The 57671-nt window shown below is 62.0% G+C and carries 41 protein-coding genes; 27 read left to right on the forward strand and 14 right to left on the reverse strand.

Going from position 1 to position 57671, the window contains the following annotated elements; translation table 11 throughout:
* Nucleotides 1-165: 165 nt before the first annotated feature.
* From WBQ96_RS02950 to tssH, 7 genes are all read right to left on the reverse strand, one after another.
* Complete coding sequence (locus WBQ96_RS02950; protein ID WP_336547275.1) at nt 166-1569, reverse strand: M20/M25/M40 family metallo-hydrolase; 1404 nt, start codon at nt 1567-1569, stop codon at nt 166-168.
* A 32-nt stretch (nt 1570-1601) separates the two neighbouring features.
* Nucleotides 1602-2924 (reverse strand): amidohydrolase family protein, encoded by a 1323-nt coding sequence (locus WBQ96_RS02955; RefSeq protein ID WP_336547277.1) that lies wholly within the window; start codon nt 2922-2924, stop codon nt 1602-1604.
* Between the two features lie 232 nt (nt 2925-3156).
* Nucleotides 3157-4218 (reverse strand): ABC transporter ATP-binding protein, encoded by a 1062-nt coding sequence (locus WBQ96_RS02960; protein WP_336547279.1) that lies wholly within the window; start codon nt 4216-4218, stop codon nt 3157-3159.
* A gap of 4 nt (nt 4219-4222) precedes the next feature.
* On the reverse strand, nt 4223-5014 hold the full coding sequence (locus WBQ96_RS02965) for an ABC transporter permease (RefSeq protein ID WP_336547281.1): 792 nt from the start codon (nt 5012-5014) through the stop codon (nt 4223-4225).
* Nucleotides 5011-5835, reverse strand: coding sequence for an ABC transporter permease (locus WBQ96_RS02970; protein WP_336548165.1), 825 nt, complete (start codon nt 5833-5835; stop codon nt 5011-5013). The genes WBQ96_RS02965 and WBQ96_RS02970 overlap by 4 nt, the downstream gene beginning before the upstream one ends.
* A 215-nt stretch (nt 5836-6050) precedes the next feature.
* Nucleotides 6051-7067 carry an ABC transporter substrate-binding protein gene (locus WBQ96_RS02975; RefSeq protein WP_336548168.1) on the reverse strand — a complete coding sequence of 339 codons (1017 nt, stop codon included), beginning with the start codon at nt 7065-7067 and terminating at the stop codon, nt 6051-6053.
* A 176-nt stretch (nt 7068-7243) separates the two neighbouring features.
* Nucleotides 7244-10033: a type VI secretion system ATPase TssH gene (gene tssH, locus WBQ96_RS02980; protein ID WP_336547283.1), complete on the reverse strand. Its 2790-nt coding sequence runs from the start codon at nt 10031-10033 to the stop codon at nt 7244-7246.
* A 329-nt stretch (nt 10034-10362) separates the two neighbouring features.
* On the opposite strand from tssH, the gene tssA reads away from it, so the two are divergent.
* From tssA to WBQ96_RS03065, 17 genes are read left to right on the forward strand one after another with little or no spacing between them, the layout of a single operon-like run.
* Nucleotides 10363-11535: a type VI secretion system protein TssA gene (tssA, locus tag WBQ96_RS02985; RefSeq protein WP_336547285.1), complete on the forward strand. Its 1173-nt coding sequence runs from the start codon at nt 10363-10365 to the stop codon at nt 11533-11535.
* Nucleotides 11536-11541: 6 nt separating this feature from the next.
* Nucleotides 11542-12078, forward strand: a complete 537-nt coding sequence (gene tssB, locus WBQ96_RS02990; RefSeq protein ID WP_091911904.1) for a type VI secretion system contractile sheath small subunit — start codon at nt 11542-11544, stop codon at nt 12076-12078.
* A 3-nt stretch (nt 12079-12081) separates the two neighbouring features.
* A complete protein-coding gene (tssC, locus tag WBQ96_RS02995) occupies nt 12082-13590 on the forward strand; it encodes a type VI secretion system contractile sheath large subunit (RefSeq protein WP_091911906.1) in 1509 nt (502 codons plus the stop codon).
* 26 nt (nt 13591-13616) lie between these two features.
* Nucleotides 13617-14069 carry a type VI secretion system tube protein Hcp gene (locus WBQ96_RS03000; protein WP_165119872.1) on the forward strand — a complete coding sequence of 151 codons (453 nt, stop codon included), beginning with the start codon at nt 13617-13619 and terminating at the stop codon, nt 14067-14069.
* 27 nt (nt 14070-14096) lie between these two features.
* Nucleotides 14097-14816, forward strand: a complete 720-nt coding sequence (gene tssE / locus WBQ96_RS03005) for a type VI secretion system baseplate subunit TssE (protein WP_336547287.1) — start codon at nt 14097-14099, stop codon at nt 14814-14816.
* 2 nt (nt 14817-14818) lie between these two features.
* Nucleotides 14819-16693, forward strand: a complete 1875-nt coding sequence (gene tssF / locus WBQ96_RS03010) for a type VI secretion system baseplate subunit TssF (protein ID WP_336547289.1) — start codon at nt 14819-14821, stop codon at nt 16691-16693.
* A complete protein-coding gene (gene tssG / locus WBQ96_RS03015; RefSeq protein WP_336547291.1) occupies nt 16657-17715 on the forward strand; it encodes a type VI secretion system baseplate subunit TssG in 1059 nt (352 codons plus the stop codon). Before tssF ends, tssG begins: the two co-directional genes overlap by 37 nt.
* Entirely contained in the window at nt 17712-19004 is a 1293-nt protein-coding gene (gene tagH / locus WBQ96_RS03020; RefSeq protein ID WP_336547293.1) for a type VI secretion system-associated FHA domain protein TagH, read from the forward strand. The genes tssG and tagH overlap by 4 nt, the downstream gene beginning before the upstream one ends.
* 3 nt (nt 19005-19007) lie before the next feature.
* Nucleotides 19008-19457 (forward strand): type VI secretion system lipoprotein TssJ, encoded by a 450-nt coding sequence (gene tssJ, locus WBQ96_RS03025; protein ID WP_165119867.1) that lies wholly within the window; start codon nt 19008-19010, stop codon nt 19455-19457.
* Between the two features lie 13 nt (nt 19458-19470).
* Nucleotides 19471-20805 (forward strand): type VI secretion system baseplate subunit TssK, encoded by a 1335-nt coding sequence (tssK, locus tag WBQ96_RS03030; protein ID WP_336547295.1) that lies wholly within the window; start codon nt 19471-19473, stop codon nt 20803-20805.
* Between the two features lie 4 nt (nt 20806-20809).
* Nucleotides 20810-22135, forward strand: a complete 1326-nt coding sequence (icmH, locus tag WBQ96_RS03035; RefSeq protein ID WP_336547297.1) for a type IVB secretion system protein IcmH/DotU — start codon at nt 20810-20812, stop codon at nt 22133-22135.
* A gap of 1 nt (nt 22136) precedes the next feature.
* Nucleotides 22137-25667 carry a type VI secretion system membrane subunit TssM gene (gene tssM, locus WBQ96_RS03040; protein ID WP_336547300.1) on the forward strand — a complete coding sequence of 1177 codons (3531 nt, stop codon included), beginning with the start codon at nt 22137-22139 and terminating at the stop codon, nt 25665-25667.
* On the forward strand, nt 25649-26182 hold the full coding sequence (tagF, locus tag WBQ96_RS03045; RefSeq protein ID WP_336547301.1) for a type VI secretion system-associated protein TagF: 534 nt from the start codon (nt 25649-25651) through the stop codon (nt 26180-26182). The genes tssM (WBQ96_RS03040) and tagF overlap by 19 nt, the downstream gene beginning before the upstream one ends.
* Nucleotides 26182-27285 carry a DUF2169 family type VI secretion system accessory protein gene (locus tag WBQ96_RS03050; protein WP_336547303.1) on the forward strand — a complete coding sequence of 368 codons (1104 nt, stop codon included), beginning with the start codon at nt 26182-26184 and terminating at the stop codon, nt 27283-27285. Before tagF ends, WBQ96_RS03050 begins: the two co-directional genes overlap by 1 nt.
* Nucleotides 27282-28304 (forward strand): beta-ketoacyl synthase N-terminal-like domain-containing protein, encoded by a 1023-nt coding sequence (locus WBQ96_RS03055; RefSeq protein ID WP_336547305.1) that lies wholly within the window; start codon nt 27282-27284, stop codon nt 28302-28304. The genes WBQ96_RS03050 and WBQ96_RS03055 overlap by 4 nt, the downstream gene beginning before the upstream one ends.
* Nucleotides 28304-29326 carry a DUF4150 domain-containing protein gene (locus WBQ96_RS03060; protein WP_165119860.1) on the forward strand — a complete coding sequence of 341 codons (1023 nt, stop codon included), beginning with the start codon at nt 28304-28306 and terminating at the stop codon, nt 29324-29326. Before WBQ96_RS03055 ends, WBQ96_RS03060 begins: the two co-directional genes overlap by 1 nt.
* Before the next feature lie 9 nt (nt 29327-29335).
* Entirely contained in the window at nt 29336-30205 is an 870-nt protein-coding gene (locus WBQ96_RS03065; RefSeq protein ID WP_336547307.1) for a hypothetical protein, read from the forward strand.
* A gap of 17 nt (nt 30206-30222) precedes the next feature.
* Here the strand turns inward: WBQ96_RS03065 and WBQ96_RS03070 are convergent, their stop codons facing one another.
* From WBQ96_RS03070 to WBQ96_RS03085, 4 genes are all read right to left on the reverse strand, one after another.
* A complete protein-coding gene (locus WBQ96_RS03070) occupies nt 30223-30561 on the reverse strand; it encodes a hypothetical protein (protein ID WP_165119915.1) in 339 nt (112 codons plus the stop codon).
* Nucleotides 30558-30983, reverse strand: a complete 426-nt coding sequence (locus WBQ96_RS03075; protein WP_336547309.1) for a DUF6484 domain-containing protein — start codon at nt 30981-30983, stop codon at nt 30558-30560. Before WBQ96_RS03075 ends, WBQ96_RS03070 begins: the two co-directional genes overlap by 4 nt.
* A 10-nt stretch (nt 30984-30993) precedes the next feature.
* Nucleotides 30994-33318 (reverse strand): type VI secretion system Vgr family protein, encoded by a 2325-nt coding sequence (tssI, locus tag WBQ96_RS03080; RefSeq protein WP_336547311.1) that lies wholly within the window; start codon nt 33316-33318, stop codon nt 30994-30996.
* A gap of 186 nt (nt 33319-33504) precedes the next feature.
* Complete coding sequence (locus tag WBQ96_RS03085) at nt 33505-34950, reverse strand: caspase family protein (protein WP_337035866.1); 1446 nt, start codon at nt 34948-34950, stop codon at nt 33505-33507.
* Between the two features lie 554 nt (nt 34951-35504).
* Here WBQ96_RS03085 and WBQ96_RS03090 point away from each other — a divergent pair.
* From WBQ96_RS03090 to WBQ96_RS03125, 8 genes are all read left to right on the forward strand, one after another.
* A complete protein-coding gene (locus WBQ96_RS03090) occupies nt 35505-39395 on the forward strand; it encodes an autotransporter (protein ID WP_336547316.1) in 3891 nt (1296 codons plus the stop codon).
* Between the two features lie 39 nt (nt 39396-39434).
* Nucleotides 39435-39968 (forward strand): invasion associated locus B family protein, encoded by a 534-nt coding sequence (locus WBQ96_RS03095; protein WP_336547318.1) that lies wholly within the window; start codon nt 39435-39437, stop codon nt 39966-39968.
* A gap of 198 nt (nt 39969-40166) precedes the next feature.
* Nucleotides 40167-41621, forward strand: a complete 1455-nt coding sequence (gene tssL, locus WBQ96_RS03100) for a type VI secretion system protein TssL, long form (RefSeq protein ID WP_336547320.1) — start codon at nt 40167-40169, stop codon at nt 41619-41621.
* Nucleotides 41622-41627: 6 nt separating this feature from the next.
* Nucleotides 41628-45173, forward strand: a complete 3546-nt coding sequence (gene tssM, locus WBQ96_RS03105) for a type VI secretion system membrane subunit TssM (protein ID WP_336547322.1) — start codon at nt 41628-41630, stop codon at nt 45171-45173.
* A gap of 12 nt (nt 45174-45185) precedes the next feature.
* Complete coding sequence (locus WBQ96_RS03110) at nt 45186-45965, forward strand: PP2C family protein-serine/threonine phosphatase (RefSeq protein WP_336547324.1); 780 nt, start codon at nt 45186-45188, stop codon at nt 45963-45965.
* Between the two features lie 6 nt (nt 45966-45971).
* The gene (locus WBQ96_RS03115; protein WP_336547328.1) at nt 45972-48158 is read left to right on the forward strand and encodes a serine/threonine-protein kinase; all 2187 of its coding nucleotides are present in this window, start codon (nt 45972-45974) and stop codon (nt 48156-48158) included.
* 209 nt (nt 48159-48367) lie between these two features.
* Nucleotides 48368-48700: a hypothetical protein gene (locus WBQ96_RS03120; protein ID WP_336547330.1), complete on the forward strand. Its 333-nt coding sequence runs from the start codon at nt 48368-48370 to the stop codon at nt 48698-48700.
* Nucleotides 48701-48745: 45 nt separating this feature from the next.
* The gene (locus tag WBQ96_RS03125; RefSeq protein WP_336547332.1) at nt 48746-51010 is read left to right on the forward strand and encodes a glycosyltransferase; all 2265 of its coding nucleotides are present in this window, start codon (nt 48746-48748) and stop codon (nt 51008-51010) included.
* On the opposite strand, the gene WBQ96_RS03130 is transcribed toward WBQ96_RS03125, so the two are convergent.
* Together WBQ96_RS03130 and WBQ96_RS03135 are read right to left on the reverse strand one after the other, a co-directional pair.
* Nucleotides 50943-51503: a hypothetical protein gene (locus WBQ96_RS03130; RefSeq protein ID WP_336547334.1), complete on the reverse strand. Its 561-nt coding sequence runs from the start codon at nt 51501-51503 to the stop codon at nt 50943-50945. The genes WBQ96_RS03125 and WBQ96_RS03130 overlap by 68 nt on opposite strands.
* Nucleotides 51504-51563: 60 nt before the next feature.
* Entirely contained in the window at nt 51564-53708 is a 2145-nt protein-coding gene (locus WBQ96_RS03135; RefSeq protein WP_336547336.1) for a caspase family protein, read from the reverse strand.
* A gap of 181 nt (nt 53709-53889) precedes the next feature.
* Here WBQ96_RS03135 and WBQ96_RS03140 point away from each other — a divergent pair, with 181 nt between their 5' ends.
* Entirely contained in the window at nt 53890-54348 is a 459-nt protein-coding gene (locus WBQ96_RS03140) for a DUF1036 domain-containing protein (RefSeq protein ID WP_336547338.1), read from the forward strand.
* Between the two features lie 166 nt (nt 54349-54514).
* Complete coding sequence (locus WBQ96_RS03145; protein WP_336547340.1) at nt 54515-57010, forward strand: peptidoglycan DD-metalloendopeptidase family protein; 2496 nt, start codon at nt 54515-54517, stop codon at nt 57008-57010.
* A gap of 95 nt (nt 57011-57105) precedes the next feature.
* On the opposite strand, the gene WBQ96_RS03150 is transcribed toward WBQ96_RS03145, so the two are convergent.
* A complete protein-coding gene (locus tag WBQ96_RS03150) occupies nt 57106-57630 on the reverse strand; it encodes an OmpA family protein (RefSeq protein ID WP_165119843.1) in 525 nt (174 codons plus the stop codon).
* Nucleotides 57631-57671: the final 41 nt, after the last annotated feature.

Consider the following 57671-nt stretch of genomic DNA (forward strand, 5'->3'; position numbering starts at 1 on the left):
TTAATTACGGACCACCAGCAAGCCTCTTGAAGACACTTAAAACTTGGATCAAACAACAAATCTCCTAGGACAGCCCCTTACTTTTTGCCCCCTCGCGCAAACCTTCGAAACGCGACACTTTTCCGGGGCAAGAAAGTAAACTGTCCCCGGGCGCATCCCCGGGCACTATCTCTCTGCGAACGCCGCCAGTATCCGCGCCCATGACCTGATGCCCTTGCGGTAGCTCGACAGGTCGTATTTTTCATTCGGGCTGTGGATGCGGTTGTCGAAGCGGGCGAAGCCGATGAGCAGCGAATCCATGCCAAGCTTGCGCTTGAATTCGCCGAGGATCGGGATGGAGCCGCCGGTGCCGGCGATGGCCGCCTCGCGCTCCCATTCCACTGTGAGCGCGCCGAGCGCCTTCTGTAGCAAAGCGCCGTCGATCGGCATGACGGTGGCGGGGCTGGCGCCGTGGTCGAGGAATTCAACCTTGCAGTCTTCCGGCAAGCGCGCCCGGACATGGGCGTGGAAGGCCGCGCGAATCTTTTCGGGGTCTTGGCCAGCGACCAACCGGAATGACAGTTTTGCCTTCGCGCGCGCCGGGATGACGGTCTTGAAACCTTCGTCGGTATAGCCGCCGATGATGCCGTGGATTTCGCAGGTCGGCCGCGCCCAGACCTGTTCGAGAATCGACCGGCCCTTTTCGCCGGCCGGGATGCTGAGGCCGACATCGCCGAGGAAGCCTTTTTCGTCGAAAGGCAGGTGCTGCCACTGCGCCTTCACCGCCGCCGGCAATTCTTCGACGCCGTCATAAAAGCCTTCGACGGAGACGCCGCCGTCTGGCGTGCGCAGGCTGGAGACGATGTCGGACAGGACCTGCAGCGCATTGCGCGCGGCATTGCCGTAGATGCCGGAATGCAGGTCGCGGTCTGCGCAGGTGATTTCGATTTCTTCCTTCAGGACGCCGCGTAGCATGGTGGTGACAGCCGGTGTCTCGGCGTCCCACATGTCGGTGTCGCAGACCAGCACGACGTCGGCCTTGAGCTCCTCACCCGTCTTTTCGAGGAAGGGCGCGAGGCTCGGGCTCGAAATTTCTTCCTCGCCCTCGAACAGCGTCGAAACCCGGATCGGCAGCTTGCCGGTCACCGCCTTCCAGGCGCGGCACGCCTCGACGAAGGTCAGCAGCTGGCCTTTGTCGTCGGATGCGCCGCGCGCGACGATGTGGGTGTCGCCATTGGGCTGCGGCACGAGCCTGGGCTCGAACGGGTCGGAATTCCACAGCGACAGTGGGTCGACCGGCTGGACGTCGTAGTGGCCGTAAAACAGCACATGCGGCCCCTCGCCCGAGCGGTCGTGCCCGACGACCATGGGATGGCGCGCAGTGTCGCGCACGGAGGCGTCGAAGCCGAGGCCGGAGAGTTCCTTCGCCAGCCAGTCAGCGGCGCGGCGGCAGTCGGCGGCATAGGCCGGATCGGTCGAGACGGAGGGAATGCGGATCAGCTCGAACAGCCGCTCAAGGCTGGCGTCGATATTGGCGTCGATGGTTTCGAGCACCTTGTCGAGATGGTTTTTTGCGTCGTTCGTGTTCACTGCTTTTGTCCTGTCGTTGCTTCGCCGCGGCCTCAGCCGGCAGCATCAATACGCGCCATCTCGGCCTTGAAGGCGCTGGCGACCTGAAGTGCATCGCGCAGTACCTTCTTGCGCTCAAGGCTCAGCACTTCGCGGTCGCGCATCAGCCAATGGCCGCCCACCATTACATCGCGCACATCGGTTGGCATGGTGGCGAAGACCAGTGTCGAATAGATGTCGTAGATCGGCTGCATGCGCGCCGGCGAGAGATCGATGCGGATGAGATCGGCCTTCTTGCCGGGCTCCAACGAGCCGATTTTTTCGTCCAGCCCGAGCACCTTCGCGCCTTCGATGGTCGCCATGCGGATGACCTCGACCGAGGGCATCGGCTTGCGGCTGTGGCCGAGCAGTTTTTGGAACATCGACACCGGCGCGAACTGCGAAAACAGGTCGAGCGTGTTGCCGCTCATCGGCCCGTCGGTGGCGATGCCGACGGGAATGCCGGCCTTGCGCATCGCCTCGACCGGCGCGATGCCCCTGCCCGCCTTGCCGTTGGAACGAGCATTGTGTGCGACGCAGACCTGCGCGTGCGCCATCTTTTCCATGTCGCTGTCGTTGACATAGAGGCAGTGCGCGCAGATCAGCCCCTTGCGCAGCAACCCCGCCTTCTCGACCGCTTCGACGGGGCGCAGGCCGCCAAGCCCTGCTGCCCACTCCATCTCGGCATCGGTCTCGGCCAGATGCATCTGCACGGGGACACCGGGATGATCGTCGGCCCAGCGCGCGACGCGCTCCATGACGGCCATGCCGGAGGAATAAGGCGCATGGGGCGCGATGGAGGGGATGATGCGGTCGTGGCCGGAAAACTCTGCCACCAGTTGCTCGACAAGGACAAAACCTTCATCGAAGCTGTTGTGGTCGGGCGGATCGAAATCGGCCAGCGTCTGGCCGAGCACGCCGCGGATGCCGGCCTTGTCGACCACGCGACCCACTTCCGTCTCGAAGTAGTACATATCGGCGACGGTGGTGACGCCGCCTTCGATCAGTTCGAGTGCTGCGAGCGCCGTGCCGACACGCACCGCCTCGGGCCGCACGAATTTGCGCTCCAGGGGCAGAATGTAGCGGTAGAGCCGGTCGTCGACGTCTTCGCCCAGCCCCCGGAACAGGCTCATGGCCATGTGGCAATGGGGGTTGACCATGCCGGGCATGATCAGGTCGCCGTTGGCGTCGATGATTTCGGCGCCGGGGATTTGCGGTGCGGGGCCGGCGCCGACGACTTTGATTTCGTCGCCAGCGATGTGGATGTAGCCGCGTTCGATGACGGGCATGTCGGGGGTGCAAGGGAGGATGAGGGCGTTGGTGAGGAGAGTGGTCATTGGGGCCGCAATCCTTGCACGGCAGGCGCTCTACGTTGCCCCCCTCTGGCCTGCCGGCCATCTCCCCCACAGGTGGGGAGATTAGCAGCGTCATTCGTCCCGCCTATCCTGGGACGTTTGAGATTAGCGAAAGCTGATGTGAATGCTGATCTCCCCACCTGTGGGGGAGATGGCCGGCAGGCCAGAGGGGGGCAACGTAGAGCACTATGCTCAATCATCGCGGGCAACCCCTCTACTCCGGCTTCAGCACGCAGCACTGGTCCGGCACAGGCACCAGCCTGGCCGCACTCCCCGGCTCCTGCGGCGTCGAAAGCGCGCCGTTGGCGACAAGCGTGCCGGCTGCGGTCTCGCATTGATACTGATAGGCGCGGCCGAGATAGGTCCTCAGGCCCAGCGTCGCCGGAATGCCTTCGGCCTTGGGATCGGTTGTGACGGCGAGGCCGTCGGCGCGGGCGGCGAGGACGAAATCGTCTGGGATGGCGCCGAAGCGGTCCTGCGACAGTGCAAGCGTCGAACCGTCGCGGGTTTGCGCCGTCACGCTCGCCCCTTCCCGCTTTGTGACCTTCAGCGGCACCAGGTTCTCGAAGCCAACGAAGCGGGCGACGAAGGCGTTGGCCGGGCGCTGGTAGAGCGTCTCGGGCGTGTCGAGCTGCATGATGCGGCCGGCGTTCATGATGGCGACGCGGTCGGAGATCGAGAACGCCTCCTCCTGGTCGTGGGTGACATAGACCGAGGTCGTGCCATTGGCGCGCTGCAACTGGCGTATCTCGACGCGCATGTCGACGCGCAGCTTGGCGTCAAGATTGGACAGCGGCTCGTCGAACATCAGCAGCGGTGGCTCGATGACCAGCGCGCGGGCGAGCGCCACGCGCTGCTTCTGCCCACCCGACAATGCGCCGGGTAGCCGGTCTGCGAGCTGCGAAAGGCCGACGCGGTCCAGCATTGCCTTGGCGCGCTTCTCGCGTTCGGCTGAGGCGACGCCGCGCTGCTTGAGGCCGAAGCCGACATTGTCGAGCACCGACAGATGCGGGAACAGCGCATAATTCTGGAAGACGAGGCCGATATCGCGTTTGTAGGCCGGCAGGCGCGTCAGATCCTTGCCGCCGAGCGTGATCGTGCCGGAGGTGGGCTGGAGGAAGCCGGCGACGAGGCGCAGCGTCGTGGTCTTGCCGCAGCCGGATGCGCCGAGGAGCGAGACGAGCTCGCCGCTGGCGACGGACAGCGACAGGTCCTTCAGCACCTTGGTCGTGCCGTAGTGGGCGGTGAGATTTTGTACGGTCAGGGCCTGGGTCATGGTTTCATTTCGCAAGGAAGGTAAGGCCGAGCGTGCGCTCGACGATCGCCATGACGGCGACGGTGAGGAACATCAGCAGCACCGACACCGACGCAATCGTCGGGTCAAAGAACTGCTCGACATGGGCGAGAATCTGGATCGGCAGCGTCGAGATGCCGGGGCCGGTCAGGAACAGCGAGGTCGAGACGTCGTTGATCGAGGTGATGAAGGCCAGGATGAAAGCCGCGATCACGCCCGAGCGGACATTGGGCAGCACGATGGTGAAGAAGGTTTTCAGCGGCCGGCTGCCGAGGCTGATCGCCGCTTCCTCGATGGAGAAGTCGAAGGAAGCGAGGCTGGCCGAAATGACGCGGACGCAATAGGGCAGCACCAGCAGCGTGTGGCCGATGAGCAGCGTCAGGAAGATCGGCGCACTGGCGCCGACCGCGACAGACTTCAAGAGCGAGAAGCCAAGCACGATTTCCGGCACGAGGATCGGCAGCACGAAGACGGTTGAAAGCCATGTCGGGAGCTGGATGCGGTAGCGGTTGAGCGCATAGGCGGCCGGAATGCCGATCAGGAGGGCCAGCCCGGTGGCCAAAATGGCAAGCTCAAGACTGGTGACAATGGTGCGCCGGAAGGCGCTGATTTCAAAGATGTTCTCGAACCAGCGCAGCGTAAGGCCCTGCGGCGGAAAGGTCAGGTAGGTCGTGTCGCTGACGGACGCGCCGAGCACGATGATCAGCGGGCCGGTCAGGAAGATGTAGACCAGGATCGTGAACAGGATCAGCAGTGGGTTGATGCGTGTCGTCATCATGTCGCCATCGGGTTGAGACGCCGCGCAACGCGGCTCATGGCCAGCACGACGGTGACCGTAATCACCACCATGATCGCGGCGATGGTGGAGGCGCCGACCCAGTCGAAGGAGACCATGGCGCGCTGGTACATCAGCGTGCCCATGACCATCTGGCGCTCGCCGCCGAGCAATTGCGGCGTGGCGTAGGAGGTGAAGGAGCCGGTGAAGACCAGCACCGCGCCGACGATCAGTCCCGGCACCGCCAGCGGCAGGATGACCTGCCGGAACGTGCCGGCAGGCGTCGCACCCAGCGAGGCGGATGCCTGGACCACGTCCTCGGGAATGTTTTCGAGCACGCCGACCAGCGTCAGGATCATCAGCGGCACGAAGAGATAGACCATCGCGACGATGACGGAGCCTTGCGTGTAGAGCATCGCGAACGGCTCGGCCGTCACGCCGATACCGATCAGGAAGCTGTTGAGGATGCCGTTCTTGCCGAGAATGATGAGCCAGGCGAAGGAGCGCACGACGACGCCGGTGAGCAGCGGGAAGACGGCGGCGATGATAAGCAGGCTTTTCAGCTTGCCCGGCGACTTCGACACGACATAGGCGGTGAGGAAACCGACGACCAGCGAAATGGCAGTGGTGGCAAGCGATATTTCCAGCGTGCGCCACAGGACGCTGCGGCGGAAACCGCTGCCGAAGAAGGAGGAATAGGGCGCGAAGATGCCGGCGGTTTCGCCGAATGTGGTGCCGATGGTGGCGACCACCGGCAGGACGAGGAAGACCAGAACGACCAGCGTCGCAGGCGCGGCGAGCCACCATCCGGCATAGCGTTTCAGCATGGAAGTCAGGTCTCTTTCGTCATTGTCGAGCAGCACTTGGGCTCGAAAATCGATTGCTTGAGGTCTGCTACCCTTCCTTGGTCCGCCAAGAAAGGGGCAAAACGCCGCAAAAGGCTTGGTGCAGGCGGTTTCGCCTTAAACGGGTCAGCCGTGCGGAACGCCGGCGAATTTCGAGGCATGGCGGGAGGGCAACATGCGCCCTCCCATTCTCCTTACATGCCGAAGACTTCGTTCCAGCGGTCGACCCAATCGGTCTTGGCGGCGTTGAGCTTTTCGTAATCGACTGGCTTCAGTGACGCGATCATGTCGGCGCCGTAGGTCCAGAGCTTGGCCTGTTCCGGGGTCAGCTTGACCGAGGTGACGACCGGCGCGTCGACGCCGTTTTCGGCAGTCTTTTGCTGTACTTCCGGCGACAGGATGAAGTTGATGAACTCATGCGCCAGCTCGACATTGGCCGCACCCTTGGGGATGTTGACGGTGTTCAGTGTGGCGATGGCACCATCGGAGAGATCGGCCCAGACGGCGGTCGGAACGGCTGCCTGAATCTGCGCGAGGGTAAAATCCTGGGCGACGGCGGTAGTGATCTCACCGGTGGAGAACAGGTTCACCAGTTCGGAGCCGGTGTTGTAATTCTTGACGACATTGGGCTTCAGTTCCTCGACGGCCTTGAAGGCAGCGTCGCTGTCTGCGAATGGATCGACGCCGGCATGGGTGCCGGCGATCATCACCGCCATCGGGCCGGCGGTGGTGGTGATGCCGGGCAGTGAAAGCTGGCTCTTGAAGTCTTCCTTCCAGAGATCGTTCCACGAGGTGATCGGCGTCTTCACCTTGGCGGAATCGTAGATGATGCCGACGCGGCCGATCGTGTAGGCCGGGCCGAAGTCGCCCTGCGGCGCCTTGGCCATGTCGTAGATGCCTGCGAGATTGGGCAACTTCGCCTTGTCGACCGGCTGGAACAGACCCTCGGCAATGCCGATCTGCGAATAGGCGTCGGTGAAATAGGCGACATCGACGCCCTCGCCGCCACGGATCTTGATCTTGTTGAGGCGGTCGGCGTTGTTGCCGGTCTCGAACACGATCTCGCAGCCGCATTTCTCCTTGAACGGCTTGATGATGTATTCGTCCAGCTTGTCGCCGTTGAAGCCCCACCAGGAAATGGTCAGCGTCTTGGACTGCGCCCAGGCGGGTGCGGCGGCGATGGAAGCCGCGAGACAGGCCGCAGCAGCCATGACAATGGTTTGAACTCTTTTCACTTTGACGCCTCTTGTTGGATTGATCCCGGCTGTTCTACAGCCGCACCGCATGGCGAGGAAGCCTATTTTCGCATCAGGAAACAGGCAAGGCCAAAGATTGTGCAGTGCACATCATTATCGAGCGGCGAAAAGGCGCGGGACAAGCCCGAGAGCTATTCGAAGGCGTAGGTGAAACCCTCGTCGGAAGCGCCGACGGTCACCTTCGCCAGCTTTTCGCCGTCTATGGAGCGGTTCAGCACGCCACGGCTCATGCTGGGCAGCAGCGTGTTGGTCAGGATCGCGTCGATCATGCGCCCGCCCGATTCGATCTCGGTGCAGCGCGCCTTGATCATTTCCATCACGCCGTCGCCGATGACCAGTTCGGCATCATGGCTGGCGCGAAGCCGCCGCGCGATCTTGGCGAATTGAATGCGCGTTATCGCCTCGATCATCGAACCGGAAAGCGGATAGTAGGGAATGGTGACGACGCGCCCGAGGAACGCCGCCGGGAAAACCTTCAGCAGCGGTGCGCGTAGCGATGCATCGAGGTCTTCGATGGCCTCGCGCTTCTGGCCGCCTTCGGTCTTGTGCATGATGACTTCCGAGCCGACATTGGAGGTCAGCAGGATCAGCGTGTTGCGAAAATCGATCCGCCGCCCCTCGCTGTCGTCCATCATGCCCTTGTCGAAGACCTGGAAGAAGATTTCGTGCACGTCGGGATGGGCCTTCTCGACCTCGTCGAGCAGGATCACCGAATAGGGCCGGCGCCGCACGGCTTCGGTGAGGATGCCGCCCTTGCCGTAGCCGACATAGCCCGGAGGCGCGCCCTTGAGGGTGGAGACGGTATGCGCTTCCTGAAACTCGGACATGTTGATGGAGATCAGGTTCTGCTCGCCGCCATAGAGCGTCTCGGCGAGGGCAAGTGCAGTCTCGGTCTTGCCGACACCAGACGGGCCGCACAGCAGGAAGACGCCGACCGGCTTTTCCGGCGCGCCGAGGCCGGCGCGGCTGATCTGCACGCGCTTGGCGATCATCTCCATGGCGTGATCCTGGCCGACGACGCGCTCGGCCAGAACGCCGGCGAGCCGCAGCGCCTTTTCCGTCTGGCTGGTCAGCATCCGCCCGGTCGGAATGCCGGTCCAGTCCTGCACGACCGAGGCAACCGCGTTGCGGTCGACGGAGAGCAGGATCAGCGGGGTTTCGCCCTGCATCTCGGCGAGTTCGGCCATAAGGCCCTTAAGGCGGACCAGATCGGCGGTGTTGTCGGGTGGAGCTGCCTCGGCTCCCGTCGGCAGTTCCGCGACGGCTGGAGCTTCGTCGGCGTTTGCAGGAGCCTCAGCGCCGACCAATTCGGCAACGGGCTGTGTTACCGTTTTTTCTCCGACGGTTACGGTTTCCTGTTCAGCTGTGACGGCATCGAGTGGAACCCCCTCGCCGCGAAGCTTCGCCCGCACGTCGAGAATTTCGGCAACGACGGTCTTTTCGCGCTCCCAGCGCGCCTCGGCGGCGGCAAGAGCGGCGTCGGTCTCGGCAATGCCGGCGTCGACCCGCGCCTGCCTTTCGACGGCATCAATGCCGATCGCGGTTTCGCGGCCGATAATGCCCTTTTCCACCTCCAGCGCCTGCCGGCGGCGCATCAGGTCTTCCACCTCAGCGGGTCGCGAATGCTGCGAGATGGCGACGCGGGCGCAGGCCGTGTCGAGCAGGCTCACCGCCTTGTCGGGAAGCTGGCGGGCCGGAATGTAGCGGTGCGAAAGCTGCACTGCCGTCTCGATTGCCTCGTCGAGTATCTGCACCTGATGGTGCTTTTCGAGCGTGCCGGCAACGCCGCGTAGCATCAGAATGGCGGCGGCCTCGTCGGGCTCGTCGACCTTGACCGTCTGGAAGCGGCGGGTGAGTGCGGGGTCCTTCTCGATATGCTGCTTGTATTCGGCCCAGGTGGTGGCGGCGATTGTGCGTAACTCACCGCGCGCGAGTGCAGGCTTGAGCAGGTTTGCGGCGTCACCCGTGCCGGCGGCACCGCCTGCCCCGATCAGCGTGTGGGCCTCGTCGATGAACAGGATCACCGGCGTCTCGGAGGATTGCACCTCGTCGATCACCGCCTTCAGCCGCTTTTCGAACTCACCCTTGACGCTGGCGCCGGCCTGCATCAGCCCGATATCGAGCATGCGCAGGCTGACATTCTGCAGCATCGGCGGCACGTCGCCCTCGGCAATGCGCAGCGCAAAACCCTCGACCACCGCCGTCTTGCCGACGCCGGCCTCGCCGGTCAGGATCGGGTTGTTCTGGCGGCGGCGCATGAGGATGTCTACGATCTGCCTGATCTCGGGATCGCGGCCGACGACGGCATCGAGCTTGCCCTCCTTGGCCCTCGCGGTCAGGTCGGTCGAATATTTGGCAAGGGCGGAATCGCCTCCGGGCGCGCGCCGGAGAGGCGTGGCCTCAGCGACCGGCGCAGGGCCAACCGCCTCGAGCGAACCGGACACGACATCGTCCAGCCGCGCGATGACGCCGTCGGCATCGATCTTGTCGAACTCCGGGCTGATCTTGGACAGAAGCCCGTCTAGAACGGGCGTCTTCAGCGCGGCCAGAATCACATAGGCACCACGCACCTCATCAGCGCCGAACTCGATCGACGCAAGGTTCCAGGCTTCCTGTATGGCGTGGAAGATATGATCGGAGAATTCCTCGATCGACGTCGCGCCATAGGGCAGCTTGTCGATGGCGCGGGACATGTCGGCGGCGAGACGGCTCGCATCGACGCCGGCATCGGCAAGGATGAGTTGCACGTCCGCCCGATCCGACAGCACAAGTTGCTCGATCCAGTGGACAAGTTCCACATAAGGATTGCCGCGGAGCTTCGCTGCATCCGCCGCTGCCTTGAAGGCGCGCACACAGGTCGGATTAAGTTTTCCGACCAGTTCCTTGCGCTTGAAACCTTGCGATGACTTGCGTTGCTGCATGACGGCTCCGATACGATCAAGTTCCTATCGTTTGTGCGTCTCTCCAAAACGTCATCACATGAATAAGAAGTACGTTTCCCCTGATTGTGCGAGTTTACAAAGCTTAGGGAAAATCGTGACTTCCCAATCAACGCCTCAAAACTGAAGCCGACAGCCATAATTGCATATCTGTTTTGGCAAGTGTGATATTTGTCATATTCATTCAAACAGAGGAAAAGTAAATTTCCTTAGCCATGAAATCAATATGCTGAAAGCTTTGTAGGATAACTGCCTGATTTGTGGTAAATCTAGGCTCCGTTCGATGACGGAATCCACCGATGGTGGTGAAGATGATTGATTTATCTTCCTGGTTGAGTCCGTTGGACGGAGAAAGTCCTTCCGGGGAGAGTCTGCGCAATAACAGGGACTTCCATGAACTGGAACGTCTCATGCAGCCGCAAATCGAAGTGGCGCGCGATGAACGCAACAACCCGTCCTCTCGAACAGAGATCCCACCAGACTGGTCGGCTGTACTTGAAAAGGCAGAAGAACTGCGCACGCAGGGGCGTGATCTGCGGCTTCTGGTCTTCGCTACGCGTGCACTCACCAACCTTTACGGACTGGCCGGGCTGAAGGACGGCCTGACCCTGATTGCCGGCACCTTCGACGCTCATTGGGAGACGATGCACCCCGAATTGCGGCCGGATGCGCCGCCACGCGACGCAGCACTGAGGCGCATCAACGCCCTCATGCAGTTGCAGAACGATCAGGACGGTCCGCTGGGCGACCTGCGGCGGATGACGATGTTCGAGCCGCGCGGCGGCCTCGGCCCGATAACGGGGCGCGACCTCGAGCTGGGCACGCTGGACGGCCGGGCGATGCTGAAGGAAGCCGCCTCCGGATTGAACGACACGGAAAAGGCAGAGCTTGCCAACAGGCACGACCAGCTCGTGGACCGCGTGCGCAAGGGCTGCCTGACGCAGTTCGACAATGCGCCTGCCGAGATGACCGAGATGCTGGGCAACGCCCGCGAGGCGGTTGCCGCACTCTACGCCGTCGAAGTGGCGCTCAACGCACGCCTGGACGACGGCAACGTCGCCATTGCCGACCTGAAAAAGTTCCTCGAGCGCGTTCTTGCCACGCTGGAGCGCGGCGCGACCGGCCAGACGGCGAAGGGCGCGAGCAATCCGGCCGAGGCCGCACCCGAAATCCAGCAGCCGGCCTCCAACGGGCATGCTGCGCCGATTTACAACGGAACAACGAGCACCGGTATCATGGGCGTCTTCCCCGATCGCCTCACGTCGCGAGAAGACGTGCTGAAGTGCCTCGATCTCATCGTCGCCTTCTACGACCGCACCGAGCCATCGAGCCCGATCCCGCATCTGGCGCGGCGGGTCAGGCGGATGGTGCCGATGGATTTCGTGGAACTGATGGAGGACCTCGCGCCCTCCGGCCTCAAGGAATTCCGGCTTCTCGCCGGTGAACCCGAAAACAGAAAAACCGCCCAAAAGGACGAAAGGTGACCGACGATGAGCGAAAGCAAAGCCAAGGTGATCGAACGAAATCGGGCGCCCCGCGTCCAGATTTCCTATGATGTCGAAACATATGGAAGCCCAACCACCGTCGAACTGCCGGTGGTCATGGGTGTGATGGCCGATCTCTCCGGTGCGTCGCAAACGCCGGAAGCGCAGAAATCGGTTCTGGACCGCACCTTCGTCGAGACCGACGCAAACCGGTTCAAGCGCTTCATGGAAGCCCTCGGACCCAGGGTGAAAGCGCGGGTTCCCAACAAGCTGCCCCAGCCCGAAGGCCAGGAGCGCGACGAGGAACTGCCGATCGACCTGACCTTCACCAGCATGGGCGACTTCGCTCCCGACAAGATCGCCGAGCAGGTTCCGCAACTGGCTGAAATCCTGAAGATGCGGCGCCAACTCGAGGAGCTTCTGGGCTTCATGGACGGGCGTGTCGACGCTGAAAAGCGCATTGCCCAGATGCTGAACAACGAACCGCTGCTCGGGCAGATCGCCGAACAGGCGCTGAGCGACAGCGACAAGGCGGAGGGCTGAGCCATGGCCGAACAGGAAAAAGTCGCCGCGAACGGCGCAGCCGAGGCGGAAGCCGTAGACCTGGGTGAGTTCAGCGAACTTCTCGAAAAAGATTTTCGCGTCAAGAAGGACGACAGCGAGAAACTGCAGGGGCTGGTCCGCAATCTGGCGCTTGCCGCCCGCTCGCGCTCCGAGACGACAGCGATCTCGTCCAATGCGATCAAGTCGATCAAGTCGCTCATCGCCGGCATCGACAAGATGCTCACGATCCAGATGAACGAAATCCTCCACGCGCCGGAAGTGCGCGAAATGGAGGGGACCTGGCGCGGCCTCTGGTATCTGATCAACAACACCGAGACGGATCAGAAGCTGAAGATCCGGGTGATGAACATCTCCAAGCAGCAGCTGGCCGAGACGCTGGAAGACTACGAAGGCCAGATGTGGGACCAGAGCCCGATCTTCAAGAAGATCTACACCGAAGAATATTCGATGCTTGGTGGCGCGCCCTATACCTATCTGATGGGGGCCTACGAGTTCTCGAACCATCCGCAGGATGTCGGGCTGCTGCGCAATCTGTCGGGCATCTGCGCGTCGGCGCACACGCCCTTCATTGCCGCAGCATCGCCCCGCCTGTTCCGCATGGACAGCTGGCAGGAACTGCCCAATCCGCAGGACCTCCAGATGATCGTCTCCAATCCGGCTTACGCGTCGTGGCAGTCGCTGCGCGAGAGCGAGGATTCGCGATACATCGGGCTGACAATGCCACGCGTTTTGGCACGGCTGCCCTATGGCGCGGAGACGGTGCCGGTGAAGGGTTTTTCCTTCGAGGAGGAGGTCGAGAAGGACCACAACAAATATGTCTGGATGAATGCCGCCTTCCCGATGAGCGTCAACATCAACCGCAGCCACAAGCTTTTTGGCTGGGGCACACAGATACGCGGCGTGGAAAACGGCGGCACCGTCATCAACCTGCCGGTGCATACCTTCCCCACCGACGACGGCTCGGTGGCAATGAAATGCCCGACCGAAGTCGCTATCGACGACCGGCGCGAGGCCGAACTCGCCAAGCTTGGCCTGATGCCGATCCTGCATCGCAAGAACACCGATCTGGCCTCATTCATCGGTGCGCATTCGCTGCAGGATGACGAAACGCGGGCCGGCCGGCTGGTCGATCCGGACGCCCAGTCCAACGAGCGGCTGAGCGCCAACCTGCCCTATCTGTTCCCGGTTTCGCGCTTCGCGCATTACCTCAAGGCGATCGCGCGCGACAAGGTCGGCTCGTTCAAGGAACGGTCCGACATGCAGATATGGCTGACCGAGTGGATCAACCGCTATGTGCTGGCCAACCCCGCCTTCGCCGACGACAAGGCCCGCGCCAAGCGCCCGCTCGCCGCCGCCGAGGTGCAGGTGGACAGCGTCGAAGGCCGACCGGGCTACTACGCGGCCCGCTTCTATCTACGCCCGCACTATCAGTTGGAAGGCATCAACGCCTCGCTCCGGCTCGTCTCCGAGCTGCCTTCCGTCAAGCAGTAATCATTTGAGCACGATGGAGAATGGAAATGAAACTGGATGGTTTTCTAAAGGTTCCCGACATCAAAGGCCCCAGCGGCCGCGAGGGGCACAGCGACGAAATAGAAATACACGGGATGGAATACGGCATGGTCGCGCCGCATGATCCCAACTCGCTATCGCGCCGTGGCCGCGTGGCTCTCGGCGTCATCAAGTTCATCAAGCATTACGACCAGTCATCGCCCTATCTGAAGCAGGCGCTGTTCAAGAACAAGAAGCTGGACGAGGTGAAGTTCTCGGCCCGCCGGACCATCGAGGAAAAGAGCAGCGACTATCTGGTGATCACGCTGACCGATGCCTCCGTGATCGCATACGACATGAAGCCGAGCGAACTGGAGCCCGACCTGCTCGAGGAAGTCGTCGGCTTTGCCTACAAGAAGATCAAGTTCGAATACGAGGAAGGCAAGCACTCGGCCGAAATGGACGTCAGTGTCGGCGTTTGATCTTCACGACGACTTTCCGGTAGCGAGATGAGCAAGAGCAGCAGCCCTACTCAGGCAAGACGCGAGGCGGTCCAACCTTCACTTTGGGACCGCCTCGTCAACGATTTGCCGGGCGTGAACTCCGATATCGACGGGCTTCAGCAAGCCGTTCGGACCGAGATCGGATCGGAACGGGTCGATGCTCTGCTCGAAGGCGGAGCGCGGACGATAGAGACGGACGCAGCGCTGACGAAAGACCAGAAGCGCAGCCTGCACCGCCTGATCTTCCAGAACCAGCGACGCATGGAACTGGAAACCCGCGGCATCGTCGTTTCGGCGGAGGTCCTGCGCGAGGCGGTGCGGCGCGACATCGAGGCCCTGTTCAACACCGAGCGCTTCGAGGCAACGCCGCTGCTCACCGATTTCGAAGCCGACCAGATCGGCGACGATCCGCCGTCGCTGGATGACTTTCCCGAGGTGCGGCGCAGCGTCGTCAATTACGGCGTGCCGTCCTTTTCGGGCCGTTCCGCCCGCGATTTCGACCGCGAGGCGCTGGCGCGGGAAATCCGCAGCGTGCTTGCAGCATTCGAGCCGCGGCTGAAGGAAAGCGCGACGAAGGTCACCGTCAACAGCGGCGACAAGAGCGTGGGGCTCTCCATCGAAATCGATGCGGTGCTGATGATGTCGCCGACGCCCGAACGGATGCGCCTGCGAACGATGATCGACCTCGACAATGGCTCGGCACGGACCGATTTGAAGGATGTCTGACAATGGACAGGGTCTTCCTGGAATATTACGAGGAGGAATTGACCCACATCCGCGCGCTCGCAACCGAGTTCGCGGACATGCATCCGGCTGTTGCGCGCAACCTGTCGCTCGATACCGTGCCCTGCCCCGACCCTTATGTGGAGCGGCTGCTTGATGGGGTCGCCTTTCTCGCTGCACGCACGAGGCTGAAGGTCGATGCGGAGCGCGCGCGGTTTTCCCGCAGCGTGCTCGAGGTGCTTTACCCCGATCTGGTTGCCTCCACGCCGGCGACGGCGATGGTGGTGCTGAAGCCGGCCCAGCAGGTTCAGACGATGCTCGCCGGCCATGTCGTGAAACGCGGCACGCGGCTGGTGTCGGGGCTGCAACCCGGCCTTTCCACGCGCTGCACCTACACCACCGCGCAGGATGTGACGCTGTGGCCGCTGGCGATCACCTCGATCGGCTACATTCAGGATCGAAGCGCACTGGCGGCTGCCGGCATTGCGCCGATCAAGGGCGTTGGCGGCGAAGCAGCACTTCGGCTGACCTTTGCACGCACCGGCAAGGGCAAGCTCTCCGAACTCGCGCTCGACCGGCTCGACCTCTATTTTTCCGAGCGCACCAAAGCGCCGCTCCTGTTCGATACGCTTTTCGGCAGCTGCGTTGGCGTCGCCGCCCGCCCGGAAGGCCGGGACCACCGGCCCTCGCCCTTGCCTGCGCTGGAAATGATCGGCATTCGCGACGACGAGGCGCTGATGCCGCGCACGCGGCCGACCTTCGAGGGCTACCGGCTGCTGCGCGAATATTTTGTCATGCCCGAGCGGTTCCATTTCGCGCGCATCGACGGGCTGCAACGCGTCGTGCGGCAATGCGAGGTCGGCCTTGAAGTCATCTTCCTGCTGCGACGGCCGGTGCCGGAACTCGCCGACCTGACGCCCGGCGATTTCGAGCTTTTCGCCACGCCGATCATCAATCTCTTCGAGCGCGAGTGCAATGTCATCGAACTCGACAAGCGCCGCACGCGGCAGGTGCTGCACGCCGACCGCACACGCCCGCGCGATTTCGAGATATACCGCCCGATCCGGGTCGAGGACGCCGATGTCGAGGGCCCTGACGCGGATATTCCGGCGCTGTTCAGCCTGGGACAAAATCGTGGAAGCGGCTGGGTCTATTCGACCGAACGGCGTCCCCGGCGCGCGACCGAGGATGAAAGACGCCAGGGCCAGACCCGCACCTCCTATGCCGGCGACGATGTCTTCCTGGCAATTTCGCGGCCTGCCGGCACCGAGCCGGGCCGGCCGCTGAAGCGCGTCGATATCGCAGCACTCTGCACCAACCGCGACCTGCCGATCCTTGACGATACGCCGACGCTGACGCTCGAAAGCGGCGATCCGGTCGAGACGGTGAAGCTGCTCGGCTCGATGCGTCCGCCGCGCGCCGCCATTCCCGCCACACTGCCGGCGGGTGCGGCAGGCGAATCCCGTGCCGACGATCTGGCATGGCGGCTGGTCGCCCAGCTTTCGCTCAACTTCCTCAGCCTTGCCGAGGAAGGCCGCGGCGCCGAGCCGCTGCACGCGCTGCTCGATCTCTATGCCGATCGCGGCGATCCGGGACTGGCGCGGCATGTGCGCTCGATCACCCGCGTCGAAACGCGCCCGGTGGTCGAGCGGCTGCCGATCGATGGACCGATGTGCTTCGGGCGGGGCACGGAGGTGACGCTTCATATCGATCAATCCGTGCTGGCAGGACAAAGCTCGTTGCTGCTTTCGGCTTTGCTTTCGCAGCTATTCGCCCGTCATGCCGCGATCAACGCATTCGTGCGCACCCGCACACGGTTGACCCGGAAACAGGAGGATGTGCCATGGCCGATGACGCCCGGCAGTCGCTGCCTGATCTAGGCGCGATCACGCCCCCCGACGACACCTACGATTTCTTCGAACTGCTGCGGCAGCTCGAAAGCGATGGCCGCCTGTTCGGTCACTCCGGCAGGCCGGATCATGAGCCGGCGCGGCTCGGCCAGCATGTGCGCCTCGACTTCGCCTTGAGCGATGTCGTGGCGGTTCGCCGGTCCGCAGACAATTCGCCTGCCCGCGTCACGGTCGCCAATCTGGGCCTGATGGGACCGGAAGGGCCACTGCCGCTTCACATGACGCGCTGGGTGCTCGACCGCCTGTCGCAGCGCTGGTTCGCCGGTGCTGCCGCGCGCGAGACCAGCGACACGACCTTCGTCGATTTCGCCAACATCCTGCAGCACCGGATGATCGCGCTGTTCTACCGGGCCTGGGCAGATTCTCATCCGGCAGTACAGGTCGAGCGCAAGGTTGGCGGCCGCGTGCGCTCCATGCTGGAGACGCTGTCCGGCATCGGCCTGCCTGGCATGCTCGGACCGAAATCGTCGGAACTCTATGCGGTCAAGCTGCGCCAGGCCCCGGCGCTGGCCCATCAGGTGGAAGGACCAGAGCGCCTGACCCGGTTTCTGGCCGAGGCGCTGAACGTATCGGTACAGCTCAAGGAGTTCGTCGGCGTCTGGACCGCCGTTCCGGCCAAGCTGCAGACCCGGCTTGGCAGCGCCTATGCCGCCCTTTGCCGTGGGGCGACGATCGGGCCACGCATTTTCCAGCGGCAAAGCCGTATCGAGCTTCGCGTCGGACCGGTCGCGTTGGCGGATTACGAGGCTTTCCTGCCCGGCGGCAAGCGGCTGGAACTTCTGCGCACGGCGGTGCGCGAACTGGTCGGCGACGTGCTCGATGTCGATGTGCGCATCGTTCTTGCGCGCCAAGAAATCCCCGCCGCCAAGCTGGGAACGGCGCGGCTCGCCCGCACCACATGGCTGCCGCAAAAGAGCGAGCGCGCCGACGCAGAAGATTTGCTGATGCGGGTCGCGGTCGGCTGGCGGCCGGAAATGGCGGAGGCGGCATGAGCCTCGTTCTCACACTTGAGCAAGGACCACGGCCCCAGGCGATGCGCCAGGCCAGCCTGCAGGACGGTGAACTGGTGATCGGCCGCAGCACCGAGGCGGATTGGCGCATCGACGATCCCGACATGTTCGTCTCGCGTGCCCATTGCACGATTGCGAGCGGCCCGGATGGCTACACGGTGACGGACACGTCGAGCAGCGGCCTGTTCGTTGATGATGCCCATGGCCCGCTGGGTTCCGGCAATTCGACAGCTTTGCGCCACGGCATGCGGCTGCGGCTGGGTGATTATGTTCTGCGTGTCGACCTTCAGGATGCCACAGCGCCCCAGCCCTCAACCTTTGCCCCGCCGGCAGCCGTATCGCGGGCGCCGGTAGCCATCGACCGCGACGACTTCTTCTCTGCCCGCGTTGAAGAAGAGCCGAGGCGGCAAAGACCGGCCGATCTGCCGAACCCGTTCGAGCATCCCGAGCCGGGCGCATATCAAGCGTCGGAACGTTCGGAAGTCCGGCTGCGGTCCTCGCCGGCTTTCAACGACCCGTTCAGCATGGACCCTGTCGCGACGCCGAAACCTGAAGAGGAAAAGGGTGACGGTTTCGATGGAAACAGCCCGTTTTTCGGAGGACCGGTTTCGGGAACGAGGCTTGAGACGCCGAGCACACCGGCAGAGCGGCAGCCAGTGCCCAGGCCCGCACCAGCCCAGAAGCCGGCAGGTGCTCCGTCCGACGGCGCGCTTCGCGACGCCTTCCTGCGCGGCATGGGGCTGAACGCTGCCGCACTGCCGACGAATGACGCCATTGCCGAGATGGAAGAGTTCGGCCGCGAATACCGGCTGATGATGGACGGGCTGATGCAGCTTCTGCGCAAGCGCGCCGAGGAAAAGGGCAATGCTCGCATCGCCCAGACCGTGGTGCAGGCGTCCGGCGTCAATCCACTCAAATTCCTGCCGACCGTGGAGGACGCGCTGGAAACGCTGATCGCCGAAAGCAGCCCGGGGTTTCTGCCCGCCGATGCCGCGATCAAGGATGCCGTGCGCGATCTCGCCCATCACCATGTCAGCGCCTGGCGCGGCATTCAGGGCGCGCTGCGGCACATGATCGACCGCTTCGATCCGGCCACCATCGAGGCGGAACTCAAATCACATTCGAAGGCGGATGTGCTTCTGGCCGGCGGCCGCCGCGCCAAGCTCTGGGACCTCTATCTGCAACGCCACCGCGAGATCGCCACGAACGCCGAGACACGCTTCATGGGCGAGATCGGGGCCGATTTCCGCAACGCTTACGAACAGGAGTAGTGCATGATCCACCGACGCGGTTTTCTCATCGCAATTGGCGCGACTGGCCTTTCAGCCTGCGTCGGCGCACCCAAACCGGCCATGGTCACCGTCGCCCTGAAGGGCGAAGCGGGCATGAACAAGGGGCCTGACGGCACCGACCGCCCGGTCACCGTGCTGATCCTGCGGCTGAAGAGCCTCGGGGCTTTCAATACGGCCGACTATTTCGCCCTGCAGGGCGATCCGTCGGCCGCGCTTGGCGCCGACCTCGTCGGGCTCGACCGGATTGCGGTTGCTCCCGGCGCCAGCACGTCCAAGACGATCGGCTTCGAGCCGGAAGCGCCTTACATGGGCGTGGTCGCGCTTGTGCGGGAACCGGATGGGCGCAACTGGCGCGCCTCGTCGCCGGTCAATCCGAAATCCAAGGTAACCAAGAATGTGACGCTCGGCCCGGGCGGCTTGTCGCTCGGCTGACGGAGAAAAACGCATGAGCGATTCCAACAGGGTGCTTTGGTCCGAGGGTCTGTTTCTTCGGACGCAGCACTTCCAGCAGCAGGACCGCCACACCGAGGATATGGTGCGCGGCGCGTTGCAGGCCGGGAGGCTGCAGACATACGGCTTCCGGTCATTGACGCTTGACGAAGCGATGCTGGAGGCCGGGCGCATCGCGATCCTGACGGCGCGCGGCATCCTGCCCGACGGCACGCCCTTTGCCATTCCGGAAACGATGGACGCGCCGACGCCACTGGCGATCACGCCCGAAACGGGCGCGGGAGCCGTTCTGCTTGCCCTGCCGCTGGAGCCGCCGGGTGGGGCAAGCTTCGATCCTGCCCATGCAGAACCGACGGGCGCGCGTTATCGCGGCCGCATCGAATGGGTGCGCGACGCAGTGCATGGTGGCGCAGATGCCGAGGAAGTCGAGATCGCCCGGCCGCAATCGCTGCTGCTCGCCCCGACCTCGGCGGTCGGTGGCTACACGGCGATGCCGGTTGCCGACATATTGGGATTGCGGGCCGATGGCGGGATATCGCTGGTCGAAAATTTCCTTCCGCCTGCATTGGTGACCGACGCGGTGCCCTGGTATTCGCAGTTGCTTCAGGAGGTCATCACCGGTCTCGACCGCATCGCCGACGCGCATGGCAAGATGGTGCTTGGCGGGCCGGGACGCAGCGTCGAGAACCTGCTGGTGCTCAACCTCGCCAACGAGGCACGGCCACGACTGGCCCACATGCTGGCGCAGGAGCTTTTCCACCCGGCTGAACTCTTTCTTGAACTTGCCGGTCTGGCCGGACGCATGGCGACCTATGGTTCGGGCTCGCGGCGGCTGACCGAACTGCCGATCTACGACCATATGGCACCCGGCCCGGCCTTCTCCGCGCTTGCCGATACGCTGCGCTCGCTGATCCTCAGCCTGCGCTATGTCGAGCCGAAGTCGCGCGCCCTGCCCGTCATGCGGCACGCAACCAATGTCTGGAAGATCCGCATCGACAACCCGAAGGTTCTGACCGCCAGCCGCATCGTGGTGCGGGTGGGTTCGGAACTCTCGGACGAGCAGTTGCGCAAGATCTTCGTCAATCAGGTGACGGTGGGGTCGGCCGATGAATTCGAGGCGCTGTGGAAATCGCGTCTGCCGGGCATACCGCTCAAACCCCTGCATTCGCAGCCGCGCGAAATTCCTTATGACGGCGACCGGCTCTGTCTGGAGCTCGACCAGCGCAGTGAGCACTGGGCCTCGCTGCTCGACGCACCGGGCTTCGTCATCGGGGTTTCCGGCGTGCTGCCGAGCGAGCCGCAGGTCGACTGCTATTCGGTGAACAGGTGAGGCGATGAGCAGGGACGATCCATTCGGCCTTTCCGACGATCGCGATCGCACCCGCATCCGCCTTGTCGCAGCACCGCCGCCTGTGCGGCAATATCCGGTCCCGCCACCCGGCGCGCCGCTGAAGCGGACACGGGCGCATCCCAATGCGCTCATCAACGCCTTTGCGCCGTTGCTGGAATTCGCGCCGGAGATGGAAAACGCGTTGCCACCGGAAAATCCGGAAGCGCTGCGCACCCGCCTGCTCGAAGAGCTGGTGACGGCACGCGACGCGGCGATTGCCGGCGGCTCCTCGCTTGCCCGCGCCGATGCGGCGGCATGGTCCGTCGCCGCATTGCTCGACGACCTCGCGCTCAACACGCCTTGGGGCGGAGCCAGCGCCTGGCCGCGCCAGCCGCTTGTCGTGATGCTGCGCGGCGATGTCGATGCCGGCACGCAGTTCTTCGCGCGGCTGGAAGAGCTCGAGCGGCATCCCAACCGCGACCGCGAACTGCTTGAATTGCAATATCAATGCCTGTCGCTGGGCTTTCGCGGCAAGTATCGCGTGCCGGGCCGTTCCGGCGATCGCTCGATCAGCGCCGTGCGCGCTTCCGCCGCCCGCTTCCTGCGCAACGCCGATGCCGAAACCGCGCCGCTTTCGCCGCATTGGAGAGGCGTCATCGCCGCAGACGAGCCGTCGCGTTTCATCGTGCCGATCTGGGTGCTTGGAGCAATCGCGGTGGTGCTGGCGACAGCGATGCATATCGGGCTTTCGATGCGATTGAGCGGCGAAGCCGAAAAGCTTACAACGCTTGTCAGCGCATTGCCGCCCTTCGAGCGCGCGGCAATCGTGCGGGCGCCGCGCGAGCAACCGGCTCCCGCAGCCGAGCCGATCGGTGTCGGGCTGCTGCCGGTATTCCAGGCGGCCGCACCCGCCAATCTGGCGCAGGCGCTGAAGGGGCGCGAAAATGTTTCGCTGACCACGCTCATCATCCAGAGCACCAATCCGGAAGTGTTCCAGTCGTCCCGCGCCCAACTCACCGACGGGTTCGAGCCGCTGATCGCCTCTCTTGCCCGCGTGATCCAGGACAACCAGGAACTGGTCGGCGACATTCTCGTCGTCGGTCACACCGATAGCGTGCCGCTCCAGTCGAGCAATCCGCTTTCGACGAACCAGCGCCTGTCCGAAGCGCGCGCCGTGACCATCGCCAACATACTGATCGAAAACGGCGTGCCGCGCGAACGCATCCGCGCCGAGGGCCGTGCTGCTACCAAACCCGTTGCCGACAACAAGACGCGTGCCGGCCGCGCGGCGAACCGGCGTGTCGAAGTGCTGATCGAGAAGAGGATGTAGCATGTTCATATTGCGCCTCCTCTGGGCTGTCCTCACTTCGCGCTGGCTCTGGACCCTGATCGGACTTTCGCTGCTGTCGCTGCTGATCTGGGTTTTCGGCCCGATCGTCAGCATCGGAGACAGCGCGCCCTTCGCCTCCGAAACCGTGCGGATGGCGATGATCGCGCTGCTGGTGATCCTGTGGCTCGTCTGGTTGATCCTCGCCCAGCGCCGCGCCATCCGCGCTAACCGCCTGTTCGTGGCCGAGATCGCCGCCCCGGTGGAAAAGCCGCTCAACCCCGGCGATGAAAGCGTCGCGGCAGTCGGGGCTAAATTCCAGGACATCATGAACGAGCTGAAGCGGCGCAAGCTCGGCGGCAGAAAATTCCTGCGCGAAATGCCGTGGTATGTGATCATCGGGCCGCCTGCCACCGGCAAGACGACGGCGCTGCGCCAGTCCGGTCTCAACTTCCCGATCGACCTGACCGACGATCTACAAGGCGTTGGCGGCACGCGCAATTGCGACTGGTTCTTTGCCGAGAACTCGGTGCTGATCGACACCGCTGGCCGCTATGTCCAGCAGGAAAGCCAACCGGACGTCGACGCCACCGAATGGCTCGGCTTCCTCGACCTCCTGAAGAAGCATCGCGGGCAGCGCGCGCTGAACGGTGTCATCCTGGCACTTTCGGTCGATGCTCTCTCCGAGGACGACGCGGCGCTGAAGACGCATGGACGCAAGCTGCGCAAGCGGCTGATGGAGTTGCAGGAGCGGTTGCAAATCCGCCTGCCGGTTTATCTGATGCTGACCAAGGCCGACCTCATCAAGGGTTTCGAGGCCTTCTTCGGCGGCATGTCGACCGCCGACCGCGAGCAGGTGTGGGGCGCGACCTTCGCGCCCGGCGTGCGCGTCGATGGCAACGAGGTGGCCAAGGAATTGTCGGCGCTTTCAGCCGAACTCGAACGCCGCATGATACCCCGCATGGAGAGCGAGGAAAGCCTAGCGGTGCGCGCGGAAATATTCCGCTTTCCGGCTCAGGTGGAAAGCCTGTCCGAGCCCATCCGCGTGCTTGTCGAGAGCATTTTCGGCGAGAGTCGCTACGAGGACAGCGCCTGGCTGCGCGGCATCTATTTCACCTCGGCCACGCAGGAAGGCGCGCCGATCGACCGGCTGACGGCAGCGCTAACCTCCTCGTTCGGCCTGCCGGCGCCGAGAATGGCGCAGGCTCAGCGCATCGACAGGCGCAGCTTCTTCCTGAAAAACCTGCTCACCGAAGTGATCTTCAAGGAGGCCGGGCTCGGCATATTCGATCCGGCGGCGATAAGGCGGCGCGCCTGGATATGGCGTGGAGCAGCAGCGGCAGCCACGGCAGCCGTGTTGATCGCCGGGGCTTTCTCCATCTTCTCCTATCGCAACAACAGCGTGGCGATTGCCGCTCAGGCAGACCAGTTCGAAGGGCTGCAACCGCTGTTGACCCAGATCGCGACGCAGCCTGCGCCGGTGGACCCCCTCGATTTGAACGACGCGCTCACGGCGGTGAACCGGGTCGCCGACGCGCGAACCGAAGTACCGGGCGGTGTGCAGGAGCTGATCGGGCCGACGGCGGCCGTCGAACTCACACGCGCTCAGACCGACGCCTACGATCACACCCTGCAGAACATCCTCGAACCGCGCATGGTGGCGCTGCTCGAGGCGACGATGTGGCGGCAGATCCGCGATCCGGAATTCCAGCTCGGTGCGCTGAAAACCTATCGCATGATGACCGGCCTGGCGCAGATGGACACCGACTTCGCCCAGCAATGGTGGGTGGAGCAGCTGCCGAAATTCGCGCCCATACCGCCCTTCCCCAACCAGCCTGCCGCCGACCACCAGATCGCGGCGATCGCCGCGATGGCAACCCAGGACAGCTACATCAAGCCCGACGATGCACTGGTGAATGAATCGCTGAAGAGCATCTGCTCGATCTCGCTGCCGCAGCGCGCCTACAATGCGCTGCTGGCCGATCCGGCAGTCACATCGCTGAAGGACTGGATACCGGCCAATTTTGCCGGCCCCAACGGCGCCAAGGTGTTCACCCGCCGCTCGGACAAGACACTGCGAATTGGCCTGCCCGGCGTCTTCACCTATGCCGGCTTCCACGATGTGGTGCTGGACCGGCTACAGGACACCGCGGCGCAGGCAGCGCTGGACCGTGCGGTCTTCGCCGGCGGCTGCACGGAAAACTCCGAAACCTCGGTGGCCGCACTCTCGGAAGATATTCTCAAGCTCTATTATGAGGATTTCATCGCCAAATGGGACGGCTTGCTGCGCGACATCCGGCTATCGCCGCTGCCCGACCTCCAGACCGCCAACGACAATCTCAAGGATCTTTCCAGCGCCGACTCCGCCCTGCGACGCCTGCTCAATGCGGTCGTGCGCGAGACAGAGCTCAACCGCCCCGAGGATGATGGCGGCCCGGCTGTCCCGCCCAAGGGCGCCTCGAAAATCCTCTCCAAGCTTGGCAAGATCGGCAAGCTGGCCTCCAGCGGCGCAAAGCTGCTGCCCAGCCTCGGGGCGTCGTCCAAGGTGGACATAACCGGCGGGCCGGTGGCCGAGCATTTCAAGCCGCTGAAGGGTGCGGTCGCCGAAGTCGACGGCAAGCCGCCGGCACTGGATGCGGCAACCGCGGCGATGACCGCACTTTCTAACGTGCTGCAGACCATCACCGCCAGCCCCAACCCGCAGGATGCCGTCAAGAAGCAAGGTGGGATTGCCGAACTGACCGGGGCGGTGGCCAAGCAGGCTGCAATCCTGCCCCCGCCCGTCGACGAATGGCTGTCCGGCATCGCCAGCGACACCTCCGGCCTGACCGAAAAGGCGGTGACCTCCGAGCTCAACGCCATCTGGCGCGCCGACGTGATGCCCTTCTGCCAGGCTGCACTCACCAATCGCTACCCGTTCGACCCGGCAAGCACGATCGACGTCAATGTCGCCGATTTCCAGCGCCTGTTCGCCCCCGCCGGGCTGATCGATGCCTTCATCAACACGCATCTCATCAACTATGTCGACACCACCGCCAAGCCGTGGAAATGGCGCGCCGATTTCGGTCTCGATGCTTCCGCCCTCGCCGCTTTCGAGCAGGCGCGGCACATTCGCGACGACCTGTTTCCCGGCGGCACCGGGCCGGTGATGAATTTCACCCTCGAGCCCAAGGATCTGTCGCCAACGGTGATGCGCGTCACGCTCAATGTCGACGGGCAGAGCCTGATCTATTTCAACAACGCCACGCGCCCGCAGCCCATGACATGGCCGGGCAAGGACGGCACCGGCGTCATTACGCTCGCCTTCCAGCCGATGGATGGTTCGCCCGAAATCATGGTGAGCGAAACCGGCGCATGGGCGTGGCTGAGAATGCTGCGCGGCGGACAGTTCAGCCCCACCGGCCTGCCGGAAGCCTACAAGCTGCGGCTGACCACCCACGGCTTTTACGCCGACTTCGAGCTCAAGGCGGCAAGTGTCGAGAACCCCTACAATCTTCAGATGTTCGCGAGGTTCACATGCCCGACGAAGATCTGATCCTTCCGGGCTATTTCGGCAAGCTGCCGACCGCCGGCGACTTCGTCACCGCGGGGCTCGCAGGCGGTTTTGTCCAGCGCTGGGACCGCTGGATCGCGCGGCATCTTGCAGCGCATTTCGAGCTATCGCATCCGCCGCTGCGTTTCCTGCTCGGGGCGGAAGCGTTCGGGCCCGCGGCCGGTGTGGTGCTGCCGAGCAACGACCGCATCGGCCGACGCTTTCCGCTCACGCTCGCAGTATCATTGCCGGAAGCCATTACCGGCATGACGATTGCCGCTGAAGACTGGTTCGAGGCGCTGGAAGAAATCGGCGAGCTGGCGCGAAGCGGTGAGATCGATGCCAGCGCGCTCGCGGCAAATCTGGCCACCCTGCCCTTTCCACTTTCGGCCACGGAAGGCGAGCCCGTCTGGCGCATGGCTTTCTGGACACGCTCGTCAGACCTCATCGACGTCGACCCGGAAGCCCCTCGTGCGGCACTCGATTATCTGCTGTCCGAATGCCGGGAGGCCGGCTGATGGAGATATGGAATCAGACCGGCTTTCCGCACGAATTCACTATGGGCATGGACAAGGCCGCGCACGAATATGTCGTGGTGGTGGTCAAGGGAACCTTCGACTTTCCCGAAACGCCCGGCGGCCCTGTGCGCAAGTCGGCCGAGCAGGTGCCGCTGGTCATGGCCGATACGCAGACCGGCGAACCCGGTTATTCGGCCACGCTATGGGAAACCGATTTTGCGTTCCGCAAGCCGAGATGCGACGTGATCGCCAATGGCTGCGCCTACGCTCCAGGCGGACGCCCGGCCGAGCGCGTGCCGGTGGGCATCAAGATCGGCGGCTGGTCCAAGCTGTTCGAGGTGTTGGGCAATCGCGAATGGCGCGCGATAGGCCCGCTCTTTTCGGCCACCACGCCGATGCCGTTCCTGCGCCAGCCCTTCTCCTACGACACCGCCTGGGGTGGCGTCGACAGGCTCGACCCGGAAGACAAGCTGCCGGGCAGCTACAAGTTCAATCCCGTCGGCACCGGCTGGGCAAGGCCGAAGAACCAGAGGCTGATCCCCGGCCTGGCGCTTCCCAACACGCAAGTGGTCGGCGAGGAAATCGGCTCGCCCTTCGGCGAATACCAGCCGATGAGCTTTGGGCCGATGGGCCGCGGCTGGCCGGGCCGCATCGAATATGGCGGCACCTATGACGACAACTGGGCGAAAAACATCTTCCCCTTCCTGCCGCCGGATTTCGACGAGCGCTATTTCCAGATGGCGCCGGCCGACCAGCAGATCGACCACCCCAAGGGCGGCGAAGAGGTGATGCTGGTGAACTTGACGCCGGCGGGTAGGGAAAGCTTTCGGCTGCCGAAGACGGCGCTGCCAATGACGCTGTTCAAGGCGCGCACGAAGGTCTTTGACGGTGAAGTTCTGCCCGACACGGTGCTGTTCGATCCCGAAAACCGTCGCTTCTCGCTGGTTTGGCGCATGTCGCAGCGCATTCATCGTACCATTCTTGATTTTTCGGAATGCTGGGTAGGTCCGCCGAGCGAGTCGATGTTGCGGGCAAAAGCGACGGGGCGGCGCTACATCCGCTCAGATGGAGTTTCGGAAGACGAGGAGGCTGAGCAGGCATGACGAAGTTGCTCGACATCGTTTCTGTCGGAATGGTCACAGCGGTCGGTCTTGACGCACCCTCGGCTTGCGCTGCGATGCGAGCTCGCCTCGATGGATTTCAGGAAACGCGGTTTAATGGCCCTCAGGGAGAATGGGTGGTGGGTGCGCCCGTGCTGCTGCCACGCAACTGGCTGGGCCAGAAACGGTTGGCGCATTTGGCCGCGGGCGCGATCACCGAAGCGTTCCAACATGCGCCAGAAGCGCGTGGGCGGACTGCGCTAATTCTTTGCCTTGGTGAGGAGAACAGACCCGGCCGTCCAATTCGAAATGCAAGTAATCTCCTTCGTGATATCGCTGAGATTGTCGAAGTGGAGCCTCACTCGCGGTCCCGCATCGTGCAGTATGGGAGACCTTCAGGACATGCCGCGCTCGACTATGCGCGACGCATGATTTCTGCAGGCGAGGCATCATATGTGATGGTTGCCGGGGTAGATAGCTATCTGACCACGGAAACCATCTCGTATTATCTCGATCGCAAACGCCTTTTGGGACCGACTAACCCCAACGGCTTTATCCCGGGTGAGGCAGCCGCAGCGGTATTGTGTTCGGCCTCGCGCAAGCCGGACCGTCTCCGACTTTTCGGACTTGGCCTCGCGCGCGAGACAGCATCTATTTACAACAAAGAAGACTTGCCGCTTCGGGGAGACGGCATGACAAGCGCATATCGGTCGGCATTTTCTGAAACCGGTATTGAAATGAACCAGCTCGGCTACCGAATTTCAGACCTGGTGGGCGAACAATATTGGTTCAAGCAAACCACGCTGGCCTCTTTGCGCATCCTGCGCGGTCGTCATGACTTCCAGGATCTATGGTCGCCAGGAGAATCGATTGGCAATGTCGGGGCGGCAGTCGTGCCACTTATGATTGGGATGGCACAGATTGCAGCCATCAAAGGTTACGCGGCAGGCAATCCTGTTCTGATCGAAGCATCGAACAGCGCAGGAGCTTGCGGGGCAGCCGTTCTGGGCGTTGCCGCCTGATGTCAAACGTTTTTGCGAACTCGCTGGAAATTTCCGGAAAGGCGGTCAGCGCAAAAGTCATCGCCGCCTTTCCCGATGTGTGCTTCACGCCACCCGAGAACCCCGCAACACCGCCGGGCGTGCCTGTTCCCTATCCTAGCTTCGGTATGGCTGGAGATACCGAAAAAGGCACTGGGACAGTCAAGATCGGCGGTGAAACAGTCAACATCAAGAATAAGTCTGACTTGTCAAAAACGACCGGCACCGAAGCCGGCGCTGCAGCGAAAAAGGGCATCATAACTTCCAAAAACACCGGCAAGGAATACGACAACTCCTGGTCGAACAACGTCAAATTTGATGGCGAGCCGGTCATACGCTTCACGGACCTCGCGACAAACAATCATTCATCTCCCGCAGCGAACACTCCCCCTTGGCCAATACAATGCAAGGTTCAGCCGGGTTGGAATGCTACTTGTGAAAAAGTTCTGCTGAAGATGACAGTATACGATCCAAACAAGTGCGACACACCAGACTATGAGGCACACCACGTAATCGACAATAGCTCATTCACTCGAGTTGGCGCCAGAAGCGCCACGAAAGAGTCTTTCAAGTCCGCAGCAAACATGGGCGCACGAGCATGGAAGGCGCTCAGGAACCTCTTCCAGAAGCCCAGCGCCCATCCGGGTTCCAACTACCACGAAGGCGACGCACCTGCCATTTGCCTGAAGGACAGTCAAACACAGGGCGAAGAGCATAGAATTGCTCACGACGTAAGCAGAGCTGAAGCAAAAAAAGTCGCTGTCGATGGCAAGTGGACATATAAGCAAGCCAGAGCGGCAGGTGTCGAATCCGTCAAGCAGGCGGCCAAGCTCACCGATGAGGAAGCCGAATGCGTCGGCCTCGTTCTGGATGCCTACTACAAAGACAAGATGGACTGCACCGACAGTACGCAGATGCGTGCGGCCGGCAGGCGACCGCCTGGCGGCTCACAATTTGCAACGGGTTCAGGTTCGTCCGTTCCGAGCAGTCCGTGTCCCCCATAGGAGGTTAAATTGGAGTTCGCAACACCTGACACTCTTTACTCAAAACTCGTGACTATCGTCGACGATGGGACAAGTTTCATTCTATGCCATCCGCGCGACGATACGGGTACAGACCCCGACATTTCGATCCTGTTCAGGGCTCGCTCAGGAACTGCAGAAGTCTTGCGCGTTTTCGATCGCGAGATACCATCCATGACAGCTCTTGCAGACAAAATCGTCCTCGTTGACGATGATTGCGGAGTTTACATTTTTGCCGCCGGTGATTGGTCCGAGTGGACCGACATGGATCCCAAACTGGCAAGAATTTCCAACCTGCGAACGGTCCGGAGTAAGGTCTACGGGCTATGCTATGATGGAATAATTTACCGCTGGGATGAGCCCAACTGGACCCAGGTTACCGATGGAATACCAAAACTCTATCTGCATGATTTGAAAGGAATAGGTCAAAATGGATTGCTTGCCTCCGGCAGCGGCGGTTTTTTGGCGGAAGTTGTCGGAAGGGGCTTCGATCGTTACGACATTCCAACGAATATGAATCTCACCTGCATACTTCCACTTGGCGGAGCGCAGCTCCTTGTCACGGGTTGGGAAGGAACCGCACTTCTGGGTGAAAGGGATGAAATGCAATTTGTTGATCAGGGCGCGCGCGACGACATCACTTTTGCAGAAGCGGTGAGATGGCAGGGCCGCACACTCGTAACGGCCAGGGATGAAATTCTGGAGCTTAAAGACAACACCATGGTAGTGGCGTGGACCACACGCAATTTAGGGTTAGTCACGTACGAAGAACAACTTTGGAAACATAGCAACGAAGGCGCCGCATACCATTCATCCGGCGAGTGGATAAATGTGCCGCTCTCAGTGGATATGGATCTCTGAGCCAGTTCGTTTAAGGCCTACCGAAGCCCGGCGTCCAGCGACGCCCGCACCTTGTCGATATCGAGGTCCCTGATGCGTATCGCAGTCTTCGATGAAAGCGCCTTGACCACGAACAGTTCGCCAGCCTCCAGATATTCCCTGAACAACTCCTGGGCAATATCCTTGCCGTCCTGCCCGGCGACACGCAGACCATCAAGATGGGCCTCGAGCCGCTCGATGAGTCGTGCAATGCGCACGTCATCCAGTTCAGGATTTTCTTCGGGATGAAGCAGATGGCGGTCATAAACCGCCCAGAGAAATGCCGCCATTTCAGCATGCTGGCGGACGATTTCACGCAAAATAGGAGCGGACATCAGTTTAGATTCACCGAGCCGCCACGAATTCGGTTCGCGGCACTCGCGTGGCTCGTCAGATATGTACCGCGAATTACTATGCGGCCGTCCTTCTCCATGACGATCATGGCTTTACCGCAACGCAATTCAAGTCGGTTTTCAGCGCTGATTTTCACCGTTTCGCCATCGTGGACAACACGCCGCGAAGTGGTTTTTCGTGATGGTTGAATGACGCGTCCAACGATCAAAGGCCGCATCAGATCGCCCTCCTGAAATAAGAGGGCCACTTCCGTTCCCACCATCTCCGATGTCAATTCTGCGAGGCTGCGCGCAGGGACGGCTTTTTCAATTGGATTGCCGGGGAAAACAACAATTGGCACGTTCTGCTCGAAGCCGAGGAAAACACCAATTACCACACCGTCAATTCGTTCCCGAACGTCGCTCATCGTTGGACCCTCAGTTTTGCTTTATTTCTGAACCCTTCATCACGATATCGCTGGACGCCTTCACATTGATCTTTCCCTTGCCGTTCACCGAGATATTCTTACCCTCGATTGAAATCGTACCGTCCTTCTTCATCGCTATCGAAGCAGAGCCGCATTTGATGACGAGCGCGTCGCCGGCTTGGATAAGCAAGTCTTTGCCGATCTTGAGCAGCCCGTCTTCGGTGATCTCGACGGTACTTCCCTTCTTGACCTTCACGACGCGCGCGCCGGTGATGTCGGTAACGTCGTCGTTCTTGATCTTGGCGTCACGGCCTTTACTGATATCCGTACTGTGCTGGCCGGTGATCTTGAAGGTCTGATTGCCGCCAACATCCACCGATTGGTTGGATTTGACTTTCCAACTATCCGAAGCCCCGATGTCGTGGCTCTGGGTGGCAATCACCGTCACGCTGCGCGTCGCGCCAATCGTATTGGTCTGAGCCAATGCCACGCTGCGCGTCTCGGTCGCCAGGACGGAATCGATGCGCGCTGCCTTGACCGTGACCGTCTGGATAGCGCCGACGGTCTGTGTGTGGTTGGAATCGATGTTCTCGGTCGAATTCGCCTTGACGTGGATCTTCTCGTCGGCGCCCACAGTCAGCGAGCGGTTGATGCCAACAGACTCAGTGTCGTTGGAGCCGATATCCACCTTGCGGTCGACGCCGACCTTGGTCGTCTTGTTCTTTCCGACGTCCTCATCGAGATTAACGCCAACCGAGTGCTTGGCGTTGTTGTCGATGCGGTCTGACTGGTCGTGCTGCACCAGCTTGTTGCGGTCGTTCTTGACCAGCAGCTTGTGGTCCTTCTGTGCCTGGAAATTGACCAGTTCGGAGCCGGCCTTGTCCTCGAACATCATCTCGTTGTAACCGCCGCCGCCCGGCGACGAGTTGGTCTTCAAGCCTGATTGCGTCGCATTGCCGGGAAGCCCGTAAGGCGGCATCTCGTTGGCGTTGTAGACCCTGCCGGTTATGACCGGGAGGTCGGGATCGCCTTCGAGGAAATCGACGATCACCTCCTGGCCGATGCGCGGTATCTGGATGAAACCCCAGCCGCCGCCACCCCAGCTTTGCGAAACGCGCACGAAGCAGGAGCTGTTCTGGTCCTTCTTGCCTTCGCGGTCCCAATGGAACTGGACTTTTACGCGCGCATATTTGTCGGTGAAGATTTCCTCGCCTTTCGGCCCAACGACCGTCGCAGTCTGCGGGCCGCGCATGATGGGGCGCGGGGTGATGCGGGGCGGACGATAGGTCACCGCGGTTGGTGCCACCTCCATCACCACCTGGTAGCTCTCGCCCTTGCTGTCGGTGCCGGAATGATAACTCGGATCGTACATGCTGTAGTCGGCGCGCAATACGACATATTCCTGGTTCTGGTCCTTGCGCGGAAAACCGTCGAGCTTGAAGGTGGACCCTGAAAACAGGCCGCGAACCGTGCCGGCTGCGGCAATGCGCTGGTGTGCCGCCTGAAGCTCCTCGCGCCGGATCGCCGCTATCGCGTCGCCGCGGCCGAGTTCCAGATGGGAGCCCGGCTGGCGATAGTGCTCGCCCTTTGCTCTTTCATGGGAAAATGGCTGCGCCGATTTCGTCTTCAGGTCGGCGGACGGTTTGGTGAAATCGTAGTCGGTATGCGCATAGGTTCCGGGCAGGACCGAGCGGCCGGGGATCCACTCGGTTATGTATTCCACGTCGCGTCGCGTCGCCTCACCCTCGAAATGGTAAGGAACCGTTTCGGCGCCGGGTGCCGGCTTCAGTTTGCTCATCGCGTCGGCAAGGATCAGCGTGTGGTCGCCGTCGGCGTATTCGAAGAAATACATGATGCCTTCGTGCTCGAGCAGGCGCTGCACGAAATCGAGATCGCTCTCGTCGTATTGCACGCAGTATTCGCGCGCCGGATAGGAGCCCTGCAGCCGTTTTTCGAATTTCCCCGGCGCATGCTTGGCGAAAATCTTCTCGGCTATCTCGATCACGCTCAAGCTCTGGAAAATCCGGCAGTCAAATGTATGTCCGAGGAACCAGAGCCACGGACGCACCGTGGCTTCATAATGGGCCAGACGATCCTCGATGCGGGTCAGGCGGAATTCCGAGACGATGCCGCTGAACCAGCGTTTTGGACCGCCGGATTCGCCCTCCACGGACAAGACGCCACCGAGCATCTTCAGAGGATCGATATCAGGGTCCTTGCTGACGAAACCGACCGTGAAGCCGAAACAGCGGCTGACCTCGTCGCGCCCGACGAGATGGGTGAAGATCAGCTTGTCGCCGCCGAGCGGTGTTCGAACGACAGTGGCTTCGGGCATTTTCGGGTGCGCCTTTCTAGAGCCTGCCGTGAGCGTCAGCCGCTATCTGCGGCAAAGGCATGGCGGCCAATTCGGCGAGCCGCTCTTGACCGCACCATGCCGGCGACCAGCCTGACATACGAAATCGCACCCGACCTCCGATATGAAGCATGTCACACAGCCCCGCTGCCATTCGAAATCAATTCGTCAAAAAATGCCGCCAATGCCGATGCCCGCGCCGATATCCGGTGGGGGCGCTGCGGGCCTGGCCTTCTGCTGCCGCTGAACCTTCTCGCGCTGGGGCGCACGCCCCGAAGATCGGCTGGCTTTCGTACCGTCGCGAGCGCGATCCATGGTTGCGGTCTTGACTGGCTTTGGCGCCGCGACCGGCTGCCGGCAGACCCGCCCGGAGCGAAGGAACAGGTCGCCGAGAAGATCCAGATTGGGTTCGGGCACTGCGTTGGCCTGCTTTGTCTGCCGGTAGTAATCGGAAAGCGCTTTCTGGGAGCCCTGCCCCCAGACGCCGTCGATCGGCTTTCTGTAGCAGCCCAGCCTCGACAGTTCGGCCTGCACGCGGCGACTGACGTCGGAACCCTGTGGGTTTGTAACGTCAGTCTGGTCGCTGCCTGACACGACCGACCCCAGGGCCGAAGCCACGTTCTTTTCCAGATCCGCCGGAGCCAAGCTCGCCATCTGCTGCTGGCCGGCGTCGTTCTGGCTGGCGGGATCGGCCGAGCGGACAATCTCGGGCAATTGCCGGCCCAGAAGCAGGACCGTGCTTTGCAGGTCGCTGTCGGCCGATGCCAGTTGGGTCATCAGCTTTGCCTTGGCGCTCGGAATCTGGAGGATCCTGTTGAGGGTCGCGCCGAGCTCCTGTGGGTCGATGACCTGCAATTCGGTGAAGTAGAATTGCTCGCGCAGGTTCGACTGATCCCAGGGCACCTGACTGCCGAGCGTGCTCGCCTCCGTCGCGTTGCGCACCCGGATCATCATGTCGGAGATGCTGAGGCCCGGAAACTCGATGTTCTCCAGCAATGCCTTGGTGAACGGGCTGTTCTGGCCGGCACCGTCGACGGTGACATTGCCTGGCTGGGTGGCAAAGGCGATGAAAGTGTTCTCGCCGACTTCGACCTGCGCAAGACCGCGGCCGACGCCGGCCGAATCCAACCCCAGCGGCGTGTTGCGGCAGGCATCGAGGAATATGAATGTCGGCCGATCGCGGCTGGCAAAGCGCGCGATCACATCGTTCAGCTTCACCGCCTTGGCCGTCAGGTTGCCGACGTTGGCCGGGTCAAGCGAGTCCACCGGCAGCAGAAAGTTCTGGCCGTCGACCTGCACGCCGTGGCCGGCATAGAAGATCAGGACGGCGGCGTAGCTGTCCAGCTTGCCGTCGAAGCGTTCGAAGATCTTTTCGAATTGATCCGATGTCTCATCGGTTCCGACCACGACTTCAAAGTTCAACCGCCGCAGGCTTTCCGAGAGTTTGGCAGCGTCGTTGGCCGCGTTGGGCAGGTCCTCGTAGCGATCGCTCTGATAGTTCGAATTGCCGATGACGATAGCGAGACGCTTGGGCTGGGCGGGCATGTTCTGGTTTTCTGCTGCGGCGAACACCGGAAGCGGAATCACAAGGCAAAGCGCCAGGAAAGACAGCAAGACCAAGAATTTCCCGGAAGGTTTCATATCGATAACCGCTTTGATGTCTCTGCAGTTAATTCCTTCAAAACAGCATAACTTACGCTGCTTGAAGATGATGGCACTAAATCGTTCGATTTTCTACAGAAACAATTTGCATTGACCGGCATCGGCCAGCCGAAAATGCAACGGGCGACCTTTCACCACCTCTACTCGTGGGAAGGTTATCCCCAGCGTCAAAATGCTCAACTCCCGAATTTGGTACTGAACCGATGCTCAGTATCGGCCAATTGAGGTATCCGCCGGCTAAATGTCCGTCAAAGATGATGAATGATTACTGTAAACCATCAATTTTCAAAGAGATTTTGACACGAAGCAACCTAGAATTGTTCGTGTCTTTATTGCAACATTAAATCGATTATCTTCTCCACCTGCGGATGAGGTGTTGTAAGCAATGAGATGCTCGCCTAGCATTTCGAGCATAAGCTGAACAAAAAATAGATAAGCCCGGGAGCGTTCAAAGAATCCATTTTCAGTAAGGCCGCTCCGTGTGTCGGGCCGGCCGGGATGGGCCAATGACCAGGGACACAAGAGCCGCTCACCTCGCCGGCGTTTCCATTTTAGCGCTTGCCATAGGCTATACGATCTACCCTTCCAGCGCCCAGGCGTGCGAAGCTACCCGGCAGCCCTCCGAGGGCCCGATCAACTCGATCGCCGTCGTTTGCGACGACGCCGAGACGGAAGTCATCACGACCGATTATCCAACGTTTCTGCTCAGGCAACTGGGCACGGAATATAACGGCGCTGGCAATGACACTTTCACGGTGACGGGCGACGTGGACATCCAGCAGGACGACAACAGCGAAGGCGAGCCGTTTTCGGACTTTTCGATCGACATGGGTGCCGGCATCGACAATTTCAGCATGAAGGGCGGAAGCTTCATCGGGCGGGACACCGAAGCGGGAGACGCTCCGATCATCCAGCTTCTGACCGGTGCGGGCAATGACATCATCACCGTCGGAGCCGGTACGTTCGGCGGCAGCATCTTTGCCGGATCGGGGGACGACCAGATCACCGTCTCAGGCGGTACGGTGGATGGCGACATCTTCGGCAGCGGGGATGACGATACGATAAACGTTACAGGCGGAGCCATTACCGGGTCGGTTTTCGGCGACGACGCGGAATCGATCGGTGACGATACGATCACCATATCCGGCGGCACGATCGGCGGCAGCGTCTTCGGCGGCGGCGGAATCGACACCGTTACGATCTCCGGCAACGCTCAAATCGGCGTGGCGGGCGATGGCCCGGATTCCGTGGGCCTAGAGGACGGCAACGATATATTCCGGATGACCGGAGGAACATTGTCCGGGTCCGTCAGCGGAAATGCCGGAAACGATAGCATCACCATATCCGGCGGCAGCGTCGGCACCTTCGTCGCTGGCAATGAAGGCGTCGATACGATCGACATATCGGGCACGGCGATCATCGGCGAGCAGGTGACTGCCGGCGAAGACAACGACATCGTGACCATTCGCGGTGGCACGGTGACCACCTTCGTCGATGGCGGGTCCGGCGACGACGACATTACGGTGAGTGGTGGCGCTATCAACGGCGATGTCTACGGAAATGATGGCGACGACACGATAGAGGTCTCGGGGGGAACGATCGGCGGCACGCTTTTCGGTGACGGGGGCGAAGGTACCGGCAACAATACGATTACGATCTCGGGCGGCTCGATCGCTGGCGGCGTTGTTGCCGGCAACGGCAATGACGGCGTAACCGTCTCAGGCACAGCGCAGATAGAAACCTCCGTCCTGCTTGGCGGCGGCAACGACACGTTCGATATGACCGGCGGCACGGTGACCACCTTCGTCAACGGAGGGTCCGGCAATGACAACATCGGGGTGAGCGGCGGCGCTATCGGCGGCGACGTCCTCGGCGGCAGTGGCAACGACGACCTCAACATTTCCGGCGGGTCGATATCCGGGGCGCTATTTGGCGACGGCGTAGAAGCCACCGGCGACGACACGATCGCGATTTCGGGCGGGACGATTACCGGCGGTGTCTTTTCAGGCAGCGGCGCCGATGAAGTCACGGTCTCAGGCACAGCACAAATCGGCGCGCCCGGCGCCACCTCCGTCGATCTCGGCGCCGGTGACGATACATTCGATATGACCGGTGGGACGCTCGCCGGATCGGTCGATGGAAATGCCGGAAACGACACCATGACATTAAGCGGAGGGACCGTCGGCGGCGGCGTTCTCGGCGGCAGCGGGAACGACGACCTCAGCATTTCCGGCGGATCCATAGCCGGAGCGCTGTTTGGCGACGGCGTAGAAATTACCGGCGACGACACGATCGTGGTTTCAGGCGGGACGATTACCGGCGGTGTCTTTTCAGGCAGCGGCGGCGATGAAGTCACGGTCTCAGGCACAGCACAAATCGGCACCCCCGGTGCTACGTCAGTCGATCTCGGCGCCGGCGACGACACGTTCAACATGACGGGCGGGACACTCGCCGGGTCGGTCGATGGCAATGCCGGTAACGACACCATGACTGTAAGCGGCGGCAGGGTGGGCGGCGATGTTCTCGGCGGCGATGGCACTGATACCGTCGACGTCTCAGGTGGCGTGATAAACGGATCGGTGATCGGCGGCGCGGGAACCGACGTCGTCACCATCAGCGGCGGAACCATTGCCGGTGACGTTCAGGGCGAAACAGTCAATCTCAATGGCGGAACGATCGGCGGCGACATCACCGGCATCTCCAGCGACACGCTGACGATCAATGCCGGAACGAATCTCAACCTGCGCGACGGCGTGGTGTTCCAGGGCACGAACGCGGTCGGCACGATCACCGACACCGACCTTGCACGCGCAAGCGGCGACACGTTCCGAAGCCAGAATTTCGTTGGATTTTCCAGCCTGACCGTCAGCGGCGGCTCCAGCAGCATCGGCTTCAAGGATGGCACGCAGACAATCGGCAATCTGGCGCTCCTGAACGGTTCGACCCTATACGTTGCGGGCGATGTCAGCCTGCTCGCGCCGGTCGACGGGTCCGCATTGGCAGCGCTGGTGACCGGCACGGGCAATGTCTCGGCGACCAACTCCACCATAACCATGATCAACAACGACCCGACCGATCGCTTCAGCGTCGGCAATCTGACGCTCAATGGCGCCACGCTCGGCATCGACATCAACCAACAGGACGGGCTGGGCGACCGCTTCATCCCGGCCGGGCAATTCCAGGCGAGCGGTACGAACACCGTTCTCGTCAATCTCCTGGGCACGCCGGTCTTCACCGGCGTCAGCATCATCCCGATTGCGCCGGTGGCCGGTGAAGTCGTGCCCACCACCGGCGCGCCTTCGCCGATCTTTTTGGTCGGGGGAATACCGAACACACCCGGCTCGCTCTTCGCCTATGACGTGATCACCGGCAGCAATGGCGGCATCTATCTGCGCGCCCTGCCCTCCGATCTGGTTTCGCCGCAGGCGACGCGCGTGGCGATCGACTCCCAGCCGATCGAAACGGTTACCGCGGCAATCGAACAGATCACCGACGACGCGCTGGCCTTCGCGCTCGATTTCCCGAAAGGCTCCGGCCGTTCGGATGCCGCGCCGGGCTTCGGCGTCTATGCGTCCGGGCAATTCGCAGCGGTGAGCCATGACGGCTTCACCGTTTCCGACGGCACCAGCAGCCTTCAGGGACCGCCGTTCACCGCGCACGACTTTTCTCTTGCCGGCAGCGTCGAACTGGATGTGGCGAAATATTACGGCTTCGACCAGACCTACGGGCTGAATGTCGGCCTCTTCGGCGGCTACGCCTCGTCCGACGTGACGATGGATTCCATCCAAGGGTTGGGGAGCATCGGCAACGCGGACAACAAGAGCGGAATGATCGGCACCTATGGCCTGTTCCGCACCGGCATGACCTACGGGCTGGTTTCGGCCACCACCTTCATCGGCCAGACCGATATCAACAACGACATCCTCGCCTCGACGGGCAACTATGACACGGTCGGCTATGCCCTCACCGGCTCGGTCGGGCATATCTTCCCGCTGGGCGACAAGTGGAAGTTCGATCTTCGCGGCGGCGCGCTCTGGGCAACGTTCGAAGGCGACGCCTTCACCGACAGCCAGGGCAACGAGTTCGGCAAGTCGAAAGTGTCCTTCGGCGCCCTCAAATTCGAGCCCGGCTTCTATGGCGACTTCGCCCTCGACAACGGCATGGCGATCAGCCCCTATGCCCGCCTGGAGCTGCAACAACGCATCGGCTACCGCAACACCGGAAGCATTGCCGGGCTGAACTTCGAGTTCGACGACGCCGATTTTTCTGTAGCCCTGTCGAGCGGCCTCAACCTCCAGCTCTCCAAGACGACGACGCTCAGCGGCGAGTTGAAGACCAAGTTCTCATCCGACAGCCAGTCGCTGGCCGGCAAGATCGGCATCAAGGCGAAGTTCTGAGCCATCGCGGCGGCGTTCAATTGCGAGGGGGAACAAGATTTGGCGCGAATCCGGGCAAGCAGGTTTGCGGCAATCGGCATCGCTGCCGTCCTTTGCATTTGTGCCAGCCTGTCTTTCGCGACGGCGCAGACGAAGACGCAAGCCAAACCGACCACCGATGAAAAGCCGCAGCCGGGCTGGCGGATAAGCTGCCAGGGCGACGCGGCGTCGAAGAACCTTTCATGCACCCTTGGACAATTGCTGCGGGAGAAGCAGACCGGCAAACGCCTGCTTGCCGTTTCCATCTTCAGGAAAGACAAAAGCGCGCCTTACACGATGCGGTTGAACCTGCCGCATGGCTTGCTGCTGACCAATGGCGTCAAGGTCTGGATCGACGAGAAGACGCCTGTGACCTTCCCAATCGTTACCGCGGACCAGCGCGGCAGCTACGCGGTCATCCCGCTCGACGCCGGCATGATCGACGGATTGAAGCAGGGAACCCTGCTGAATGTCGGCGTCAGTTCCTATACGGGCGGAGACATCATCTTTCAGTTGTCGCTGGCCGGAATTACCACCGGTCTTGCGAAAATCTGATGCAAAGCCTTGGGCCATCGACAGATGATCCAAGCTGTTACCGTGCAATCCTGCAAAGATAAGAACGGGTTCAGCCTACGCCTATTTTCACCTCGACAAGTATTGTTGCTTGTGACCAGAATTTGTTCGGGCCGTTGGCGATGACCCAATATTTGCGGAGGATCATCCAGATCTTAAGGCCATCATGGAAAGCCGAAGATGAGCGGAAAGAATGATCCGTTCGGAAGAGAAGGAAAAACCGTCATCGCCCCCTCCCCGGGCGCAGCGTCAAGGCGTGATTTTCGCGACGCTGCACTTCCGGCACCGGGTCTGCAGGCTTCGGCACGACCGCCGGTCACCGGCACGATACTCAGCCCCGCATTCCCCATCGCCAATCCTGAAACGGGTGTGCGACAGCCGGAACAGGCGGCTCCACGTTTTGCCCTCGACGTTGCGCTGAATGCGGCGAACGGCGTAAAATTTCCGTCGTCCAATCCGCTGGTTTCTGCGGCGGCACCCTTGCTGATCCTGCTCGGCAGGCTGCGCCTTCACAGCACGGAAATTCAGGTCGCACCGATGATGAACCAGCTTTTGCGGCTGGTGACCGAGTTCGAGCACAAGGCCACCGATGCGGGCGTTGCGCAGGACGAAGCATCGGTCGCCAAATATGTGCTGTGCGGCACTGCCGACGAAATCGTGCAGAACCTGCCGGGCGTCGATCGCGATGCCTGGACGTTGCACAGCCTGCTGGTGAAATTCTTTCAGGTCCGCTCCGCCAGCGTCGGGTTCTTCGAGGAACTCGACAAGGCGCTCGCCGACCCTGCGCAGCGATACGATCTGCTTGAGCTGATGCATACCTGTCTGCAACTCGGCTTTCAGGGGCAATATCGTGGCACACCGGGCGGAAGCGCGCTGTTGCAGCGCGTAGCAGGCAACCTTCACCTAAGGATGCGGCAGATAAAGACACTGCCCGACGACGAGATTTCGCCGCGCTGGCGAGGCATGGCGTTACGTCGGGCGAGCAATGCCCCCCGCGTGCCGCTGTGGGCCATAGCGAGCTTTGCCGGCGCCATTCTTGTCGGTGCGTTTTTTCTCCTGCGCTTCCTGATCGGCAACGAGGCCGACGCGCTGGAGACGCGGCTTGCGGGACTGAGCCCAACGACCACGATAAAGATCGAGCGCGTCGAGCCCGTCGCCTACACGCCACCGCCGCCACAGGAAAGCACGCAGCTGCAGCGTGTTCGCACAGCGCTGGCCGACGAGATCGCCGCCGGCACGATGACGGTCGGACCATCAGGCGACCAGATCGTGGTGAGCGTCAGCAACGCCGTGCTGTTTGCTTCCGGCAAAGTCGACGCCAGGAAGGAATTCGAGCCGATCGGCAAGAAGATCGCCGAAACACTGGACAAGGAGCCCGGCCCGATCAGCGTGATCGGCCATACCGACAATGTGAAACCCAAGGTTTCGAGCCGATACAAGTCGAACCACGACCTGTCTCTGGCGCGTGCTGCATCCGTGCAGGCCGTGCTGGCAAAGTCGCTGTCCGACGCGGCGCGGCTCAAGGTCGACGGCAAGGGCGATCTGGAACCGATCGCCGACAACGGCACGCAGGAAGGACGCGCGGCGAACCGGCGCGTGGAAATCATGATCCCGAAGGAAGAAACGCTGCAGTAGGAACGCATGGACCGCAAGCAACCGATATTCGCCTGGCTGGGGGCACTTCTCGCCCTGCTGGGGCTCGTTTGCTTCGGATTGGCCGTCTGGTTCGCCGGCCCTCTGATGGCGTTCAACGGCTCGCAACCGCTCGATTCGGACTGGGTTCGGGCGGGTGTGATAGCGGCCGCAGCCATTCTGGTCGCCGGCGCTTACGCCGCTCGCGCATTGAGGGCCCGCGGCGCACAAAAGGCCATCGAGACAGCGCTCCTTTTGAATGACGATCAAGGCAGCGACGCCCCGCTGCTCGCCAAGCGGATGGCCGATGCCATCGCGGTGCTCAAGCGCGCGAGCGGCAAAAGCTCGTTTCTCTACGAGATGCCATGGTATGTCGTCATCGGACCGCCTGGCGCCGGCAAGACCACTGCTCTGGTCAATTCAGGACTGAAATTTCCGCTCGCCGAAAAAGAAGGTGCTGCACCCGTTGAGGGGGTCGGCGGCACCCGCAATTGCGACTTCTGGTTCACCGACGACGCCGTGCTGATCGACACGGCGGGCCGCTACACGACCCATGAATCCGACGCCGAGGCCGACAAGAAGAGCTGGCTGTCATTCCTTTCGCTGCTCAAGGCAAACCGGACGAAACAGCCGATCAATGGCGTCATTGTCGCCATCAGTGTCGAAGACTTGCTGACCTTGCCGGAGTGGGAGTTGGCTTCTCACGCCAATGCCATCCGCAAGCGCCTGTTCGAGCTTCTTCAGGAATTGAAGGTCGATTTTCCGGTCTATGCTCTCTTCACCAAGGCCGATCTGATCGAAGGTTTTCGCGAATACTTTGGTGGCTTCACCGAAGCGCGCCGCCGTAAGGTTTGGGGCGCGACGTTCCAGACCGAAAAGCGGAAGCAAAATCTCGTATCGCAAGTTCCGGCCGAGTTCGACGCGCTGGTCAGCCGCCTGACGGAGGAGCTTCCCGATCGCCTGCAGGAGGAGCCGGACGCGACCGCGCGCATCGCCATCTTCGGCTTTCCGGCGCAGGTCGGCGCGTTGCAGGATCGCGTCGCCGACTTCCTCAACCAGATATTCGACCCGGCACGGCCGGAAAGCAGCGCCAGCCTGCGCGGCTTCTATTTCTCCTCGGGCACGCAGGAAGGCACGCCGATCGACCAGCTTATCGGCGCGATGGGCAGGAACCTTGCGGTCAGGCAGGCCAGCGAAAATCTCTCCGGGCGCGGCAAGAGTTTTTTCATTCACGACCTGCTTCAGGATCTGATTTTCGCCGAGGCGGGATGGGGCTCGCTCGACAAGGGCATCGCCCGGCGCACCGCCTTGCTTCGCTATGGCGGCATGGCGGCAATCGCAGGCGTTTCAGCGCTGGTGCTCGGCACGCTTGGCTGGAGCTTTGCCGCCAACAAATCGCTGATCGCGGCTGCCGGAAACTCCATCGATGCATACCGCGCGGATGCCGGCCAGGAACTGACAAGGCAGGACATGCCCGCGTCCGAACCGGTCACCGGAGCGGACCTCTCCGCAATTGCCGCCCTGCTCAACCAGTTGCGCGAGATGCCGGCGGGGTATGCGCATCGCAACGAACCGACGCCGGTAAGCGAGACATTCGGCCTGACGCAGCGCGAGACCTTGTCGTCGGCAACGGAAGAAACCTACCGCAATGCGCTGGAAAGAATGCTGCGCCCGCGACTGATCCTGCGGGCGGAACAGCAGCTCGCTGCAAGCGTCAACCAACCGGTAATCGCCTATCCGGCGCTGAAGACCTATCTGATGCTGGGCGGCAAGGCGCCCGGCGTCGAAGAAGACTTTATCACTGGCTGGATAGAGCGGGACTGGGAAGCCAACCTCCTGCCCGGTGCCGGCAACGAAGCCGCCCGACAGGAGCTTGCGACCGACCTGCGCGACATGCTGGAACTCGGGCGGTCGCATATGCCCGCCGTTGAACTCGACGGCAAGCTGATCGCGCAGGTGCAGCAATCGCTGGCCGGCATGAAGCTGGCGGACCGCGCCGCACTCGTCATGAGCTCCTCGGCCTATGCCAAAGGCATGCGCGACCTGCCGATCCTGAGCGGCGACGATGCCGCTAAGGTTTTTGAAACGCGCGACGGCACCCGGCTCGACCAGTTGAATATCCCCGGCCTCTACACCAATGCCGGCTTCCACAAATTCTTCCTCATGCAGCTCGCAGGCGTGGCCGACCGGCTTGCCGCCGAGCAATGGGTCATGGGCGATGCCGGGCAGAATGCCGAGCAGGTCAGCGGGCTTGAAGCGCTCGGCCCCGAACTCGTCGACCGCTACAGCAAGGACTTCATCGAGGCGTGGGAAAAGGTGCTGTCCAATCTCAAGCTGAAATCCATCACGCAGGATCAGCCCGATTATGGCGTTCTGGCAGCGGCAGCGTCCGATGAGACGTCGCCGCTACTCAAGCTGCTCGAAACCGTCGGCAACGAGACGGCACTCAGCCGGGGCGACGGCAGCCCCGACATGGACAGCGCACAGATCGACGGCCTTGCCCGCATCGGGCTCATTCATCGGAAGTCGCAGCTAAGGGCTGGCGAAGCCGCAGGCAGCGGTGCGGGCGCGGCCAATCCCGGCGCCAATATCGAAGCCTATTTCAGGCTTTACCAGAGCTGGATCGAAGGAATCCCCGGCAGCCGCCCGGTAGATATCCTTCTGAAGAATCTCGGCGAGGTCAGGGAGAGCCTGAAGGTCATAACCGACTACCCCTCGCAATCGGGACCGGCCAACGAGAAGCTGCGGCTGCAGGTGGTCAATCTGCGCGGAACCATGTCGCGCCTTCCCAAACCTTTCGCCACGATGATCTCGGAAGTCGTCGAGGAGTTCGAGGGTGCGGAGGCCAGCAGTTCGAAATCCCAGCTCAACCAGGCACTTGCGGCAAATATCACCAAGCCGTGCCAGCGGATCGTTTCCGGCAAATATCCCTTTGCACGCGACGCCGATGGCGACGTCCAGATCGGCGAATTCACCCAGCTGTTCGGTCCCAATGGCCTGATGGACAAGTTCTTCGACGAGCATCTGGCGCCGCTGGCAAACATCACCGGCGATGCGTGGGACTGGCAGAAGGATACGCGGCTTGGGCGTGAACTCTCCAGCGATACGCTGCGCCAATTCCAGCGCGCTGCCGAAATCCGCAATGCCTTCTTTGCCGACGGCAGCCCGACGCCCGCCGTCAAGGTGACGATCGCCCCGAACACCATCTCCAAGGACGCCGAAGCGCTGCTGGTGGTCAACCAGACCGTCATCCAGACCTCGATGGCCGGCAATACGCCGCAGACGATTGCATGGCCGGGTGACAGCACATCGAGCAGCGCCAAGCTCAGCATCTTCCCCGAAATACCCGGGCGGGATTCGAGCATCGACAAGAACGGCCCCTGGGCGCTGATGCGCCTGATCGACACCGGCTCCATCGCCCAGGAAGGCGACGATCTGGTGGTGCGCTTCGTCGTCGGCGGCCGCGAAGTTTCCTACAGCATACGAACCGGATCTTCCTACAACCCGTTGTTTTTGCCAGCGCTTCGAGATTTCAACTGTCCCGCCGGCTTTTAGGAACGCAAAGTCATGAGCAAGCATGTCTTTGAAATCGACAGCGAAGGCGCCACCCACACCGGCTGCATTCGCGAGCTCAACGAGGACCGTTTTCTGGTCCAGTCCGACAGCGGCCTGTTTGCCGTCGCCGACGGCATGGGTGGGCATGACGGCGGTGAGCTTGCCAGCAACTGCATCGTCGAGAACCTGAAATCGATCGGCGTTCCAAGCTCAGCGCGGGATCTGCGCGCCCGCTTCGAAGATCGGGTGACGACGGCAAATCGAGAAATCCGGGAGATCGCCTTGAGGCGCAATGCCGGCATGATCGGCTCGACGCTGGCGGCCTTGCTGACCTTCGAGCATCAATATGCCTGCCTGTGGGCCGGCGACAGCCGCATCTACATGCTGCGTGACGGAAACCTGTCGCAGCTGTCGCGCGATCATACCGAGGTGCAGGACCTTCTCGATCGCGGCCTGCTGACGCCCGAGGAGGCGGCGATTTCGCCACGGCGCAATGTGATTACCCGCGCCATCGGCACGTTCGACAACCCGACACTTGATTTCACCTATGGGAGAATCCGCGCGCAGGACAAATTCCTGATCTGCAGCGACGGCCTGACGGCCCATGTCTCCGACGACGAGATGCGGCGCGTGCTCAGCCGTCATACCGCGCGCGAAGCCTGCGCCATCCTTCTCAGGTTGACGCTCGATCGGGGCGCGGTCGACAATGTCACCGTCGTCGTCGTCCAGTTCCGCAATTCTCCGGCCAACATCACGCGCGGGCGACCGGGCGAATGGCCGGGCAAGATGTGAGTTGCCATGACTTCGGATGGAAAAACACGCATCGCCGTCAACAGAACGACCCTTGAGCCGGGCACGCAGCTGAACGACACCTATGAGATCGACGCGCGCATCGCGTCGGGCGGGATGGGCGAGGTCTATCGCGGGCATAACATTCAGACGGGCGAGCCGGTCGCCATCAAGACCATCCTGCCCGAGCTTGCCGACGATGATGCGATATTCGCGCTGTTCAAGAAGGAGGCGACCATTCTCGGCCGCCTGCATCATGAAACCATCGTGCGCTACTATTCGTTTTCGCGCGATCCTCGTCTCGGGCGGCCCTATCTGGCGATGGAATTCGTCGACGGGCAATCGCTGGCCGATCGCATCGCCATCAGCCCGCTGGATGCGAGTGAGGCGCGGCGGCTGTTCATCCGCGTGGCCGACGGGCTGGCGCTGGCGCACAGAGCAGGCGTGATCCATCGCGATCTTTCGCCCGACAATATCATCCTGCAGCACGGCGACGTCAGCCAGCCGAAGATCATCGATTTCGGCATCGCGCGCTCGGCGAATGTCGGTGGCGGAACCCTGATCGGCGGCAATTTCGCCGGCAAGTACAATTTCGTCTCGCCCGAGCAACTGGGCATCAAGAACCTGGAAGTGACGGCGCGATCGGACCTCTACAGCCTCGGCCTCGTCATTGCCGCAGCCCTTCGCGGTGCTCCGCTCGACATGGGCGGGTCGCATGTCGAAGTCATAGACAAGCGGCGCGCGGTTCCTGACCTGACGGATCTCGATCCTGGCCTGCGGCCACTCGTGCAGGCGATGCTGCAGCCTGAGGAGGACGACCGGCCCGATAGCGCCGAGCAGGTGGCGGCGTGGCTTCGCTCGGCTAAGATCGGATCGGCCAGGCCGGCATCGACCGGCAGTGGATCGGCAGACGCCGCCACCCAGCCGCCCGACACGCTGGGCTCGCATTCGCCTTTTGGAAATTCTGCGCCCTCCTCCGGCTCGCTTGGGCGACATGCAGCCGCGTTGGAAGGGCCGACTTCCAGCCCATCACTCGGTATGGGCCCGCCACCATCATCTGCACCAGTCCGCGCCACCAGCCGTCTGAATCTGGCCGGGAGCAGCGCCACGCCGAGACCGTCCAAAACTGCCCTGATGGGTGGCTTGCTGGTGCTGCTTCTGGCAGGCGGTGCGGGAGGCGCCTATTTTCTCGGGTTGTTCGGGCAGTTCGCGACAAGCGAGACCACGAGCCAGCCATCTGCGCCGCAAATTGTCGTGCAACAGGAACCGGAAGAGCAGCCAAGCGGGCCCAGCCTCGACGACATATTGAAGGAGGCGGAGTCGAAAACGCCACCGCAGAACGCCGAGCCGAAGCCGCAGGAGGAGGCAAAGACCACGCCCGAGGCAAAGCCGGGCGAGTCTGCTCCCGCCTCGCCTCCGGTTGTCGTTACGCCGCCAGCAACTGAAAGCGAGACTACCCCCAAGCCCGGCGATGCGCCGCCGGCCGAAACCGACCCCAAACAGGCCGAACCGTCATTGCCCCAGCGCACGCCGACCGAAACGAAAGAAGCAGCACTCGACATGGTGGAAACCGCCGAGCAGAGCGTCTCATGGCTGCGAAGCTACGATGGCGGCCGTTGTTTCTTCGCAGCCGTTACCACGGTCTCGGATCAATCGATCGACATCAAGGGCTTCGGTCTGACGAAGGAGCCGTTCGAGAGGCTCTACAATTCGCTGAAGCAGAAAAGCACCAAGGAGCCGGAGGTCAACGGGCAGTTGATAACGGACGCCCAGTGCGCCGTGACCGAGTTTCTGAATGCCGTCCAGCCAACGGCAAAGGACAGCCCTTCGCTTACCTTGCTTGCGGACAGGCTGAAGCCCGGCGAAAATCTCGTCGCCACCGTCGGAAAGAAGGGAACGAGAAATCTCGACCTTCTGTTGGTCGACAGCGACGGCTTCGTCTACAACATGGGCAGCTTCGCCACCAAGGTCACCGACGGCGACAAGGAGACCTTCGAGCTGAAATTCCAGAGCGCGCGACTGCGGGATGTGTCCCCTGAAATGGTCATTGCACTTGCCAGCGATCAGGACCTCGGTTTGCCGGCGGGAAGGACGGTCTCACGAGCAGCCGACCTGTTTCCCAAACTCGCGCGAAAGATCGACAGCATGAACGGAAGCTTCGGCGTCGACTTCGGCTATTTTCTCGTGACCGAATAAGCGCTCCCGGTTTGTCCCACGCCTACGTGGCATCCACCTTTATTCGGCAACCAAGCGTTTATATTACCTCGATTTGCATCAGCCCTCCATTCGAAATGGGTATATCCGTTTTCTTCTGAAACTTTACAATCGACCGAGGATCAATTGATTTGACGCACCAGAGTTGCGGAGTTCTACTTGTCTTTTAATTGAAGAGGGGGCGTAGGCACATGCTCAAGCGCTTTTCTGTTCTTGGATCGGTGTTGCTTGCGGCGTGCGTGCCGTTTCAGCGCATGGCGGCACCCCCTCCGGTTTCCAGGGTCGACACCTGCCATCCGGTGCCCGCCAACCTCATGGAAAAACTCGCCTGGCATGCGGCCCTGAAGCAGAACACGCCCGCAGCCTATCGCGGCTTCGTCAAGAACCATCCACGCAGCTGCTATGTGCCCATGGCGAAAGCCAAGATGAGCAGAGCGGTCGTTGCGAAGCCGGTGACAATGCGGAACATACCCAAGGCGCCGCGCCCGAAATCCCCAGCGCCCCGCAGGGCGGCATACCCTTGAACCGCGCCTTCAAGACGCTGACAACAATGCTGGCAAGTCCGGTTCATGCATTTTGATATCGTACATGCCGCCGACCCCAGGTTCCCCGGTGGAACCTCCTCCGCCTTGCGCGCGGAACTGAAAGCCGCGGATCGGTTCGGACTGAGTTGCGCCTTCATTCCGTTTGTCGGCAGGCGCGGCCCTCTCATCGGCGGCTTCGAAAGGCGCACGGCAAAGCTGATCGACGATCTGGGCGTGCCCTGGCTGATGGGCGAGGAAATCGTCACCTGCGACGTTCTTTTTGCCCATCATCCGCAGGTCTTCGAGCACATGCCTGCCGCTTCGGTGAACATTCGCCCGCGCCATGTCGTCTGCGTTGCCCATCACCCGCCCTTCGACGGTGCATGGGCGCCTCAGTATGAGACAGCGATCGTGCAGCGCAATCTCGAGCGGCTGTTCGGCGCGCCTGTATCATTTGCGCCGGTCGGGCCCAAGATTCGCCGCCAGTTCGAGAAACTGGTTGGAGAAAAGCCCCGGCTGCTGCGTCACGACCTGTGGAACATGATCGACATGGCGGACTGGCCGGATCGCCGGAGACCGCCACCCGAACGCAGCGCAGTGCTGGGCCGTCACTCCCGCGCCGATCCGCTCAAATGGCCGGACACGCAGGACGATCTTCTGGCTGCCTATCCTGATGCGAAGCATCTGTCGGTCGAAGTGCTGGGCGGTATTCCCGAAGTGATCAAGCCCTGGATCGGAGCCAACTGGAACATCCTTCCCTATGCGGATGACGGCGTTGGCGAATTCCTTAGCCGGCTTGATTTCTATGTTTATTTTCACAGCCACCGCTGGGTCGAGGCATTCGGGCTCGGCATCGCCGAAGCCATGGCAAGCGGACTGGTGACGATTATCGACCCCTGCCATGAGGATCTGTTCGGAGAAGGCGCTGTATATGCCGACGTCAGGGATGTCGGCACGGAAATAGACCGGCTGATATCATCGCCGGCATCCTACGCAGAACAATCGGCACTGGCTCGAAAACTGGCCACCGAGAGATTTTCGATAGAGACCTATCCGGCACGCATGGCCGAACTCTATGATGATCTCGAACTGCCAAGCCTGCCTGCGCTGAACGCTGCCCGGATAGCCAAGCTCAGGCGCCAGACGGCCGCAAGCGCCTCCGTGACCGAGCAGCCGGCCAGCCCCCTCCGCCATGCATCGAAAAAACGTGTCCTGTTCGTCGCAACGAACGGCATCGGCCTTGGGCACATCACCCGACTGATGGCGATTGCCGAGCGCATGTCGCCGGACATCGAGCCCATCTTCTTCACCCGATCGGCCGGATCGGCGCTGATCGCCATGCGCGGCCACGCCGTCGACTACATACCCTGGGCGGTGAAAGTGGGCGTCACCGACGAAAGCTGGAACATCGCCTACGCGCAGGAACTGCTTGCCGCGATCGAAAGCATGGACATTGCGGCGGTCGTCTTCGACGGCACCTATCCATTTCCCGGTCTCGTCAACGTCGCGTCGGCGCGGCCCGATCTTTCCTGGGTATGGGTGCGGCGCGCCTTGTGGGTTCGCGGCCAGGCGCTGTCGGACGAGCTTCAATCCTGCTTCGACATGATCATCGAGCCGGGTGAATATGCGCATGACGAAGACCGGGGCCCGACCACGGACATGCCCGGCCAGGTCGCGGCCGTCTCTCCGATCCTTCTCAACGATCCCGGCTCCGGCCTTTGCCGCACTGACGCAGCGGCACGGCTTGGCGTCGACCCCAAGCGCTTCACCGTCGCCATTCAGCTTGGTTCGCAGCGCAATTTCGATTTCGAGGATTTGCCGGACCTGATCATCAAGGACCTGATCCGCCGGGACATTCAGGTCGTGCGGATCAACCATCCCCTCGCCCCTCCCTCCGGTGAGGAAACGCCGGGCGTCGTCCGCCGCAGCCTCTATCCGCTCTCGGACTGTTTGAGCGCGGTCGATCTGATGATCACGAATGCGAGCTACAACAGCTTTCACGAATGCGTCTTCGGCGGCATCCCGGCAATCTTCGTTCCGAACGAAGCGCCGGAGATGGACGACCAGCATCTGCGCGCGACCTATGCCCACTCCACCCATGTCGGGCTGCGCCTGCGGGCGTCCGAACTCGGCCGCGTGTCACAGACGATCGATATCGCGCTGTCGGAGGATTTTCGTGAAGAATTGCGCCGCCGCTCTGCCCGCCTCGACTTCGTCAACGGCGCCCACGAGGCGGCCCGTCTTATCGAGCAGCTTGTGTTTTCGGTTCGAGCCGATGCGCCGCTTCATGCAGCACTTGCTCGGGTCTAGATGAAGCATTCGTCTCGGCGATGTCTTGCGCCGGCGCGGCCATTTGCGTTGCCAGGAATTCGTCGAAGGTCAGGGAGAGCTCGATCTCGCTGGCAAAATTCCACTTGGCCATGATGAGCGCCCAACGCCGCCGCACATAGCGCTGATACTCGTCATCCCGCAGCAGCCGAAGGTGCCGGCGCGAAGGCATGAATTCGATCGGGGCAGCCGTGACGGCTATGAGGTCCGGGCGCAGCTCCGACATCACGATCACCGGAAATTCCTGCGCCTCGCGACAGGCGGCGGCAACTGCGTCGAGTATTTCCGCGATGTTGGGCGGCGTATCTCCAAGCAACGATATCAGGATGCGAGGCCTGGCCTCCTTCTCACCATCGACCAGCACATATCGAATTCCTTCCTGGCCGTCAGACGCGGGCAAATCCGCTGGCAAAGCGGCATCGCCGTGGCTGAGCCAAGGGAAAGTCGTGCGGATATGATCGAACCAACGGCGCAAGGAAAAGACCCTAACCAACTGCGATGACAACGAAACTTTTCATTCCGGCGAAACGCGCCACTACTTTCCGTTTTGCTGGATGAACAACTCAACATCCGCATCGATCTTCTTGCGTGCGTCCGCCTTCAGGCGATCACCTATCGCGTTCTTGATCTCCTCGGCATTGTCGGCCTTGAAGCGCCCCGCCAGTGCTGCGTTGAAATAGGCAAGGTGCAGGTCGGGTTTTCCGCCGGATAGGCTTCCATCCCGGTAGCCTTTGGCAAGATCGAGATAGGCATCCTCGAAGCCGCGCCGCGCCGAGAGTTCCAGCAAACTCAGCGCGCGAATGGAATCGGCCGGCACGCCATCCTCGCCCTTGAGGAAGACGCGCGCTGCGAAATATGGCGCATATTGGTTGCCCATGTCGGTCGCGCGCAGCATCAGATCGAGGCCGCGCCGCACATCCTTGTCGACGCCTGCGCCGCCGACATAGGCGCGGCCGAGATTGGCCATGGCGTCGATCTGTCCTGCATCGGACGCCGCGGCATAGAGCTTTGCCGCCTCGACCGGGTCTTTTCCAACGCCGACGCCTCGGTTGTAGGAATCGCCCAATGCGGTGATGGCGTTGGTCCAGCCGCTCGACGCGGCAAGCCTGTACCAGAGGATGCCTTCCTCGGGGTTTTTCGGCACGCCCTGCCCCTTGATATAGGCCGAGCCGACATTGGTGCGGGCCCGCAGATTTCCGAGTGCCGCCGCCTGCATGTAAAAATCGAGAGCACGATCGTAATCGACATCGCGGCCGAGGCCGACGCGGGCCAAATAGCCAAGATTGACGAGTGCTGCGCTGTATTGCTGGCGACCGGCCAGAGCGTAGAAATGCTCGGCCCAGTCATAACGGCCTGCGATCTCGAGCACGCGGCCGAGCTGGAACTGCAGGCGCGGATTGAGGAGGTCGGCAGCGAGCGCGAAGGCGCAGGCCCGCAAGCCGTCGCGGACATTGACCATGCCGTTGGTTACGCCAGGGACCGCGCGCTGCGGATCGTTGGGATCGGCGGCGTAGAGATCGCAGTCCGACACCATCGCCTTCATGCCATGCGCGGTGTCGGGCAGCTTGCGCGGCCAGACGCGGAACGTCTCGCTTACCGCGCGTTCGCCGGCTTGCTGGAAGACGAATTCCTCGCCGGCTGCCTCGGTGCTCACATCCGACGGCGGCGGGGCGGAAATCGCCGTGGAAGCCAGCGCACCGTTTATGTAGAGGCCGCGCTGGTTGAGTTCGGCAACCTTGACGCTGCTGCGACTCTCGGCTTCCGGCGCATATTTGCTGTTGGGAAACACGCTGGCGAAGCGGACGAAATCTTCCGGATCCGGACTTTCGCGAATGAAGGCCCATAGCACCTCGTCGACGGTCAGTTCGCCCCCCGCTTGCGGTGCTGCCGGTTCCTTGGACGCACTTGCATCGCCCGAGCGGAAAATAAACTTCGTTTCGATCGAACCGGTGATCCAGGGGATCTGCGATCCGCCGGTCGCCATGCGCACGTCGCCCCGCACCGTGCGGAACGTGTCGTAGATGTCGAGGTTCGTCTGCTGGAACGCATTGGCCAGTGCGGAGGAATACGGGCTGTTGACGCCGGTGCCGTCATAGGCGACTTCGCCGGCGCTGGTGGCAAAGGCAATGAGCACCTGCCCGGTGCCGGATTCGGTGTTCGCCAGACCCTGCTGCAACCCCTCTTCAGTCGTGACCGGGTTGGTGCGGCAGGCGTCCAGGATGATCAGCTTTATGCCGACCGGATCGTCCTTGACGATGTCTATGAGCGTATTGAGCGCGATGGCGTCGTCAACGACCTGCTTGACTGAGCCGGTGCGCACATCGACCGGCAGAAGCAGGTTCTGGCCCTTGTACTGCACGGCATGCCCCGCATAGTAGAGCACCGCCATGTCGGCCCCGACGAGGTGCTTGCGTATCGCGTCCTGCAAATCCTTCCCCGCCGCTTTATTCACATCGTAGAAAAGCAGGACGTCGAAACCGAGTTCGGTCAGCGTGGAAGCGATCAGCTTGGCGTCATTCTTCGGATTGGTCAGGGGCGCGAACTTGTATTCTCCGTTGCCGACCACGATAGCCGCGCGGCGCTCAGCCTGAGCCGTGCTCGCAAAAATCTGCACGAGAAATATGACAAGTATGGCGAAGCAAATTTTCGCCCGTCGAAACAAGGAACCTTCCCGTGTCATGTTTCCAGGAGTCCAATTGTTCGCGGATTCAATCCAGTTCTTTTGGATAGCGCAAAAGCGCGTGGGATTCTATTGTAAAAGCGGGCTTCCAACGCCCTCGCCAGTACCCAATCCGTAGTAATCGACGGCTCACAAAATAGCCTGTATCAACTGCACTTCGAAGGTTGGCGATGTCGAACCCATGAGGAACTCCGCTTCCGCCCTGTTGGCCAATGCGTTTTGGACATGTGGCGTCCTGCCGGCTTTCCTCGTCTGCTTCGGATTTACCGGCGTCGCCCACGCCCAGTTCGCCGTCTGCAACCAGACGATCGACGCGATCAATGTTTCGGTGGCCAAGCAAACCGGCGGCACCTTCGGCACCGAAGGATGGTGGACCATCGGCGCCAATCGCTGCGTCGACGTCATCAAGGAGGAACTCACCGGCCGCTATGTCTATGTCTATGCCACCGACGTCTTTGGCCAGCCGATCCTGACTGGCGACTACGAAGGCCACGAGATGTGCATCGGCACCAGGCGCTTTTCCATTCAGGGCACCGACTCCTGCTGGCAGCGCGGCTACCAGTCCGTCCGCTTCAGGCTGGTGGACACCAAGGAAATGTCGCGTTGGACTTTTTTCCTGAAAGACCCTGAGGCGAACTGAGTCCAGGTACAAACAACGCACGATAAATTCGGCGTCTGTGATGTTTATCTCATCACGACACCTCCATTCATCGTAATCTAGCAAGGTCACTAAGCTTTTCTGGCGACTGTTTTGTCGTCACCACTTGTGGCGTATTCTTCGTCAGCGGCATCCAGGCCCATTTCCGATGCACCAGTTGGACGACAGCTTCCGCAAGAAGCGGAAGCAGCAGGAAGAGGAACGGAAGCGCGCGTTGCGCCGCAGGTTTTCGTTCGTCGCGGCCGGCTGCGTCGTCCTGGCCGCGGGCACCTATTTCCTTTCCGGCTACTGGCCGCCGCAGGCACCTGAAACAGTGGCGGCCAAGCCGCAGGCGGCGACTCCTGAGAAACCGAGCCGGCCCGTTTTCGTCAATGCGATCGTCGATCTGGCCGGCGACCCGCTGATCATCAGGCTTGGCTCGACGGGCGGCGCATCGCAGAAGCTGCATGAACTTCCCGTACCGCCGGACCTCAATCAGCCGCAAATCCCCGAGACGGTGCAGGTTCTGTCAGACACCATGCTTTCCTCCAGCCAGCGCATCATGGCGCTGCCGTCCAGCCCCGAGGATTTTGCCTTCTTCCAATCGCAGAGCGGACGCAACCAGCCGCCGATCGATCTTTCGGCACTGCCGGACCAGACAAACACTGCCCCCGCGGACGAAACCATGAACGACGATGCCGGAACAACACCGGACGCCGCCAGCGGCGATGAAGCATCCGACGAGGTGCTGGTGCCTGTCGCAGGTCAGGATGACCTCGAAGAAGACGGCTCGATAGCCACGGACGAAGAAGTTCCGGCTGAAGATATGCAGGCCGCCCCCGCGCCGGAGCCGGGCGGCATGATCGGCGAAGACGGGGCCGATGCCGATGCCGGCTGGAGCGAGACGGCGGGGCAACCGAAGGAAGCGCTTCCGGCCATCAAGCCGACCGCGATCGAGGACACCACGACCGTTGGCCTCGTCAATCGCGAGGCCGACCGTTTCCGCACGACGGAAGACTTCACCGTGTCGATCAAGGGCGAGCGCTCACTGGAAAGCATCATCGCCGAATATGGCTTCAGCGCCGACGACGCCAAGAAGGCAGCCGAGGCCGCCAAGACGATCATCGGGGTGGATATGCTCGGTGATCGCTACATCGTCGGCTTGCGCGGCTTTCGGCCCGACGCGCGTCAATCGAGATACAGCCTCGCCCAGATCTCGGTGAATGCGCCGGAAAAATACATCGGGACCCTTGCGCTGGGCGATGATGGCCAATTCGTCGCCGGTGCCGACCCCTGGATAGACGAAGACCTGTCCAGCTATTCGCAGACCGTCACGCCGGAAGCCCAGAATCTCAGCTACCGCCTGCTCGACGCGGTCTACAGCACGGCGACGCGCAACCAGGTGCCGAGCGGCGTGACCGGCGAAGCAATCATGCTGATGTCGCGCTCCTTCGACCTGCAGGCGATGACGACGAAGGACGACAGGCTGGTCATCATCTTCGCGAAATCCGGCCGCGACACGGGCCGCAATACCGGCCGCGTGCTCTATGCGGCCATTCGCGGGCCGGACCGCAACCTGGAATGCTTCGTCTACCAGCCGGTGCCGGGTGCCGATTTTTCCTGCATGACCGAGAAGGACGCCACCCACAGCGTCACCACCACCAATGGCATGGTCAACCCGGTCAACGGCGTCCTGACCTCGACCTTCGGGCCGCGCCGGCATCCTATCCTTGGCCGCGTCCTGTTGCACAAGGGCGTCGACTGGAAAGCGCCGATCGGGACGCCGGTGATGGCAGCCTTCGACGGCACGATCGAGTATGCGGGCGACGGTAAGGGCTATGGCAATGTCATCCGCATCGCGCATGGCAACGGGAAGACGACCGCCTATGCGCATCTGAGCCGCTTTCAGGATGGGGTGCAGCCGGGGCTGGCGGTCAAGGCCGGCGACACCATCGGCTTTGTCGGCACGACCGGCCTTTCCACCGGCCCTCACCTCCACTTCGAACTCTATATGAACGGCGTTCCCATAAATCCGCTGGAGACGGCAGTCGCGCAGGCCACACCCTCCACCGACCCGGATGGTGCGGCGGTCGAGATACTGGTGAACCGCATCATCCATGTCGAAAGTGCCGGCAACGCGCGGGCGAAAAATTCGCGATCCTCGGCGACCGGCCTCGGCCAGTTCATCAACTCGACATGGATCCGCATGATGCGGACCTACCGCCCCGACCTGTTCCAGTCGATGTCAACGTCGGCGCTGCTTGCGCTGCGCTTCGACCCGACCATCTCGCGAGAAATGGTCGAGCATCTGGCCCGGGAAAACGAGGCGCGGCTGCGCTCGCATGGCCACGGCATCACCGCGGGCCGGCTCTATCTGGCGCATTTCCTCGGGCCGGAAGGCGCCCATATCGTGCTGGCAGCATCGGGAGATGCCTCGCTGGCCGCCATTCTCGGCAGCCAGGTCATCAGCGCTAACCCGTTCCTGACCGGCAAGAACGCGGCTTATGTCGTTGCCTGGGCCGAAAAGAAGATGACCGGCAGGGCCGTCCGCGCGACGACCGACGGCCCGACGGTCGCCCAGACTGTCGTCAGGACGTCGCCGGAATTCGTGCGCTATCGCGAGGCGATGCAGAAAGTGGTCGAGACGATCGAAACGACCTTGTGAGCGGGCCTCGACGGTAGCCGTGAAGAATCGACGAACCACAAACGAAACAGGGGATGCGCGAACGCACCCCCTTCTTCAACGTCAATAGATGAACGCTACTGAACCTGCAGCCTCAGTTCCACACGCCGGTTGATCGCGTCCATCGGATCGGCCGTGCGCGGCTTGGTCTTGCCCATGCCGACCGCGGTTACCCGGTCTCCGGCAATTCCGTTCTGTAGGAGAAAGGCCGTCACTGCCTGGGCGCGTCGCTCCGACAGGCCGAAATTATACTCGTCGGTTCCGCGAGCGTCCGTATGGCCCTCGACGACGAAGTGCGCCGTGGACAAGCGACTGTCGGAAAGCGCCTTGGCGAATTCCTTCAGGTTTTGCTGGGCCTGGGTGGTGAACTGCGTCGAGTTTAGCTCGAAATTGATGAGCATGTCGAAGCCGGCAGGCTTGGGCTTGCTCTGCTCGCATTCGGCGGTCGTGCCGATGCAGATGCCTCGCGTTGCGCCCTGATTGGCGGATTTCGCGAAGAAATCAATGATCTCGTTGGCCTTTACCTGCGAGTCCGCGAAAGCAGGCGGAGCAGCAAGCGATACCGCGCCGAACAAGACGGCGGCTAAATACTTTCCATTCATCGGAATTCTCCTTCCTGGAAGGAAATCTTCGCAAGAATAAA

Origin of the sequence: Mesorhizobium sp. CCNWLY176 (assembly GCF_037153935.1) — a bacterium.
In the GTDB taxonomy this organism is placed as follows: domain Bacteria; phylum Pseudomonadota; class Alphaproteobacteria; order Rhizobiales; family Rhizobiaceae; genus Mesorhizobium_M; species Mesorhizobium_M zhangyense.

What these genes read in the sequence shown, in the direction of transcription:
- tssG (WP_336547291.1), top strand. Translation starts at nt 16,657, where the DNA reads ATGGCCGATGACGCCCGGCAGTCGCTGCCTGATCTAGGCGCGATCACG.
- tssJ (WP_165119867.1), top strand. Translation starts at nt 19,008, where the DNA reads ATGATCCACCGACGCGGTTTTCTCATCGCAATTGGCGCGACTGGCCTT.
- WBQ96_RS02965 (WP_336547281.1), bottom strand. Translation starts at nt 5,014, where the DNA reads ATGATGACGACACGCATCAACCCACTGCTGATCCTGTTCACGATCCTG.
- tagF (WP_336547301.1), top strand. Translation starts at nt 25,649, where the DNA reads ATGCCCGACGAAGATCTGATCCTTCCGGGCTATTTCGGCAAGCTGCCG.
- tssM (WP_336547300.1), top strand. Translation starts at nt 22,137, where the DNA reads ATGTTCATATTGCGCCTCCTCTGGGCTGTCCTCACTTCGCGCTGGCTC.
- WBQ96_RS02955 (WP_336547277.1), bottom strand. Translation starts at nt 2,924, where the DNA reads ATGACCACTCTCCTCACCAACGCCCTCATCCTCCCTTGCACCCCCGAC.
- tssF (WP_336547289.1), top strand. Translation starts at nt 14,819, where the DNA reads ATGGACAGGGTCTTCCTGGAATATTACGAGGAGGAATTGACCCACATC.
- WBQ96_RS02975 (WP_336548168.1), bottom strand. Translation starts at nt 7,067, where the DNA reads ATGGCTGCTGCGGCCTGTCTCGCGGCTTCCATCGCCGCCGCACCCGCC.
- WBQ96_RS03110 (WP_336547324.1), top strand. Translation starts at nt 45,186, where the DNA reads ATGAGCAAGCATGTCTTTGAAATCGACAGCGAAGGCGCCACCCACACC.
- tssL (WP_336547320.1), top strand. Translation starts at nt 40,167, where the DNA reads ATGAGCGGAAAGAATGATCCGTTCGGAAGAGAAGGAAAAACCGTCATC.
- tssC (WP_091911906.1), top strand. Translation starts at nt 12,082, where the DNA reads ATGGCCGAACAGGAAAAAGTCGCCGCGAACGGCGCAGCCGAGGCGGAA.
- WBQ96_RS03115 (WP_336547328.1), top strand. Translation starts at nt 45,972, where the DNA reads ATGACTTCGGATGGAAAAACACGCATCGCCGTCAACAGAACGACCCTT.
- WBQ96_RS03050 (WP_336547303.1), top strand. Translation starts at nt 26,182, where the DNA reads ATGGAGATATGGAATCAGACCGGCTTTCCGCACGAATTCACTATGGGC.
- WBQ96_RS03135 (WP_336547336.1), bottom strand. Translation starts at nt 53,708, where the DNA reads ATGACACGGGAAGGTTCCTTGTTTCGACGGGCGAAAATTTGCTTCGCC.
- WBQ96_RS03140 (WP_336547338.1), top strand. Translation starts at nt 53,890, where the DNA reads ATGAGGAACTCCGCTTCCGCCCTGTTGGCCAATGCGTTTTGGACATGT.
- tssA (WP_336547285.1), top strand. Translation starts at nt 10,363, where the DNA reads ATGATTGATTTATCTTCCTGGTTGAGTCCGTTGGACGGAGAAAGTCCT.
- WBQ96_RS03120 (WP_336547330.1), top strand. Translation starts at nt 48,368, where the DNA reads ATGCTCAAGCGCTTTTCTGTTCTTGGATCGGTGTTGCTTGCGGCGTGC.
- tssE (WP_336547287.1), top strand. Translation starts at nt 14,097, where the DNA reads ATGAGCAAGAGCAGCAGCCCTACTCAGGCAAGACGCGAGGCGGTCCAA.
- tssI (WP_336547311.1), bottom strand. Translation starts at nt 33,318, where the DNA reads ATGCCCGAAGCCACTGTCGTTCGAACACCGCTCGGCGGCGACAAGCTG.
- WBQ96_RS03145 (WP_336547340.1), top strand. Translation starts at nt 54,515, where the DNA reads ATGCACCAGTTGGACGACAGCTTCCGCAAGAAGCGGAAGCAGCAGGAA.
- WBQ96_RS03000 (WP_165119872.1), top strand. Translation starts at nt 13,617, where the DNA reads ATGAAACTGGATGGTTTTCTAAAGGTTCCCGACATCAAAGGCCCCAGC.
- icmH (WP_336547297.1), top strand. Translation starts at nt 20,810, where the DNA reads ATGAGCAGGGACGATCCATTCGGCCTTTCCGACGATCGCGATCGCACC.
- WBQ96_RS03060 (WP_165119860.1), top strand. Translation starts at nt 28,304, where the DNA reads ATGTCAAACGTTTTTGCGAACTCGCTGGAAATTTCCGGAAAGGCGGTC.
- tssB (WP_091911904.1), top strand. Translation starts at nt 11,542, where the DNA reads ATGAGCGAAAGCAAAGCCAAGGTGATCGAACGAAATCGGGCGCCCCGC.
- tssH (WP_336547283.1), bottom strand. Translation starts at nt 10,033, where the DNA reads ATGCAGCAACGCAAGTCATCGCAAGGTTTCAAGCGCAAGGAACTGGTC.
- WBQ96_RS03125 (WP_336547332.1), top strand. Translation starts at nt 48,746, where the DNA reads ATGCATTTTGATATCGTACATGCCGCCGACCCCAGGTTCCCCGGTGGA.
- tssK (WP_336547295.1), top strand. Translation starts at nt 19,471, where the DNA reads ATGAGCGATTCCAACAGGGTGCTTTGGTCCGAGGGTCTGTTTCTTCGG.
- WBQ96_RS03075 (WP_336547309.1), bottom strand. Translation starts at nt 30,983, where the DNA reads ATGAGCGACGTTCGGGAACGAATTGACGGTGTGGTAATTGGTGTTTTC.
- WBQ96_RS03150 (WP_165119843.1), bottom strand. Translation starts at nt 57,630, where the DNA reads ATGAATGGAAAGTATTTAGCCGCCGTCTTGTTCGGCGCGGTATCGCTT.
- WBQ96_RS03055 (WP_336547305.1), top strand. Translation starts at nt 27,282, where the DNA reads ATGACGAAGTTGCTCGACATCGTTTCTGTCGGAATGGTCACAGCGGTC.
- WBQ96_RS03090 (WP_336547316.1), top strand. Translation starts at nt 35,505, where the DNA reads ATGACCAGGGACACAAGAGCCGCTCACCTCGCCGGCGTTTCCATTTTA.
- WBQ96_RS02960 (WP_336547279.1), bottom strand. Translation starts at nt 4,218, where the DNA reads ATGACCCAGGCCCTGACCGTACAAAATCTCACCGCCCACTACGGCACG.
- tssM (WP_336547322.1), top strand. Translation starts at nt 41,628, where the DNA reads ATGGACCGCAAGCAACCGATATTCGCCTGGCTGGGGGCACTTCTCGCC.
- tagH (WP_336547293.1), top strand. Translation starts at nt 17,712, where the DNA reads ATGAGCCTCGTTCTCACACTTGAGCAAGGACCACGGCCCCAGGCGATG.